Raw genomic sequence first — 57,671 nt, 5'->3', positions numbered from 1 at the left:
TTAAGATATCATCCCCTCCTAACCTCCCCTTTCTAAGGGGAGGAACCGCTGCTGCATGTTTCCTGCCGGACTGCTGCTGGTTTTTAAAGACAGAGTAACAAAGTAATTTTCCTCCTGCTACATGCTTGCTGCTGGTTGGTTGCTGATTTTTAAAGACAGAGTAACAGAGTAATTTTTTCGCTGTTGCAGGCTTGCTGCATTGTGGAAACGAACAAGTAACGGTTTGCAAAAAGGCAAACCAGTATCCTCCCCTTGGAAAGGGGAGGCGGAGGAGGGGATGACCACGTACCGTGCTGATTACAACTTGTTGCGGAAATCATCCCTTCCCAACTTATGAATTGTGAATTATGAATTGTGAATTATCAGCCTGCGGCCTGCAAAATCATCCCCTCCTAACCTCCCCTTTCCAAGGGGAGGAACCACTCGCACGCCACACCAAGCCTCTCTCCTTCTAAAGGAACAACCGCTGCTGCATTTAAACAACAAAGTAAAAGTGCCTTCCGAGGGGCTTGAGCGGTTCCTATTACCAAACAGCTTGTACAGGGCAAGAGAAGTGCTAACGCGTAAGCGAGAACTTGAGGCTGAGCCCGAAGTCGCGCGTTGTGGTGGGATAGCTGCTGCTGGCCAGCAAAGGATTGTTGGTCTGGCGGTCATAATAGAAGCTCATCGTGAGCAGTCGGGAGAACGTGTAGTCGGCTATGAACGACAGCTTGAATGCAGTATTGCCGCTGCTGGCCGCACTCGTCATGGTTGCAATGTCGCGGCTGAGCGATGCCTGCTTGCGGTAGCTCAGGTCGAGGCGCAGGTTCAGGTCGTGGTTAATGCCGCTGCCGCTGCGTCCGGTGGCAGCTGTCTGGGTTTGCTGCGTGCTGCCCGCGCGGCGCGAACGGCTGCGTGAACGCTGCGGCCGGCTGCCGCCAAAGAGGTTGAAGTCGTTGAGCCGGTAGCCCAGTCCCAGCACCCAGTCGTGGCTGGTGGCCTCGTTTATCTGCACGCTCGTCATGCTCAGGGCCAGCACACGCGTGGTGCGGTACTCGAGCTTGGCCGTAAGGTTGTTTTCAAACGTCATGTCTACGCCCAGCAACGGCGAGAAGGCCTCGTTTATACTCACCGTAGAGACGTTGTACATGCTGCCTGGTACGGGGTTACCCGTTGTGGCATCGGTGATGAAACCGAGGCCGTTCATCAGCTCCATGAAGGTGCTGTACGAGCTGTAGGCACCCACGGCGTAGATGCTTTTGTAGGAGTGGTTGATGTTGAAGCTCTTGAACACGTCGCGGAACCACGGTAGGCGGGTGAGCCCGCTGTACCTTACTGTCCAGTTGGGCAGCAGCCGCGAGAGCGTGGGGAAGATGTGCAGCGAGTGGCCCCCCATGCTGGTGTAGGCGGCAAGGAAGGCCGGTATCATCACGTCGGCACTGTAGGGATTCACTCCTCCGTTAGCAGGGTTGAAGACGGAGCCGGCCAGCGGCGTGCCGGCAGGATACTCGGCACCGGCATACTGGGCCTCTACGCGGTTGCGGAAGGCGGGCAGCGAGCGGCAGAAACGCTCGAAGCTGGCCGAACGGTAGCCGCCGGAGGCACTGCCTATGCCCTCGAAGGCGCTGCGCAGGGATATGGTTGTCATGGTAAAGGTGCCGCCCTCGGTGGTGGGATTGCCGGCATACATGTACTGCACACTGCGGTTGCGGGTGAGCGTTCGCGAAGCGTTGAGGTCAATCTTGAGGTTCTTCACGGGCTCCAGCGTCATGCGCAGCTGCAGGTCTTCGGTCTTGTTGCTCACTGCGGGCGTTGCTATCGAGTCGTTCATCAGCAGCCATCCGTTGCTGCGGGCACGCTCCACGTAGGAGTCGCCGGTAAGTCCGAAGGCGAAATCGAGGCCCGGCGTGAGCACTCCCGAGCCGCGTGACTGGCCGAAGGCGTCGCCTACAGAGGGCATGAAGCCGGGCAGCGACATGGAGTAATGGTTGCGGTAGCTCAGGCTCATGTTGCGAACCATCATCAAAACGCGGGCCACGCTCTGCGCCGTCTTGTACCAGCGCTGGTCGTCGAGGGGCTCCTTGGGGGTAACGGTCAGCTTGAGCCTGACCACTGTATCTACCTTATTGATAATGCGGATGGTGTTGTCGTTCACCTTGCGGTAACGCAGGCGGAAGGTTCTGCCGTCCTGCGTGCGCGCCGTAACCATGAGTCGGCGCGTATGCTTGCCGTGGTTCACGCTGATGGTGGTGTCGGGGCGCAGGGTTATCTCACTCTCAAAGCTCCGCTTGTTCATAGGCAGCGCCTTCTTCTGTTGCTCGGTCGGGTCGCCGGCCGTGCCGTTCTTGCGGGCTTCGGCCTTCCTCTTCAGTGCCTCGGCGCGGGCCTTCTGCCGTTCTGCCCGCCGCTGCTGCAGCTCTGCGTTGCTGGTTTCGCGGTTGAAGCGCTCGTTGGTTTTCCGCAGGAAAGGTATGTGGTTGTACAGCCGCTCGAGGTCGAAGTTGGCGTTCACGTTCAGGTCTCGGTTGTTTGTTATGGTGTTGCCGAGCGACGTTCCGTCGTCAAGGTCGGTGCCGCGCACCCAGTTGTAGGTGGCCGTATAGTTGGCATTGGCGTTCATCCAGTCAAAAGCAGGCACGAGATTGAGCGGCAGCTGGTACGAGAGTGTGAACGTCTGGTTGTAATCAAGCGGTGTACCCAAGTGGCGGAGGCTGGTGCGCACGGAGTCTTTCCAGGCCGAGTAGCTGTCGGGATAGAGGTCTTTGTTCACCGGGGTGTAGGGCTCCTCAATCTCTGCATGCGTGGCGCTTTGGAAGTTCATGTGCAGGTTGCGGGTCAAATCCCAGCGCAGGGAGAGCTCTCTGTTCCACAGGAACTGCGAGCTGAAGGTAAGAGGCAGGCTGCTGCCGGTTAGGTTCTCCATGTCTCGTTCTTGCAGTTCGTAGTAGCTACGGGTAATTTCGGTGTCGAAACCCACGTTCTGCGGCAGCCAGTTGAGGCCGAAACGACGGAAGATGTCGAGCCATCGGGAGCGGTTCTTGATTTTGCCGAAGGGCTCCCATGCCTTGTACACGGGCGTCCAGTTGTAGTTCATGGCTCCGCGCCAGTTGTCTTCTTTCTCGTAGACGGTGGTCTCGCCGCTGGTGTAACGGTGGGAGTGGCTGTAGGAGAAGGCGAAGTTGGCCGGGTCGTAGGGCATGGGGTGGCGCTTGGTTTGTATGCCCACGCGCACGTTGGAGAGCGAGAAGTTGGTGTTGGTGGTCTTGGTCACGGCTATGCTCTCAATGCTGTCGCGCTCTGTGCGGGATGCAGCACCGTCGAGAGCGTCGTCCAGCAGCATGTCCGTATCCAGCGGGTTGTACTTCGGCCGCGTTTCTTCCTTGGTCACGGAGTAGTAGAGCGGGGCCGTTACCTTGGCCTTGTCGGGGAAGAACTTGCCCAGCTCCAGGTTGGCGGTAACGCTGTACGTCTTGTAATCATCATTGGAGCGCTGCGCTACTCCCTCCTCTATCCCGCCGAAGCCGCTGGTCATGTAGCGCCCCTGTGCATTCAGGGTGCCGAAGTCGGAGAGCTGTACGTTCAGGTTGCCCTGCGCCGCCCAGCCGCCTTCATTGTTGTAGTCCTTGAGCCGGAGCTCGTTAACCCAGACCTCGCCGTCCTTGATGTCGCCCGATATGTTGCGCACTCCTATCATCATAGTCTTAACTTCACCCAGCGTGGGGTTGCCTACAATGCTTATCTTGTTGTTGGGTCGCTCGTCATCGTAGGCACTGTAGGGGCGGTTGTAGGAAGCCTGTCCCTGCGCCCGTGCTATGTTTCGGGCCTTCTTCAGGGCCGTGAACAGGCGGAGGGGGATGTCGAGCATGTTGTCGCGGGGCCACACTTTCTCGCGGTCGGCGGTAGAATAACGGTCGTAATTATTATAAGGTGGGGTGAGCTTGAGCGGTATCTCGTACTCGTAGTAGTTGCTCTTGTAGTCGCTGCCCAAGCGGATGAAGACAGCCAACTGGTTGTCTTGCAGGTTGGTGGTGTTCTGTTCCATGGCGTTGGCATGGACGAACATCTGCATGCGTTTGTACTGGCGCAGGTCCAGGGTCGTGTTCTTGTACACGGCCTTGGACTCGCCCGTGCCCATGCCTTTTACCATGATGTCGAGCGACTGCTCGTTAGATTCCACGAGCTGGGGCTGCGTTGGGTCCTGTGCCCGCCTGATACCGGGCGGCAGCACGTAGTTGACGGGCGTCTTGTCGCTGTTCTCCTCCAGGTTCACTTCACTGGCCGTCATGGTTCCGGACTGTGATGCAGAGTTGTCGAGCGGCTGCTCATAGACCCGCCACTCGCCCCTGACGAGGTCCAGACTGCCAAAACGCATGACCACGGGATGCCTGAATCCGGTGAGAAACATGCGCATGAAGCGGATGCTGGTGAAGTCGGTTATGGCCCCCACCCGCCGCTCGTATTCCTCTAAAGGGATGCGGAACTGGTACCAGGTAACCTGTTCGTCGTTGTGTCCATTGCGCAGCGAAGGCTTTGCCACGCGCTTGTCAACGATGTAGTTGCGGCCCACCACCATGTCGGCAGGGCGTATGGAGACACGGTACTGGTAGTATTTTTCGTACTCGTTGAGGGTGTAGTCCTGGTTTATATCTTCCACATCGGGCGTCGTCTTGTACGAAGTGTCGTAGCTCTCGGTGCGCTCGTCGGTGGCCGGAGAGTTGCCCTGAGGGTTGTTGATGTACTTGTAGCGGCGCAGGATGGAGGCCTGCATCTGGTCGTAATCAGACCCGCGGAAGTAGTGATAGTCGTCGTTGGCAGGGTCGTTGAAGATGGAGTCGAACACTACGGGACTCACCTTGCCCTGTATCTGGGTAAGGAAATCCTGGTAGGCCTGATGGTTCTGCTCCTCTGCATCAGTGAGTCCGTTGAAGCCAACGTCCTGTAACTGCCGGCTGCCACTGGTGGTTGCAAAGGCGTAAGTTACCGTGGGCTGGGTCGGTATCTTGCCCCACTGGGTGGTGGTAAAGCTCTGCGAGCCGTCTACCGGCATGCCGCTTTCGTAGAACTTCTTGCCATCGCGGAGCACGTCTTCGCTCACCTCGCCCAAGTTAATGTAGAAGTCGCCGCCATAGTCGGCCGCATCGGCCTGCCTGTTGGTGTAGACGAAGGGGTCCATCAGCCAGAACTCGATGTACTCCACGTTGGCAGTCTCGAAGTCGTTGGTATTCAGCTTGCGCATCATGCCGCCCCAGTGAGCCGCCGGATTGTTGAGCGTGCCGTCGCCGTTGAGGTCGGGATTGAAGTTGTAAGGGCCGCGTTCGTTGGGATAATAGGCCAGATTGAGGATGGGCAAGGTGCTCACCGCGCCGTTGTAACTGCTCTGATCGCGATACGGATAGAGTTCGCGGACGGGCACCTCACGCACCAAATGGTTGGACAGTTGGTCCAAGTCGCTCTTGATGTGGCCCGGAGTAAGCGAACTGCTGCGGCGGGTGAAGAGCGGATCTATGTTGTACCAGGCCAGCAGACTGCGGTTGTAGCCGCTCTGCAGGGTAGTTTTGTCATTGTGTTCGGGGAACATCGAGGGCACGCTTGATATAATCCACTCCGTCGGTATGCTCACGTCAATGGCGTTGGTGGTATTCTCGAAATCGTCCAGATACGAGGCATTGTCCTGCGTACCGTGGCTTCGGCCGGCTATGAGTTGGGCAAATTCGGCGTTGAAAGATATCTGCGAAGGCTGCGTGAGGTGCAGGAAGGGAATCTTGTCGAGTACGTTCGTGAGCCACTGACTTTCCTTCTTCCAGTTCAGGTTCACGCCCCAGAGCGTGTTGTTGAGCGGCTCCGAGCCCATGTTAACCTTCGAGGTAAGCGCCTGCTCACTCAAATGCTGGATGGTGCCGCTAAGCTGGAAGTTCCTTGAGAAGTCGTATTCCCAGTTCAGACCGAACATTGTCTTGCGCTGTTGGGCATAGTCCGTGTTGCTTTCGAGCGACACGTTGACGGCCGTGCCGGCATCAATGATGCTCTGGTTGAGTATCGTCACCTCGCCTGCATTATAATCCACGCTGTAGTCGGAGCCCTCGGTAAGCGTCACGCCGCCGGCCGTTACCACCACCGAACCTTGCGGAGCGTTGTACGCACCCAGTGAGATAACGTTGGCCGAGGTGCCGCGGTACTGGCCCATGAGCACGTATTTGTTCTTCTCGGCTATCTGTTTGGCCACGGTCTTGGTAGAGTCGTACAGCTCCGTAAAGGCATAGCGGCGGGCCTGGTCGGCTGCAACGCCCTGACCGGTGAGGTAGTTATAGAGGTACGAACCAAAGGGTTCGGCCACCGGGAAGAACACTCTGCCGTCGCTGACCGTGTAGCCTTCAACGAAGTCGAAGTAGCCATTGGGGTGTGCCTTGTTGTTATTGTCGAGCCTGTCGGCGCCAAGCAGGCGGATGATAGGCTGGCTCTTGACCTGTTGCTCGGGGATGTACGTCAGGTAAACGCCGGCCGTATCGCTCTGAAACTTGACGTCGAGGCGGAACTTGTCACGTTCTACCGACGAGGCCAGATAGTACACATTCTTCATCATCAGGCCCCAGTTGCCCTGCCTGGGATTGTTGCTCGTGTTCTTCAGAGACTTCACGAAGAGAGCCTGGTTGGTGTCGGTGATATCGGAAGCGAACTCTCCCACCTGGTATGTATTGCCCCCGTAAGTGTACTCGTAGGCAATGGCCAGCACCTGGTCCGACTGCAACGACGTGCGCAGACTTATGTAACCCAGGGCTTGGTTCACCTCATATTCCGACGAACTCAGCAGCCTCGCCCGCTCCAGTTTCTCGTAATCGGCGCCTCCTGTCAGTCCTGCACCGTCCAGGGTGGTAGAAGTTGCGTCGATGTCGCGGGCCGACGCGTAGCTGCCTACCATCGTTGCGTACTCCGAGTTGGCATTGTTCGACGGCACGGCTGCCCCCGAAACCGCCCACATAGGGTTGGAGACGCGCCCGTTCTCGCCCAAATCAGTCAGGGCGACGATGTTTCGCGTGTTGGTTGTAGTGCCCGTCTTGTTGGTTACCCAAACCTCTACGCGGTTAATCTTGACGCCCGTCATGAGGTTGGGCAGGGTGCGCATGGCGGCATCGTACTTGTCGCGGAAGTACTGAGAGAGGAAGAAGTGGCGGTTTTCCTCGTAGTTGGCAGCGTCTATCTCGAACGGAGTAACCTGCACGCCGCCCTTGGACGAGACGCTCTTGGTTGAGCTCTTCTTCTGCGAAGCCACTGCCTGGAGCTTCAACTTACCGAACTGCAGGTCGGTTCGGATGCCGAAGAGGGAGCTTGCCCCCTTGACAAGAGAGGAGTTGGAAGGGAACGACACGTTGCCCGCCTCAACGAGTTTGATGATTTCGTCCTCCTTTCCGTCGTACTTGAGTTTCAGGTTCTGGGCATCAAAGTCAAACGTTGCGTCGGTGTTGTAGTTCAGGTTCATGTTCACCTTGTCGCCCACCTTGCCGTTCACATTTAAGTTTATCTTCTCGTCGAAGTCCATGGTAGTGGTCTTGCGGTTGCGGATGGGCAGGCTTGGATTGTCGATGTTCTTGAACGTAGCGCCGAATTTAAGCTCGGCGTTGCCCTGTGTCTTGATGCGCACACCGCCCGGTCCGAAGATTTTCTCGGCCGGTCCGAGGTCGAAGTGCATGTCGGTGAAGTCGAATTTCTCCTTGCCCTTGCGCTCGTAAATCTCGCTGTTCTGACTGCGGAAGTAGGCATCGCGCTCCCTCTTCTCGCTCCAGCGGCGGTATTCCTCGGGTGTCATCATGATGGGGGCGGCTATCCACGTGTTGCCTATCTTGTTGCCTATGATGTACCGATCGAGCGTATCGTTGTACACAACGTCGTACTTCATGTTGTCCGGTCGCTTCAGGTCGGTGGCGTTTTGGTCAAGGTCGCCGATGGTGATGGGCGTCGTGCGCTGTATCTTCCAGCGCGTGTGGAGAAGCGAATCGGGGATGGAATCCTCGTTGTCGAGCAGGGGCTGGGCGCTCACATGGATGGTGTCGTCCGTGCGGGGCCGGCCCACATTGCCGCGGTTGTCATGCTGCTGCCGGCGCGTACGGTCGTCCTGAAGATAGGGCACGGTAAGGGCATAGCCGGCCAAGCTGATGACCGACAATGCCATTACCAAACTTCCTATCTTCTGCCGTATCTTCATAGCGTCCGAGCGGAGGGTACCTGCCGCACCGGCAGTTCCCCTTCACCGCTGCTGTTACTTGATTTGTTTCAAGGCGAGTTTCACCACCTGCTCCACCGGCAGCTGGGGTTGGTCTTTCAGGATGGCCGTAACCACCTTGGCCGAGGGCGCCGGCGAGAAGCCCAACATGGTCAGGGCAGCCACTGCCTCGTCCCTTACGGGGGTGTTGACCGATGCCTGCGCAGCCGTTGTATTCACGTGCAGCTCGCTGGCAATGCCTGCTGCCACAATCTTGTCCTTCAGTTCCAAGATGATGCGCTGTGCCGCCTTGGGGCCTATACCCTTAACGGCTTTGAGCATGCGTTCGTCTCCGTTGGCTATTACATTGCACAACTCGGCCGGCGAGATGGTAGAGAGTATCATGCGGGCCGTATTGGCTCCCACGCCCGATACGGTGATGAGGAGCCTGTAGAGCTCGCGTTCCTGCTTGGTGGCGAAGCCGAAGAGCGTGAACGAATCGTCGCGTCCGCCCGTTACGAGCGACTCGTTGACGTAGAGTTTCACTTCCTTTCGGCCCTGCACGGCGCTGTACGTGTTGAGCGAAATGTTGAGGGCATAGCCTACTCCGGCCGCTTCTACCACAGCCAAGGCGGGGGTCAGTTCTGCCAATTCACCCCTAATGTATTCTATCATTTTCTCACTTGTTTGTATATATACACCAATATTAACGCGCCCGTGCGCCGGTTTATTGCATCGCAGGCGCAGAATAGGCCCAAAAACACTTTCCGGCAGCCCTGCGCGTGGCAAGCACCAAGAACGGCATGCGTATCAGCCGGCAGCGCCGCAGGTTTGCTTACAATCTTTCGAGTCAATGCCCTGCCTGCTTTCAATTCATTACTTTTCATACTTTTTAATAAAAAAACGGAACGGCGGCGGCGCTATTTCGGCAGAATGATGTACTTTTGCAGTCAACAAATAAAATATCAATCACATAAACAACGATAAAAGATGAAGAAAATCAGAGCAGCCGTAGTGGGTTACGGCAACATCGGGCAGTACAGCGTTCAGGCGCTGGAAACCGCACCGGATTTTGAGATTGCGGGCATCGTACGCCGTCAGGGCGACAAGGATAAGCCTGCAGAACTGGCACCGTACGAGGTAGTTGACGACATAACCAAGCTGAAGGATGTAGACGTGGCCATACTGGCAACGCCCACCCGCTCGTGCCCCGAGTACGCTGAGCGCATCGTCGCACTGGGCATCAACACCGTCGACAGCTTCGACATCCACACCTCCATCCTCGACTACCGCACCCGCCAGATGGCCAACTGTAAGCAGGCAGGCCGCGTATCGGTCATTTCAGCCGGCTGGGACCCGGGTTCCGACTCCATCGTACGTGTGCTCATGGAGAGCCTGGCACCACAAGGACTGTCGTACACCAACTTCGGTCCGGGCCGTTCTATGGGCCACTCGGTGGTTGCCCGCAGCAAGAAAGGCGTAAAGGATGCCCTCTCCATGACCATTCCTTTGGGCGAGGGAATCCACCGCCGCATGGTTTACGTGGAGCTGGAAGAGGGTGCCAGCCTGGAAGAAGTTACCAAGGAGATTAAGGCCGACGACTATTTTGCACACGACGAGCTGCATGTTTTCGCCGTTCCCAGCGTGGATGCACTCAACGATGTGGGCCATGGCGTGCACATGACCCGCAAAGGCGTGAGCGGTAAAACGCACAACCAGCGCTTCGAGTTCAACATGAGCATCAACAACCCGGCCCTTACGGCGCAGGTTCTGGTCAACGTGGCGCGCGCCAGCATGCGCCTGCAGCCGGGCTGCTACACCATGCCGGAGATTCCGGTCATCGACATGTTGCCCGGTACTCGCGAGCAAATCGTGGCTACATTGGTATAACTGCCGAACCCTACGATATGAGGATGGGCGCCCGAAAGGCGTCCATCTTTTTTTATTTCCTAACGAGCGGAATGTTCTAACGAGATGATACGCCCTGCTGATAAGTGTTCTTCTGCCGCGTGGTCATCCCCTCCTCCGCCTCCCCTTTCCAAGGGGAGGATACCGGTTTGCCTCTTCGCAACCCGTTGCTTCCTCGCTCCAGCTAAGCAGCAAGCCTGCAGCAGTAGAAAAAATACTCTGTTACTCTGTCTTTAAAAACAAGGGGAATACGCGCGGAGGTATGCTTCAAGCTCCTTGAACGATACCTTCAAGGGGCTTGAATGATACGTTCAAGGGCTTTGAAAGGCACCTTTTACTTTCTTGTTTGTAAGTTGTTGGAATTCAATAGCTTACACTCCGGGGGCAAATCCGGTAGTTGTAGAAGTTCTTTTTGCGTGTTTGTTTGCCTTTGTTTGACGTGTATTTAACCTGCTTCTGCTACAAGATAAAACCTCGGAGCATAGCTATCCTGCTGTTGGTCATCCCCTCCTCCGCCTCCCCTTTCCAAGGGGAGAATACCAGTTTGCCTCTTCGCAAACCGTTGCTTGCACTATCTCGCTAAGCAGCAAGCCCGCAACAGCTGAAAAAATACTCTGTTACTCTGTCTTTAAATCCAAGCAGCAAGCCCGCAGCAAACCGGCAGCGGCGGTTCTGGAGCCTGGCAGCCTACCTACGACTCGGTATTTTACAGGGTGAGATGATAAATAAATTTAAAAACCGACTGCCTGCAGCACCACTTCTGTAATCTTTTAGCTACCTTTGCATTGGTTTAATTTAAGGTTAAAAAGATGGATAAGAAGATTTACAAAAGGTTTGCCGGCATGGCGGCCGTGCTGGCTGCAGGCTTGCTCATAAGCGCAATGCCAGCCGAGAACGTGATGCAGAAAGACGGCGATACAACCATCGTGAACACCCAGCAACTGGGCAAGAACGTGAGAGGATACAGGGGAGCTACCCCGCTGAAGATATACATCCGCAAGAACAAAGTTGTCAAGGTGGAGCCACTGGCCAACCATGAGACGCCCAAATTCTTTGCCAAGGCCAAGACTCTTCTGGCCAAGTACGAGGGTGCGAGCACCAAGAAGGCTGCCAAGATGCAGGTCGATGGCGTAAGCGGAGCAACCTTTACGTCGAAAGCATTGAAGAAGAACATGGAGCTGGGGCTGCAATATTACAACGAGCATAAATAGACTCAACAAGGGGAATTGATTAAAATTCCCCTTTTTTTATTTGCTTCTTTCCCAACTTTAGCTTATTTTTGCCATTGTAACTTAAAGCCTTCCGACCATGAACAAATGGCAAAACACCCTCCTGCCGGCCCTGCTTCTCGTGAGCATAGGTACGCAGGCCCAAACGCAAAAGCCACGGCAATCCATTCTTCTTACCGACAGCATCACCACGCAACTGCTCACCGAGCGGGCTTCGGGCTCGGCAGCAGTAGTCACGGAGGAGCGCATGAATAAGGGTCTTGTTACCAACTCGCTGAGCGCACTGAGCGGTCAGGCGGCCGGCGTGAACATCTCCAACGGCGAAAACCGCATGGCCATGCTGAGCAGTGTGCGCGTGCGCGGCACCACATCGCTCACGGGCGGCAACGACCCTCTTGTCATCATCGACGGCGTTTACAGCGACCTGGCAACCCTGTCGACCATCTATCCGGCCGACATCGAGAGCTTCACCATCCTGAAAAACGCATCAGAAACGGCGCAGTACGGCTCGCGCGGCGCCTCGGGTGTTATCGAGGTGAAGACCAAGCAGGGCCACGGCGGACAGTTCCACATCGCCTACGACGGCAACGCAGGCTTCGAGTCGGTGTACAAGAACATTGAGATGCTGGACGCCGCAACGTACATCGCCACCGCCAAGGCACTCGGACAGGACTACAACGACGGCGGTTCGGCCACCGACTTCCGCAAGGCCATCACCCGCACGGGCTTCGTTCAGAACCACCACATCGCCTTCAGCGGCGGCTCGGAGAAGTCCAACTACCGCGCTTCTCTTGGCCTCATGGACCACAACACCGTTGTTGACAAGAAGCGATACCAAAACTTTGCGGCCAAACTCGACATCACCCAGCTCGCCTTCGACGACAAGCTGAAGGTTGACTTCGGCGTGTTTGGCTCGTCGCAGAAGAGCGACGACATCTTTGATGCGCAGGGGCTGTTCTACTCGGCGGCCACACAGAACCCCACCTTCGGGGCCGACGAGCGCCGCAAGAACGGCACCGCATCGCAGATAAACCCACCCCGCACGCTCTTGCTGGAGCGCAACGACACCCGTAACCAGAACTTCAACACCCACCTCAGGCTCACTCTCAGCCTGCTGCAGGACCTCAAGCTCATCATGACAGGTGCCTATTCGTTCAACTCAACGGAGAATGCACAGTTCTGTCCCACGTGGGTCTGGGCGCAGGGACAAGCCTATCGGGGCGAGCACAAGAGCGAAGACTGGCTCGGCAACGTATCTCTGAACTGGCAGCACACATGGGGCAGCCACCGCATAGAGGCCACTCTGATGGGCGAATACCAGCAAAACAAGCGCTCGGGGTTCTGGACTCTGGTCAAGGGATTTACCACTAACGACTTCGGATACAACAATCTGGGCGCGGCATCCATACGCCCTTTCGGCGGCACGGGCAGCAACTACGAGGCTCCGGCCTTGGCTTCGGTCATGGGGAGTGCCTCCTACACGCTGCTGGGTCGCTACTCGCTGGCCCTCACGCTGCGTGCCGACGGCTCGTCGATGGTGGGCCGTAACCACACCTGGGGCACCTTCCCGTCGGTCTCGGGCTACTGGGACATCCGTCAGGAGCCCTTCATGCGGCAGGCCAAAGCCGTGAGTCTGCTCAAGCTGCGCATGGGTTACGGCTCCTCGGGTAACCTGGGCGGCATCAGTTCTTATAACACGCTGAACACCGTTATGCCTGTAGGACTGGTGTCGCAGGGCGGCGCTCCCACCGTTACCATGGGCACTCTGCGCAACATGAACCCTGACCTGAGGTGGGAGACACGCAGCACCTTCAACATCGGAGCCGACCTCGGGCTCTTCCGCAACCGCGTTCTGCTCACGGCGGAATACTACTATTCCAAGACCACCAACATGCTCTACCAGTACGATGTGCCCGTACCAACCTTCGCCTACGACAAGTTGCTGGCCAACATAGGCTCCATGCAGAACAGCGGACTCGAAGTAGGCATCGGCCTGACCCCCATCTCCAAGAAGGACATGGAGCTCAACCTGAACGTGAACCTGTCGTGGCAGAAGAACAAACTGCTCTCACTAAGCGGCCAATACAACGGCTACCACATGTCGGCAGCTGCCATTACGAGCATCGGACAGCTAAATGGAGCGGGCTTCCACGGCGGCAACAGCAGCATTCTTTACCAGATAGTGGGCCAGCCCCTGGGCGTTTTCTACCTGCCGCACTGCACGGGCATCGTCGACAACGGCCACGGTCACAACAAGTATGAGATAGCCGACTTGGACGAGAACGGCGTCATCGACCTGAGCGACAACGGCGACCGGTACATTGCCGGGCAAGCTACGCCGAAGATGACGCTGGGCTCCAACATCAGCTTCCGCTACAAGGCGTTCGACATCTCGCTGCAGATGAACGGCGCGTTCGGCCACAAAATCTACAACGGAACCACCCTCTCGTACCTCAACATGTCGAGTTTTCCGGACTACAACGTCATGAAGGGCGCGCCCGAACGCAACATCGTAGACCAGAACGTGACCGATTACTGGCTGGAGAGCGGCAGCTATCTGAACCTTGACTACCTCACCCTGGGCTGGAATGTGCCCGTGCGCAGCAAGTACATCAGCGCACTGCGCCTCTCGTGCAGCATCAACAACCTGGCCACCATCACTGGTTACAGCGGCCTTACGCCCATGATAAACAGCTACATCGTGAACAGCACGCTCGGCATAGACGACAAGCGCTCCTATCCCATCTACCGTACTTACTCCGTCGGAGTGAGCATCTCCTTCTGAACCCCGCACCTTTCTAAATCACAACAGGATGAAAACACTGAGTTACCATTTGCTTACGGCGGCCTGCCTGCTGGCCGGTTTCACGCTCACGGGCTGCCTGGAAGAGTCGCCCAGAGACCAGATAGACCAGGAGAAGGCCTACGACACGGCCGAAAACCTATACATCAACGCCGTTGCCACACTATATAACCACATCGGCGGAGCGGCCGACAGCGAGGGCCTGCAGGGCACTTACCGAGGCGTTTACGACTATAACACCTTCTCGACCGATGAGGCCATCATCCCCATTCGTGGCGGCGACTGGTACGACGGAGGCTTCTGGGAGAACCTGTTCCTGCACCGCTGGACGCCTGCTGACGGCGCCCTGTACGACACCTGGAAGTATCTGTACAAGGTCATCGTGTTCTGCAACCAGTCCATCGCCACCATCCAGGCCCACAAGAGCCTGCTCACCGACGCCCAGCTAACGGCCTACACGGCCGAGGTACGTGCCCTGCGGGCCATGTTCTACTGGTACCTGATGGACATGTACGGCAACATCCCGCTCATTACCGACGACAAGACGCCCTTCAGCGAGGTGCGGCAGAGCCCGCGGGCCAATACCTTCAAGTTCATTGTAGACGAGCTGCAGGCCGTGGAACCTATTCTGCCGGCCGAGCACAGCAACCTGGAGGGCAACTCGTACGGCCGCATCACGCGCCCCGTGGTGCACTTCCTGCTGGCCAAACTGGCCCTGAATGCCGAGGTATATACCGACAACGACTGGACCGATGCCGTCCGTCCCAACGGCCGCAGCATCCTCCTGACCGTCGAAGGCCGCAAGCTCAACGCCTGGCAGGCGTGCATCCATTACTGCGACAAGCTATCGACCGACGGCTACCGGCTGGCCGACAGCTACGCCGAAAACTTCGCCGTGCACAACGAGAACTCCGTGGAAAACATCTTCACCATCCCTATGGACAAGACGCTCTACGCCAACCAGTTCCAGTACCTGTTCCGTAGCAGGCACTACAACCACGGCGGCGCCCTCGGCATGGCGGCCGAGAACGGCTCCTGCGCCACGCCTTCGACCGTGAGGGCAAACGCCTACGGCACCCCGCAGGAGGACAAACGCTACCGCCAGAACTACTGGTCCGACACGCTGAAGCTGAACGGCAGGGCCGTTACCCTTGACAACGGGCAGCCCCTTATCTACGTGCCGCTGGCCGTGGAGGTGAACCTCACCTACAGTCCTTACGTGAAAACGGCCGGCGCACGCATGGCTAAATACGAGACGGACACCAAAGCACACGCCGACGGAAAGCTGCAGGACAACGACATCGTGCTGTTTCGCTACGCCGACGTGCTGCTCATGAAGGCCGAAGCAAAGCTGCGCAACGGCCTCGACGGCAACGGGGAGCTGAACCAAGTGCGCCGCCGGGCGGGCATGCCGGCCGTCAAAGCCACCCTCGAAAGCATCCTGCACGAGCGCCTCATAGAGCTGGCATGGGAGGGATGGCGCCGCAACGACCTCGTCAGATATGGCCTCTACAGCCGCTCCTACGACCTCCGGCCGCAGCAGGACGGCGAAGCAGACGGCCACACGACGGTGTTCCCCATCCCTGCCGACGCCCTTTCGCTGAACCCCAACCTGCATCAGAACCCGCAATACAAATAAAGCTGTCTCCCCGGAGCTGTCCTTCAAGCCCCTTGAAGGTATGCTTCAAGCCCCTTGAACGTGCCCTTCAAGGGGCTTGAACGATAGCTTTTAAAACACAACTGATTATCAATGACTTACGCGACCTACAACTACGCCTTTCCCTCCGCACTCACCCGGCGGGCCGATAGCAGCGAACTCTTCCTCTCGGAGTACAGCGAGGTGGAGCGCAAACAGGGCAACTGCTTCTTCTGGGGGCGGCTCACGGAGCCCTTCGTCACCTCTCGCTGCCTGCTTGCACTTAGCAAGGTGGTGCGTTCCAACTTTACACTTACGGCGGCGCAGATAGCCGCCATGCGCGACCCTATTGTCACCGCAGGCAACGGCAAGCTGCGTTTCGAGGGTTTTTCGGGCTGCGCCGGCGTCTATGCCCGCGTGGACGTGCTGCCCCAGGGGCACGATGGCGAGTTTCCGGAGTGCGGCACCACCAACGTTGACTTCAACGACCAGATGCTCCGGGCGCTCAACCTCACGGGCCCGGGCCAGCCGCTCATGCTCTCCGTAGGTCCGCGCGAGGTAGGGCTCTACCATGCAGCGGGCCGGGTGAAGGAGCGCAAGGTGCCCCTTCCGGCTAAGTGGATAAAGGGCCTCACCACGGTTCAAATCTACCAGTCGGCCGCCGTCTGCGTCCACCGTTTTAACCGTTTGCAGGCGCTCCGGCTGTTCCGGTCGATACCCAAGGGCGACATCAAGGTCGACTATTACCTCACCCTGCGCGGCAGCCAGCCCGTGTTCACGCCCGTAAAGAGCCCTGCAGCCCTCTGCGTGGGCGGCTTGCACAGGCTCAGGTTGCTGGAGCAGCTGCTTCCCTACGCCCAGGCAATGCACGTGTTCGCCCATCCGGTGGGGCAGATAACGGTGTGGCAGCTCTACTTCAACGGTCTGCGGTTCAGCCTCTCGCTGTCTCGCGAGTGCTACAGGGGCTTCTCCGGCGAGGGCGCTGCACTCGCTTCGCTCACCGACGACGTACCTGCAGCGTGGATAGAGGCCCTGGACAACTACAGCTATGCGAACCAGCAGTTCAACCCCACGTTGTTTGCCATCGAGCAGCACATAGCCCCCGGCCTCGTTGGCAGTCTCTCCGCACGCCTCGCGGCGATGGGTCTGCTGGGCTTCGACCTCGACGACAACGCCTTCTTCTACCGCCGGCTGCCCTTCAAACTCAGCCGCATCATGAGCCTGAACCCGCGCCTGCAGAACGCCGAAAAGCTGATAGCAGAGGGGCGGGTGAGCATCGTCGAGCAGACTGCTGACCGTGTGGAAGCCCGCGTGCTGGGCTCATCGGGCACGCACCACACGGTCATCCTCGACCGCCATCAGGCCCGTTGCACCTGCCAATGGTCGCGTACAAATGAGGCCGAACGGGGCTATTGCAAGCATATATTGGCCGTTAAAAAACTTACAGGATGGCAAACGAACTCGTAAAACGTTACACCCGGCTGGCCAAGAGCTACAAGGACACGCCGCAGAACCGCGCCGGCGTGCTGCTGCCTTTTTGCCAGGAGCTGCGCCAGCTGCCGCCCGAAGAACTCCTGCCGCTGGTCGATGTGGCCGAAGAACTGCTCTATGTGACTGTAAAAACACGCTATGGCGAGAGCTGGGAGCCCTGCAGCAAAGACCGCCGGACATTCATTGAAGCCACCAAACTCTTCTTTTTAGACAGCCAGCATGCCAACCACAGCAGTCTCGGCCGCTTCGATTTCGACTTCCTACTCGAGCTTTTGGCCGTGCATTGTCCGCCTTGGTTCGACGCTGCCATTAACTTCCCGAACGGTACGCCGCTGTATTCGCTCGACTACTTCCAGTACATGAAGCTGCACGAAAGGGGCTATCTCAAGGAGATTAAGCCACAGGCAATAGCCATACTCGTGGCCGGTCTGACCGAAGTAAGGCAACAAGTAGAGTGGTCGGAATGGCAACCAAGCTACAGTTACGAACCCTTGTGGCAGGACGAACGCATCATGAAGGAGTACATCTGGTACCTGTTCGACTATCAGACACCGGCTCCCGAGACCGATAAAATGATTAAGGAATGGCTGAAAGGGGGCCGAATGAAGGAGGACATGAGCTTTGCCGCCTTCTTTGCACGCTGTGCCCAAGACGGGCGGATGAACCGCACACGACTCATCGGTGCCACCATCAACGGCTATCTGAAGAACTTCCCGGATGCGCAAAACGCATGGCTTACCGACATCCTGCAACGTCTCGAGCCCACTGCAGCAGAGCTTCTGCCCCTGCAGGACACGCTGCTCAAGGTACTGTCCACGCCCGGCATCAAGACCATCATGCCCCAGCTGAAGCTCCTCCGGCAAGCAGCTGGCGAGCCGGAGTTCCATGCCGAGGCCTTCATGAGTGCCACTTCGCCCCTGCTCTTCACGCTTCCGCAGAACGCGCAAACAGCCATCATGGGCATTTACGATGTGCTGGCAAAGGCTCGCCCCGCACTCCGGCCGGCGCTGTGTGCGGCCGCTGCCACGCTGCTTGCTACCCTCAAAGAGGCCGTACAGATACGGGCGGCACGGCTGATAGCCAAATACGGCGACAAGGATGATGCCGCCCTACAAGCCGAAATAAACACTTACGGCCCCGCGCTGCCGCCTGCCGTGCGCGAGGTTCTTGCCCCTTACATCACCCAACCCATAGCTCCCGCGACGTTGGTGCCGCCCTTCGAACCGCAGCAACCGCAGCCCGTGTGCACCGAGAGCAACCGACTGACGGGGCCGCAGACCAAAGACGACTTCATCTTCCTGTTCTCCCGACTGCCCAACATGGATGCGGCAGCCGATTTGTGGACGGCCGTAGATGCGGCCAACAGCTGGTTCCCGCAGTTGGAAAAGCAGGATTTGGAGCGGCTGGAGTCTGTCTTCAGGCAGGCGTTCGACTGCGTTAACGGCCAAGGCGAACCGTTCGAAAACGGGCTGGCAACCTTCGTTTTGGAGTACGGAAGGCTGCTGGAGCGCCGCTATAGGCCTGCCGTGCCCTCGCTGAAAGGCGTCATCGCAGGGCTCAAGAGCCTCGTCGGCGGGCGCTACACGCTCATGCAGCAGCCCTTTACGCCACTGCTGGGCCGGGCTACGCTGGCCGACAACACGCCCGGCAGCGCCATCAGCCTGCTGCTCCAGGGCATCATTGCCCGGCTGGAGCGCGGCCTCACGCTGCCCGTACTCTCCACCCCGACCCACCGCCCGTGCTATGTCAGTCCGCTGACGCTCATCGACAGGCTGGCCGAGTATCAGCAGTCCGGCTGCCAACCCTCGTCGCTCGACCTGCAACTGGCCATTAACCGTTGCGCCATGGAGCAGCGCGAGGAGGCCGCAACACATGCGAAGGAAGTGTTGCAGGGCGAATACCGCAACCTCATGTTGTTCCTTCTGGAAGCTGATACCAATCCTGCACCGCCCTTCAACCTGCAGGCCGCGTGGGTGGAAGCGGGCCTGGTGAAGGCTCCGCAGACGGAGTTTGCCGCCTTCAGCGGCTTCAAACTCAACCTCAAACCGCGCAAGTTCCTCACCGGAACGTACACCCTACCGGCCAATTACGAGGACAAACCGGCCCAAAAAGTCATCCGGCTGGACTGCGGGCGCACCTTTCTGCGCCAGCCGTTCGGGCCCAGGTTGTGGCAGGAATACCTCAACATGGAAGACTACTACCGTGTTTCCAACACCTACACCGAGGCCATGATGAGCCTCTTCCCTAACCGGCCGGAACAGCTCTTGGGGCAGATGATGAACGAGTACATGATGATGGACAGCCCTGCCAACGGCCACCGGCGCATCATCTGCACCGCCCTGGGCCAGCTGATGGAGTTCAGCTGCCCCCTGCGGGGCATGAGTCTGCTCTTCGTGGCGGCCTGCCTGGTGTGCGCCGATGCCCCCACCCGCGCCATTGCAGCCGAGCTTTGGGCACAGCGCACGGCACAAGATGCCATCGACAACGTGCAAACCGGCGCGTACTTGGCCGAGCTCCTGCGCCGCCACCTCTATCCGCTAAGCCGGCTGAACAAGCTGCTTGGCGAGGCAATGCTGCACCGCAGCACCCGCCACGACGCCCAGTTGCGCCGCCTGCTGGCACCTGCAGTGGACGAGGCAGCCCGCAACCGCGTAACGGGAGGCGTGCAGTTAAAGAAGATTTGGGATGGTTTAGCCCCCGCTTCGGAATAAAGAAACGGTGCCGAAGCCATGCAGCAGCGGTGTTGCAGCGCATCACCCGCCACCCAACACCCATCATCCGGGAACTTTCGACACCTGTCGCACAATCATTCGACACCTGTCACACCATCGTGCGACAAGTGTCGAAAGTTCCCGAACCATACCTACAAGTGCTTGGGCGGATAGAGGCTGTCCCACCAGGAGGCATTACCCTTGAGGTATTTCTGGAACCACGCGAAGATTGTATTTTGCCATTTGATGCGTTTGTTGTAGTCGAGAATGTGGTGATTCTGCCCGTCTACAACCACAAAAGCCGTGGGGCGGCCCAGCAACTTGAGCGCAGTGTACATCTGGATGCTCTCTCCGATGGGCACGTTAGTATCTGCATTGCCGTGCAGAAAGAGCAGAGGAGTGTGTATCTTGTCGGCATGGAAGAGCGGACTTTGGTCCACATAGAGCTCCCGGTCGGCCCAAGGATAGCTGCCGGCCATGGACACCTCGCTGTAACTATAGCCCCAGTAGCCCTCGCCCCAGTAGCTGGTGTGGTCGCTGATGCCGGCATGCGACACGGCTGCTGCAAACAAGTCGGTCTGCGTTTGCAGGTACTGGGTCATGAAACCGCCGTAAGATGCGCCGATGCAACCTATCTTCAGGCTGTCAATATATGAATGTTGGGCTGCAAACTTGCGTGTTCCCTCGATGATGTCGTCGGCCACTCCCTTGCCTGCCGTGTTGACATGGCGCGACGAGAACTCCTGGCCAAAGCCCACGGCACCGCTCGGGTTGATGACGTAAACTACGTATCCCTGGGCTGCGTAGAGGTGAGGAGGATAGTGACTCTCGAAACCGCGGCTCGTTGGTGAGCAGCCGCCGTAGTAGTAAACGATGAGGGGATACTTGCACGAGGCATCGAAACGGGGCGGCAGATAGTAGCGGCCGCTGATGGTATCGCCACGAGAGGCGGTGAAACTCCACTCCTGGCACGTTCCCAACTCAATGTTCTTGAGCAGTTGCTTGTTCAAGTCCTCCTGCAGAACCGACTTTCCGGTGCGCGTGTTCATGGTGTAGAGGCGGTACGAATTTGACACTCCCTCGCCGTACCAGGCCATCACGGGGGCGTCGTCGGCCAGCGACAGGCCGGCCACTTCATCCTCCGGCGTGTCTAACAGGGTTATTCTGCCGTTGGCGGGAGTGATGCGATAGAGGTGAATATAGTCGCGGTCGTAGGCCGTGAAGTAGATGTTGCCGTCGGCGCTGTTCCACTCGTAGTCTTTTATTCCGGGCTTGAAGTCGCGCGTCAGGGGGCGTGCGTTGCGGCCGTCAACATCAATCGTGTACAGCTGATAGTCGTACATGCTAGGTATGCGGCCATCGGGCACGTTCTTGCCGATGCCGCCCAGGCTTTCGGGCGAGCCCATCACGACGAGCTGCCGGCCGTTGGGCGAGAAGCGGGCGCCGGCTATGAAGCCGTCGTCAGTTATCACGGGCGTGGCCTGCATGGTTTCAAGGTCGAGCCGAAGGATGGAGAACAGCGTCGTTGGTCGCTGCGTAAGGCGGCTGCGGGAAGTCATGATGAGCAGGTAGCGGCCATCGTCCGAGATGTCAAGTAGCGACGTTCCGCGGTAGCCAAAGGTAAGAGGCTGGAGCAAACCCGACTGCAAATCGTAGCGATACAGTGCCGGGCGGTCGCGCCATCCGGGCTGGCGGTCGTCGGGACTAACCACCTCGTAGACGTCTTTCTGCTCCTTCGGGCCCTCGTTCTGCTGGGTGATGATGAGGTAATCCTCCGTTGGCGACACCGCTATCGAGCCCTTGGGCAGGCTTTCGGCCAGCACGGTCTCGGCGCCGGTAACGATGTCGGTCACCACGAGTCGGCCGTTGCGGTTGGCATAGTAGCGGTTGGTTGAGGGCATGAAGCTGATGTTCTCATCCGTTTCCCGCAGTGTACGGCGCGTCTGCAGGTCGGTAAGTCGCCAGCGCCAGGTGGTTTTTCCGCCCCGTTCCACGGTATAGTAGGCGGCTATGAGGTAGCGACCGTTGTGCGAAAGGCTCACCTGTCCCAGCCGGGTTCCATCGCAAAGGTCGGCCAAAGTGAGCAGTCGCGAGGGACTGCTGCCCACGTTGAGCGCGGCCTCAGCCGACGAGACGGAAACCGAGAGCGAGTCTGCGCGGCCCCGCTCGGTAAGGTATTTCAGCACAAAGGCATGTGTGGCGGGCTCCAGCTGCAGTTCTTCGGAGGGCTTGCTCTCGCGGTCGTCCACGTAGAGCACATAGTTTTTAAGTCCTCCAACCTTTACCTTGGCCTTGGCGAAGTTGGCGTTCGTTACGTTGAAGTACAGCAGATGGAGGGCGTAGTCGGCCTTGGCAGAAGGCGCCACGGCCCCGCTGAAGGCCCTTCCTTCGGCCGCCCGGCTGATGTCGACGGGCGTCTTGAGCAGCGTGGAGGCATCGAAACGCTTGCCTCCAAAGTCGATGCTGTCTACCATCACGGGCTTCTGCAGCACGTAGGGGCCGCTGTATCTGAACACGCTCACGGGCAATTCGCCCGCCAGAGCGAACCCGGCGGCCAGCACGGCGGCCGAGAGCAACAATGTTCTTTTCATCTTATCGGTCTGCTTGAAATAACGGGTCTTCGGGCATAACCATAACAGGCTTCTGCTCGTACTGCTTCAACATGGCCTCGGGTACAAACTCCTTGCTCACCACGAGGCGGAACATATAGTCGTTGAACCATTGGTTGGTCATCACGGCATAGCCGTTGACCCCCGCCGACGGGCCCCAACTGTTCTCCACTTTCCACTTGAGCGGCTGGCCGGAAGCATCCAAGTCTACGGCCGTAAGGGTCATGGCATGGGTGCTGCCGCTGTCGTAGGTGGCTATGCGCTGTGCCTTGTCCATGCCGAAGGTGGTGCCAAAGAGCGTGCCGTAGTCGTACATCTGCGAGTCCATGTAGCCGCGTTTGCGGTCGAACTGCTTGCCTACGTCGTACGAGCTGTACAGCTTCCGGCCGGCCTTGAGCGAGGAGATGGCCAGTCGGGCGATGTCTTCCATGGGCAGGTTGAGGTACTTCCAGTTGTGCCCATCGTAGGTATGGCGGTCGTACTCCACCTCAAACGTCTTGTAATAGGGCCGGCGCGGGTCGTTCATCACCATGATGAAAGAGCCGTTGAGCGGCCGGCCTACCGTCAGCTCGTAAAACTCGAGGGGCGTATATTTGCGCTCCGGCACAACGATGCGGCCGCTGCTGTCGCGGAAAGCGTAGCTGAACTCCTTGACGGGAGCACCCAGCGTGAGGCAGAGCAGGCGGTAGACGGTGCCCAGCATCTCGGTTTTGCGGGCCTGGACGGCCTGCTTCGGCTTGCCCGCAGCAACCATCGAGCGCAGCTCGAGGCCGTATTCGCGCAGCTTGGACGCCAGAACGCGCTGCATGCGACTGGTGTTCTCGCCCGAGAAAGTTTCGGGTTGGGCGCTCATGGGCACCAGTCCGTACTTCTCGGCCAGGTCGGCAACGCCGCAGAAGGTGCCTCCGTCGTTGATGGGATAGTGGAAGAAGAACTGCACGCGGGTATCGTCCATGGGCTTCTTGGCACAATCGATGACGCCCTGCAGCATGAGGTTGGCTTTTTCCAGCTGGTCGTAGAAGAACAGATAGCCCTGCGAGAACTCCACCGTCTGCTTGCCCTCGTGGCGCAGGGCGTAGTCGGCACGCAGCACGTTGAGCCCGGAGAACATCCAGCAACGCCCCGAACTCTTCTGGTTGTGGATGCTCTGGCGGGGCGTCTCGATGCTGAAGTGGGTGTCGAAGTCGCCCTGCACGGCGTGGTTACGAGCCAGGTCGTCGATGGAATTGGACGCGATGGCGTTGAAGAGAGCTTTGTCGGCAGCCGTCGTTTGCTGTGCGTTTTCAACCTGCCGGAGCATCTGCGGCGAGATGCCTCCGTCCTTAGTCTGGGCCTGCAAGCTGCCGGCAGCAGCCAGCATAACGGCCATGAGCAAGATTCTTGTATTCATTGTGTTGTGATTGATGTGTATTTCCGTTGGCACAAAGTTACGAAAAAAGGTTGAAAAACGCAAGAAACACGCATTAAATACGCCCGCAGCGCGAAACTTGGCGGCCTTCGGCGCGTGAGTCGAAGGGCTGGCATCGGCTCCCCGCAACCCATCACCCATCACCCAACACCCATCACCCGGGAACTTTTGACAAGTGTCGCACCATCGTTCGACAAGTGTCACACAATCGTGCGACACCTGTCGAAAGTTCCCGAAGCATGCCTTCGGCACCCGCGTAGGCGGCATCGGGAGAAGCCTCCCGCCGCGGGCTGTGGCGCCGATGCAGACAAGGGACTACCCAGACTACGAAAAGACAGCTGCAAGTGCAGGTCTGAAAAAACACTGCTTTCGCTTGTCAATCCATAGAAAAATCGTACCTTTGCAAGGTTATTCATTCCTATTCATCGTGGATAAAGAAAAAACAGAACTGCTAAGTCAAATAAGTTATCCGCAGGACTTGCGCAAGCTGAGCATTGACCAGCTGCCGCAGCTGTGCGAGGAGCTAAGACAACGGATAATAAACGAGGTTTCCGTCAATCCCGGACATTTCGCTTCGAGCCTCGGAGTGGTGGAAATCACGGTCGCCCTGCATTATGTCTACAACACGCCCGACGACCGGCTGGTGTGGGATGTGGGCCATCAGGCCTACGGACACAAGATGCTCACCGGCCGCCGCGAGTGCTTCTGCACCAACCGCAAGCTGCACGGCATCCGCCCCTTCCCCACTCCGCTGGAGAGCGAATACGACACCTTTACCTGCGGGCACGCGTCGAACTCCATCTCGGCCGCACTGGGCATGGCCGTTGCCGCCAAGAAGACGGGCAACGGCGGCAGGCATGTGGTGGCCGTGATAGGCGACGGCGCCATGAGCGGCGGACTGGCTTTTGAGGGGCTGAACAACGTATCTTCTACGCCCAACGACCTGCTCATCATCCTCAACGACAACGACATGAGCATTGACCGGGCCGTGGGCGGCATGGAACAGTACCTGCTCAACCTCGATACCAACGAGACTTACAACCGCCTGCGCTTCAGGGCGTCGCAGTGGCTGCATGCCAAGGGCTATCTGAACGACGACCGCCGCAAGGGCATCATCAGGCTCAACAATGCCATCAAGTCGGCCATCAGCCACCAGCAGAACATCTTCGAGGGCATGAACATACGCTACTTCGGACCGTTCGACGGGCACGACGTGAAGGAGATTGTGCGCAAGCTGCGCCAGCTCAAGGACATGAGAGGCCCCAAGCTGCTGCACCTGCACACCGTAAAAGGCAAGGGTTACGAGCCTGCGGAGAAAGCTGCCACCATCTGGCATGCACCGGGCAAGTTCGACCCTGCTACGGGCGAGCGCATCGTAAGCGATGCTGCTGACGAGCCGGCGAAGTTTCAGGACGTGTTCGGCCATACGCTCCTGGAGCTGGCGGAGCGTAATCCGCGCATCGTGGGCGTTACCCCCGCCATGCCCACAGGCTGCTCCATGAACATCATGATGAAGGCTATGCCCGACCGTACGTTCGACGTCGGCATTGCCGAAGGCCACGCCGTGACCTTCTCGGGCGGCATGGCAAAGGACGGACTGCAGCCCTTCTGCAACATCTACAGCTCGTTCGCACAGCGTGCCTACGACAATATCATCCACGACGTGGCCATACTCAACCTGCCCGTAGTGTTCTGTCTGGACCGCGCGGGGCTTGTGGGAGAGGACGGACCTACGCACCACGGCGCTTTCGACATGGCTGCCCTGCGGCCCATTCCCAACCTGACCATCGCCTCGCCCATGAACGAGCACGAGCTTCGCCGCCTCATGTACACGGCCCAACTGCCCAATAAGGGAGCCTTCGTGATACGCTATCCGCGCGGCCGGGGCGTGCTCAAGGACTGGCGCTGCCCGCTGGAGGCCGTCGAAGTGGGCACCGGACGGCTGCTGCACGAGGGGCATGATGTGGCCGTGCTGACCATCGGTCCCGTGGGAAACGACGTGGAACAGGCCATCCGGGAGATAGAAGCCGAGAACCCGGACGTATCCGTTGCCCATTACGACATGCGTTTCCTCAAGCCGCTCGACGGGCAGATACTGCGCCAGGTGGGCGAGAACTTCGACCGCATCGTTACGGTAGAAGACGGCGTGCGCACGGGAGGGTTCGGCTCGGCCGTGCTGGAATGGATGGCCGACCACGGCTACCGGCCGCGTATGGTGAGGATAGGACTGCCCGATAAGTTCGTAGAACACGGCACCGTAGACGAGCTTCGGCAGATTTGCCACACCGACCCGGGCTCCATCAAGCAAACCATCGCCGCACACATATTACAAAAAACATCTGCTCAAAAATGAAAATCATCATCACCGGCGCTTATGCCATAGGTACTCATCTGGCCCGACTGCTGTCGCGTAACAATGAGGACATCACCCTGATAGACGAGGACGAAGAGCGGCTCGCCAAGATAGGAAGCGACTACGACCTGCTCACCATGCAGGCTTCTCCGGACAGTGTGAAGGCTCTGCGCGAGGCAGGAGCGGCCAGCACCGACCTCTTCATCGCCGTAACTCCCAACCAGAGCCTCAACATCAACTGCTGTATCCTGGCCAAGAAGCTGGGCGCCAAGAAGACCGTTGCCAAGATAGACGAGGCCGAATACATAGAACCGGAGATACAGGAGTTCTTCAACGAGCTCGGCGTGAGCTCACTTATTTACCCCGAAGTGCTGGCAGCCAAGGATATCAACAACGGCCTGAAGATGTCGTGGGTGCGGCAACGCTGGGACGTGCACGACAGCTCGCTGGTGATGCTCGGCATCAAGCTGCGCGAGTCGTGCGAGGTTCTGAACGAGCCGCTCAAGAACCTCTGCGGCCCGCAAGACCCCTACCACGTGGTTGCCATCAAGCGGGGAGGCGAGACCATCATCCCCGGCGGCAACGACGAACTGAAGCTCTACGACCTCGCCTACTTCATGACAACCCGCCAATACATACCCTACATTCGCAAGATAGTGGGCAAGGAACACTATGTGGACGTAAAGAACGTAATGGTGATGGGCGGCGGCAACACGGCTGTGAGGGCAGTGAAAACGATGCCGGAGTACATGAGCGTGAAAATCATTGAGCAGGACGAGCAACGCTGCGAGGAGCTGAACATGCTGCTGCAGGATGACAGGGCGCTCGTTATTCATGGCGACGGGCGCGACATTCCGCTGCTCATTGAGGAGGGAATCAAGAACACGCAGGCCTTTGTGGCACTCACCGACAATGCCGAAACCAACATTCTGGCCTGCCTTACGGCCAAACGGCTGGGCGTGAGGAAGACCGTTGCCATGGTAGAAAACATCGACTACGTGTCCATGGCGGAAAGTCTGGACATCGGAACGATTATCAACAAGAAGGCCATTGCGGCCAGCCACATCTACCAGATGATGCTCGATGCCGACGTGATGAACGTGAGATTCCTCATGACAGCTAATGCCGACGTGGCCGAATTCATACCTAAAGAGGGCTCGAAAGTAACCCGCAAGCCCGTTAAAGACCTCGGATTGCCGGCCGGAATGACCATAGGAGGACTGGTGCGCAACAGCGAGGGCATGCTCGTTTCGGGCAACACGCAAATCCAAGCGGGCGACTCGGTCATGGTGTTCTGCCACAATTTGAACATGAAAAAAATAGAGAAGCTCTTTATATGATTAATCTCAAGATTGTTTATAAAATCTTAGGTTCCCTGCTCTTCATAGAGGCGGTACTGCTGATGGCATGCCTCGGCATGGCGCTTCATTACGGTGAGGACGACGTACCGGCATTTCTGATATCCACCGTCGTTACCTTATTCTTCGGTTTCTTTCTGCGTTTTCTCGGTCATAACGCAGAGAACACGCTCTCACGGCGCGACGCCTACCTCGTTGTAACACTGTCGTGGATCGTCTTCAGCCTCTTTGGAACGATGCCGTTCCTCATCGGCGGCTATCTTACCAGCTTCACCGACGCCTACTTCGAGACCATGTCGGGCTTCACGACTACCGGCGCCACCATCATCGACAACGTGGAGGCGCTGCCTCATGGCATCCTTTTCTGGCGCTCGCTCACGCAGTGGATAGGCGGACTGGGCATCGTTTTCTTCACCATAGCGTTGCTGCCGTCGATGGTGGGAGGCTCTACCAAGGTGTTTGCTGCAGAGGCCACAGGGCCCATACAGACCAAGCTGCATCCCCGCCTGTCAACTAATGCCAAGTGGATTTGGGCAGTTTACCTCGTTCTCTCCATCGCCTGCCTGGCCAGTTACATGCTCTTTGGCATGGATTGGTTCGAAGCAGTGAACTTCGCCATGAGCACCACGGCCACCGGAGGGTTCTCCATCTACAACAACAGCACCGAACACTTCCGCTCGGCAGGCATGGATTATGTCACCACATTCTTCTGTTTTGCTTCCGGAACCAACTTTACGCTGCTCTATTTCTCCGTGGCCAAGCTCAAGTTCAAGGAGCTGCTGCGCAACTCGGAGTTCCGTTTATACCTGCTGATTACGCTCTCCTGCACGCTGTTCATCATGCTTGAGCTCATTGCCCGCAATCATTACGACCTCGAGCACGCCTTCCGCAGCAGCATCTTCCAGGTAGTTTCGTTCCTCACCACAACCGGGCTGTTCAACGACAACGCCGCTCTGTGGCCGCATGTTACGTGGGTGGTGCTGGCGTTCTGCATGTTCATGGGGGCCTGCTCGGGCTCAACGAGCGGCGCCTTCAAATGTGTGAGGGGCGTGATGCTGCTCAAAATCATCAAGAACGAGTTCCGGCAGATACTCCACCCCAATGCAGTACTGCCGCTGAAGGTTGACGGCATGAACATTCCCAACCAGCAGCGGGTCACGCTGGTGGCCTTTCTGGCCACCTATCTCATCCTCTGCGTCATCGTCTCCTTTACCATGATAGCCACCGGAGTAGACAACACGAACGCCATCACCATCACCCTCAGCAGTCTTGGTAACGTGGGGCCGACGCTTGGAATAGAAATAGGACCGACCATGTCGTGGAGCGAACTGTCCGATGTTGCTACCTGGATGTGCTCGCTGATGATGCTCATGGGGCGTCTGGAGATTTTCACCGTGCTGGTTATCTTTACCCCGGCATTCTGGAAAGACAACTGATTAAAACCGTAAATACATATAAAGAAATGAAACCTTTAAAGTTTAAAGCTCTGCTCAAGCAGACCCTCTGGGGTGGCGACAAGATCATCCCGTTCAAGCATCTCAATGAGTCAATGGAGAACGTAGGCGAAAGCTGGGAGATTTCCGGCGTCAAGGATAGCGAGACCATCGTAGCCGACGGCGAGTTCGCAGGCCGCAGTCTCAACGCTGTTGTGGAGGAGCTGCAGGCCAGCCTCGTAGGTGAGGACAACTACAAGCGCTTTGGCAACGAGTTCCCTCTGCTCATCAAGTTCATCGATGCGCGGCAAGATCTCTCCATACAGGTGCACCCCACCGACGAGATTGCCCGCAAGCAGGGCAAGGAACGCGGCAAAACAGAGATGTGGTACATCATGGATTCGGCCCCTGATGCCAAGCTCTACAGCGGACTGAAGATGCAGCTAACGCCCCAGAAGTACAAGGAGATGGTTGAAAACGACACCATCTGCGACGCCCTGGCGCAGTATCCGGTCAAGGAGGGCGACGTGTTCTTCCTGCCCGCCGGCCGCATTCACGCCATCGGAACGGGCTGCTTCCTGGCCGAGATACAGCAAACCAGCGACGTTACCTACCGCATCTACGACTTCAAGCGCAAGGACAAGGACGGCAACTACCGCCAACTGCACACCAAGGAGGCCGCAGAGTGCATCAACTATAATGTAGAGCAAGACTACCGCACCGAGTATGTGCCCACCAAGAACCAGGGCGTTGCCTTGGTAAGCTGCCCCTACTTCAACACCGCCGTGTACGACTTGGACGAGCCGATGACGCTCGATTACAGCGAACTCGACAGCTTCGTCATCCTCATAGGCATGAAAGGAAGCGGCACCCTGACCGACAACGAGGGCAACACCCTGACCCTGCAGGCCGGCGAGTCGATACTGGTGCCGGCCACCACGCAAACGCTGAAGATAGAGGGAACCATCAAGTTCCTCGAAACCTACGTATAAGCAGCCAACGTGCTCCCGCCCTGCAGCGGGAGCATGGGCCGCCTGCGGCCGTCCCGCAGATTACCTACAACAAACCCGATACCCATGAACCAACCCGACACCACGCCCCTGTTAGAGGCCCGCAACCTCGGTTTCACTTACCCGAGGTCGCGCCACAAGGTCTTTGCCGACTTCAACCTAAAGCTCTCTCCTGGCCACATCTACGGCCTCTTGGGCGCCAACGGCACCGGCAAGTCTACCCTCCTGTATCTGCTCTCGGGCCTGCTTACGCCCCAGAAGGGCTGCGTAAGCTACGGCGGAACCGACGTCAGGCGCCGCCTGCCGGCTACTCTGGCCGACATTTTCATCGTTCCCGACGAGTTCGAGCTGCCCTCCGTCACGCTGCAACAGTACGTGCGGTCCAACAGCAAGTTCTATCCGCGCTTCAGCCAGGCCGACATGGAGGCCTACCTCCAGGTGTTCGGCATGACGGCCAACGAGAAACTGAACGCGCTCTCATTAGGTCAGCGCAAGAAGATATTCATGAGTTTCGCCATGGCTACGCACACCCGGGTGCTGCTGATGGACGAACCAACCAACGGACTCGACATTCCCGGCAAGGCTCAATTCCGCACTTTCCTCACCCGCGGACGCTCGGCAGAGAGCATCTTCGTGGTCTCCACCCATCAGGTTAAGGACATTGAGACCGTGCTGGACCATGTTATGGTGATTGACCAAACGGGCATCATAGCCGATGCCGACATGGCCGACATCTGCCCCAGCGGGCACATTGACCTCGAACAGTTCTACAACCAGACCCTTAAAACACAGGAGGACCGCCATGAGTAACCACCCATTTTTCAGCTTCCGGCGCTTTGCGGCCTACTTCAGCAAGCGCTTCATCGAGCAGTGGCGCACCAACGCCATCCGCTGCCTGCTGCTGTTTGCCGGCCTGCTCATTGTCATGATACTGATAGCTGTAACCACCTATCCCGACCTGTACTTGGAAAACGGAACCGTGTACGATGAAAGCGACCGTACGGAAGACCCCATACATATGACAGAATATGGAGTTTTCCTGCTCTCGCTCTTTGCCGTCGGCATTCTCATGGCATCGCAGTTGCTGCACGACGGGCGCCGTAAGCCCGCCCGCATTGCCATGCTCACTACGCCCGTTTCGCCCTTTGAGAACTGGCTCACGCGGTGGCTCATGCACATGCCCTTGCCCCTCGTGGCCTTTCTGGTTTGCTTTCATGCGGCCGATGCCATACGTGTAGCCGTCTTCGCCCCCATCTATCCGGAGCTGGGCATCAGCCTTTTCTGGCTCGGATCCGATGCGCTTACGGGAACCACGATTCCCTATATCGCGCTTGCCTACGCTTGTTGCACCACGTTCTACTTAGTTGGCGGCACCTTCTTCCCACGCCGCGCCGTGCTCGCAACATCCGTTGTAGCGCTCTTTGCGGGGCTTTACTTCGCACTCATCTTGATGACTTTCAGCTTCGATACAGTCAAGTCGCCATACAATGACTACTCTCCGCAGCTGGTGTTCATCCAAGTTTATCTATGGGCCACGGTGCTGCTGGGCTGGTGGCTGTCGTACCGGCGCTTCCGGGAACTGGAGGTCATAGACCGCATATAATAGGAGGAACACCGCATGAAGAAGACAACCATCATCGCACTCATCGTGCTCATCATCACGCCTTTTGTGCTCCTGCTCTCCAACAGCATGCGCACCAGGAAGCAAAGTAACGTTATCAACCTCACTTCCCGCCACCTGCAGCACCTGCAACCCGTAACAGATGTGGTGTTCAACAACGACAGCGCGTTGCTCGACAGTGCCGGTCTCCGTCTCGAGCTCGTTGTGTCAACACGCAGCGACAGCACTCTCTGCCGCGTCTCCTACCCCAAAGAGATGGTGCAAGTTACGCAGAAAGGCGGCCGGCTCACCATCGGTCTCTCGCCTGCAGGCCGCAAACTGCTACGCGAGGGGCATCGGTTCCTGGCCAATGCCGACCTCACCAAGATTGACCCTGATACCATCCTTAGCAACGATACGCTGCGAATATACCTGCAGGCCGACGCCCGCCTGCGCAGCGTAACGGGCAACACGGGCAACTGCATCAGGTTTAACACCGCCCGATTGCCGCAAATCAAGGTCAGTACAAGTTCCCCGCTGGAGTTCTGCTGCGGCTCGTCCATCGGTCGGCTCACTACCATTGGCTACCCCGATGTCGCCTTATTCGACTCGCGAGTGGAACAAATGGAGATGCACCTCCATACAGACGATGGTTACAGCACAACACCCTTACACGGCCAGCAATTCCACATTGGCACGCTCACGGTGAGCGGCAAGGGTGCCGTGGAAATCTATCAGCAGCAGAACATCGACCACATCATCGCCAATCCAAACGATACATCCGGCATTGGCCTCAACCTCCGGTTCCCCGACATCTACCATCGCTATCAATTGAAATAAAGCTGCAACGCCGCTACAGCCACCTCCCGAGGGGTTAAAACACCCCCGACGGAGGTGCTGAAAGCATGCTTCACGAACTTCCGACACTTGTCGCACGATCGTGTGACACTTGTCGAATAATCGTGCGACATGTGTCGAAAGTTCCTGCTTCTATCTTTCATGCCCTCCGTTGCAGGTAAAAAATTACTCTGTTACTCTGTCTTTCAACCACAGGGAATAAGCAGCAGGAAACGTGAAGCAATGGTTCCTCCCCTTAGAAAGGGGAGGTTAGGAGGGGATGATTTCCCTTGCAGCTTTGCTATTTGTTGCTATCATGTCATCCCCTCCTCCGCCTCCCCTTTCCAAGGAGAGGTTACCAGTTTGACTTCTTGCAAACTCTTTACTAATACGTAGCTGTTTTTAGCAAATGTGCAGCAGCGGTTCCTCCCCTTAGAAAGGGGAGGTTAGGAGGGGATGATTTCCCTTGCAGCTTTGCTATTTGTTGCTATCAGGTCATCCCCTCCTCCGCCTCTCCTTTCCAAGGGGAGGTTACCGGTTTGTCTTCTTGCTAATTGTTGCTGGTTTATTCCTGCTAACCGGCAAGCCCGTTGCAGGTAAAAAAATACTCTGTTACTCTGTCTTTAAACCATAAGGAATAAGCAACAGGAAAGGAGGAGCTTGTTAGCGGCTTGCCTAGTGGTAATCAGCTGGCTGTAAGGTGCTGGCCGCAGGCTGCGCCAACTTGTCCAAGAAGTCGCGTACGTCGGCCTGAATGTGGCGGAAAGCATCGGAGAACTGGTAGGCTGTATTCTTCTTCAGAACCGACGTTATGTCGTCTATGCTGTGCGAATAGCTCGAGAGTTCGTTGCGCCGTTGGGTGCTGTGCAAGCTCTGCTGACTTATCTCCGTTTGCCGTTCGCGCACCAGCTGGTCGCACACTTTATCGAGCATGGGCAGCACAACCTTATCGAACAGGTGGTGGCCCTGTATATATAAATAGGTGTTATCGGCCGTTACGCCAAGCTGCCTGAGCTGTTCCTTGGTCTGCTGGTAGCTTTCGCGCGCGTTTGGATTGAGGCGTTTGAGCTGTTCGACCTTAACACCTACCTTGCGGCGGAGGCGTGCCAGCAGCTCCGGTGCATGCCGCAGGCTGAAGTTACCGAGCTCAACCACCCGGCTGAAATCGGTTATCGTAAAGTCTTTATACTTGGGTGTGCGGTAGTACCAGATGTTCCAGACGAAGAGAGGGAACACCGCCTGCGAGTACTGACGCAAGAACTCGGCCATGTCAAAGATGTCATGGTCGTTGAGGGTAACGGCCACGCAGACGTCGTGAAGCGACGGTGCGTAGCACTGCAGGTTCTCTATGGCGTAGGCGTAGGTGTGGAACACGTAGGGATTATGGGTTACCAGCTGCGACGTTTGGGTGGCTCCCTGTATCAGATAGTCGTAGTCGGCATCCACGCAGGCTATGAGGTTCTCGCCCATCTTGCCCGAGAGCAGGTTCATGAGCACTGCTTTCTTGCCGCGTTCCAGATGGGGCGAGCGCGTGGGGAGCATGACCTGGAAGTACAGCTTGTCGGTTTCAAGCGGGCTGAGCACCGTCCGCCAGAAGAACACATCGTCGTAGCTTTCCACATAAGCCGTAATCTTGCGGCGCGCGTTCTTGGAGTTCAGGCGGTTGGCCGCCTCGAGGTAACGTGACGAGAGGTTCTCTTTCAGTCGTCTGCTCATGGCTGGTCGGTTATGTCGGAGACTTCGGTCACCTTGTCCATCCAGCCGTTCATGATGACTGCCGGGCTGTGGGTGGTGAGTATAATCTGCACGTTGGGGTTGAGTTTGAGTATGAGGTCGATGAGTTGTTGCTGCCATTCCACGTGCAGACTCACCTCGGGCTCGTCCATGAAGAGCACGTAGTTGCCGTTGTCTTCAACGAGAACGGTGAGCAGAATGGCCAGTATCTGCTTCTCGCCGCTGGAGAGCTGGTAGGGTACCAGTGTCTCCCCAATCTGCGAAAAGCGGATTTCGTTCTCGGTGCGGATAATCTTCTTGCCCGTGTCGGCAAAGAGATTGTCTATCATATCCTGAAATATCTTCTTCGGTTCCGATACCTGCTGGGCCTTTTCAGCTGCATCGGCGCCGCCCGACTGGAGCACTTCGATGATGCGGTTGCCGATGTTCACCTGGTAGTCCAGATACTTGCGCTGCAGCTGGAAGAGCTGCCAGTCGAGCTCGGTAACGAGGCTCAAGTCCATTTTCGTTATGGCTTCGGCGTTCATGAGCGGGCGGTCGAAGGAGCGGATGATGTCGTATTTAATCCATTTAGCATCCGACGGAACCACCTTCAGGCGCACTCCCTTGAGCATGTGGCTGGGGAATTCGCCTCCTGCCGACAAGCCTTTGACCACCTTGTTCAGGATAGTGCTCTTGCCGACTCCGTTCACTCCGCTCAATATATTTACCTTGCGGTCAAGGTTCCACACAACATGTTTCACCCCGCTCCACAGCGAGTCGATTTCTATTTGTTCGATATAATCCGCATATTTCTGCATAACAGTAGGTCTGAGTTATATCGCAAAAATAGCAAAAAACTTTCATCTCCGCCCTCTCCTGTCTCATCTTTTTCGTAACTTTGCCGTTGTTTTAACTTATATAAGGTAAAAAATGGATAACAAGAGACCGCTGCAGGCACACTTGAGTCTGCTGGCCGCACAGGTTTGTTGGGGCTTGATGTCGCCCATAGGCAAGGATGCAATGAGCCGCGGACTATCAGGATTGGACATGGTAACGTTCCGCGTGGCCGGCGCTGCCATCCTTTTCTGGCTCTCCTCGCTTGTGGCAAAGGGCGAGCACGTGCCCACCAAGGATGTTCTCAAGCTGGGTGCGGCCGCCCTCTTCGGCGTTACGCTCAACCAGTGCATGTTCACCATCGGCCTGAGTTTTACCTCCCCGATTAATGCCAGCATAGCTACCACCTCCATGCCCATATTCGCCATGCTGCTCTCTTTCCTCATTCTGCGCGAGCCCCTCTCGCTGCTGAAGGTGAGCGGAGTGGCCATCGGCTGCAGCGGAGCCGTCATCCTGATACTTACCAGCATATCGGCAGGCAGCTCGAAGGTGGGCGACATCCGGGGCGACCTGCTCTGCATGGCGGCCCAACTGTCGTTTGCACTCTACCTGTCGCTGTTCAGCAAGTTCGTAAAACGGTACTCCGCCATCACCGTTAACAAGTGGATGTTCACCTGGGCCACGCTCTACGTGCTGCCGTTCTCGTCGGGTAACCTTGCCGGTATCAGCTGGCAGGCCATTCCCTTCAGCGTATGGATGGAGACGGTGTACGTTGTTGTGATGGGTACTTTTGTGAGTTACCTGCTCATGATGTTTGCCCAGCAGACGCTGCGGCCCACCGTCGTGAGCATTTACAATTACGTGCAGCCCATCGTGGCCGTAACAGCAAGCGTGCTGACGGGGCTCGGCGTGTTCAAGCCTGCACAGGGGCTGGCCATCATCCTGGTGTTCAGCGGCGTGTGGATGGTTACGAAATCGAAGAGCCGCAGGGATGTGGAACAATCTGCCTCGGGTGCTGCAGAAAAGCCGCAGCACTGATGCCGAAACGCCGAAAAAAACCTCCGCCGGCGGCATATACCACAATCATGGTATGCGAAATGGCACAATCGTGCTATTCCACGTCCGTATTTTTAGCCTTACCTTTGCAGTGTGAAATATCAATAAATGTATGAACGCCGCCTGCCGACCTCTCATCAGGGCCCCCGGCAGGCCAAAAACAAAGGTAAAATTATGAGTAACAAGAAACTTCACTTCGAGACATTACAGGTTCATGTAGGACAAGAGCAGGCCGACCCGGCCACCGATTCGCGCGCCGTGCCCATCTACCAGACCACTTCCTACGTGTTCCACAACTCCCGGCATGCGGCCGACCGCTTTGCCCTGAAGGACGCCGGAAACGTTTACGGACGGCTTACCAACAGCACGCAGGGCATTTTCGAGGAGCGCGTATCGGCTCTCGAAGGGGGCGTAGGCGGACTGGCGCTGGCCTCGGGTGCCGCTGCCGTGACCTACGCCATTACCAACATAGCCTTTGCCGGCGACCATGTGGTGGCCAGCAAGAGCATATACGGAGGCACGTACAACCTGCTGCTGCACACGCTGAGCCGCTATGGCATCAGCTCGACCTTCGTTAATCCCGACGATTACGACGAGCTGGAAGCCGCCATCAGGCCCAACACAAAGCTGGTGTACATAGAGACTTTGGGCAATCCTAACTCCAACATATCCGACATTGAGCGCACTGCAGCGATTGCTCACCGCCATGGAATACCCTTGGTGATTGACAACACCTTCGGCACTCCTTACCTCATACGGCCCATAGAGCACGGAGCCGACGTAGTGGTGCACTCTGCCACCAAGTTCATTGGTGGCCACGGAAGCACGCTGGGCGGCGTTATTGTTGACGGGGGAACCTTCGACTGGGCCCGGAACGACAAGTTCCCGGGCTTTACGGAGCCCGACCCATCGTACCACGGGCTCAAGTTCGGCGACCTGCCTGCTCCCTTCGTGACCCGTATCCGCACGCTGTTGCTGCGCGACGAGGGCGCCACCATCTCCCCCTTCAACGCCTGGATACTGCTGCAGGGGCTCGAAACGCTCTCGCTGCGCGTGGAACGCCAGGTCTTTAACACGCTCAAGGTACTGGACTACCTGCAGCAACAGCCGCAGGTGAAGAAAATCAACCACCCCGCCCTACCGGGCCATCCGAACCACAATCTCTATGAGCGGTACTTCCCCAACGGGGCCGGCAGCATCTTCACTTTCGAGATTGACGGCAGCCAGCAGAAGGCTTTTGACTTCATAGACCATCTCAGCATCTTCTCTCTGTTGGCCAATGTGGCCGACGTGAAGTCGCTCGTCATCCACCCGCTCTCCACAACCCACTCCGAACTCAGCCCCCTGGAGGCAGCCGATCAGGGCATTACGCCCAGCACCATCAGGCTGAGCATAGGCACGGAACATTACGAAGACATCATTAACGACCTGGATCAGGCTTTTGAAGCAGTGAAAGGCGAAAAGTAAAAGCAATATGACAAAGATAGCAAAACAGATTACCGACCTCATCGGCCATACGCCGCTGGTCGAAATAGGCAGATTTTCGGCTGCCCAGGGGCTCAAGACCCCGCTCATCGCCAAGGTTGAATCATTCAATCCCGGCGGCAGTGTAAAAGACAGGATAGGCCTGGCCATGATAGAGGATGCCGAGCAGAAAGGCCTCCTCAAGCCCGGAGCAACCATCATAGAGCCCACCAGCGGCAACACCGGTGTGGGCCTGGCGCTGGCTGCGGCGGTAAAAGGCTACAAGCTGATACTCACCATGCCCGAGACCATGAGCGTGGAGCGCCGCAGCTTAGTCAAGGCTTACGGCGCCCAGGTAAAGCTCACCAGCGGCAAGGACGGCATGCCCGGAGCCATCAGGGTGGCCGAGGAGCTGCGCGACAGCATTCCCGGAGCGGTGATACTGGGCCAGTTCGTGAACCCCGCCAACCCGCAGAAGCACTACGACACCACGGGAGTGGAGATTTGGGACGACACCGACGGGCAGGTAGACATCTTCGTGGCAGGCGTTGGAACGGGCGGAACAGTGAGCGGCATAGGCAAAAGACTGAAGGAAAAGAACCCCAACGTGCAGATTGTGGCCGTAGAACCCAAGAGCTCGGCCGTGCTGAACAACCAGCCCGCAGGCCCCCACAAGATACAGGGAATAGGTGCAGGCTTCGTGCCCCAGACCTACAACGCCGGCGTAATAGACGAGGTGTTCGACGTTGAGAACGACGATGCAATCCGCACGGGGCGCGAACTCGCACGGCTCGACGGCCTGCTCGTAGGCATCTCATCGGGTGCAGCAGCCTACGCCGCAGCGCAGATTGCCAAGCGTCCGGGCAACGAAGAGAAGAAGATAGTGGTGCTTCTGCCCGACACGGGCGAACGCTATCTGAGCACTGTTCTTTACGCTTTCGAGGACTATCCGCTCTAAGCAGCCGGCCAGCCCGGCACGGGAAACATCAGGATAGCACCGCCGCCACGACACGACAGGATGGCGGCAGGAAAACGCACAATGGTCGGCCAAGTGGTCGGCCATTGTCTGTTTATCAGCTTTTTTGCGTATCTTTGCAGCATGAACATCCGAAACGCCAAACCCGACGAGGCGCGGCAGATAGCCCGCCTCATCATGACAGCCATGAACTACGACTGCTGCCGCTACTTCACGGGCCCCGACCACACGCTGCAGGAGTTTGAAGACATGATGGCGCAGCTCGTTGCCGGCGACTGCAGCCAGTACAGTTACCGCAACACCCTTGTTGCAACAGACGCCGCGGGCCAGGTGGCCGGCATCAGCGTAAGCTACGACGGGGCCCGCTTGCACAGCCTGCGCAGGGCCTTCGCAGAGGCTGCACGCGAGGCCTTTGGCCGCGACTTCTCGGCTATGGACGATGAGACGCAGGCCGGCGAACTGTACATCGACAGCCTGGCCGTGCGCCCCGAGTGCCGCCGCCGGGGCGTGGCAACGGCGCTGCTGCGGGCAACCATAGCCAAAGCCCGCCGCCTGCAGCTGCCGGCAGTGGGCCTGCTGGTTGACCAGGGCAACCCTGCAGCCGAGCGGCTGTACTGCAGCGTGGGCTTCGGTTACGCCAACGACGCCGCCTGGGGCGGCCATCCCATGCGCCATCTGGTCATCAATTTAGTGGACGGAAAACACATCTAAAACTTCCCCTTTTATGTTTCCGAAAAGGCGGAAACAACAACCCCAAAAGTAAAAGGTGTCTTTCAAGCTCCTTGAACGATACCTTTTAGCCCTTTGAAGATGCCTTTCAAGAGGCTTGAAAGGCATCTTTTACTTTCTCACTTGTAAGTTATTGAATTTCAATAATATGCAAATGGGGACTAAAAAGGGATATTTTTGAAGACTTAATACTCTGTTACTCTGTCTTTAAAAATAAGAGGCCAACGCGCAGAGAAGATGCAACAGCGGTCCCTCCCCTTAGAAAGGGGAGGTTAGGAGGGGATGATGTTGCAAGCAGCAAGCTGCTAATTCACAATTCATAATTCACAATTCATACTTAAAGAGGGGATGATTGCAGCAAGAAAGTGGCAAGATGTTGCTATTTATTCATCCCCTCCTCCGCCTCCCCTTTCCAAGGGGAGGATACCAGTTTGCCTTTTCGCAACCCGCTGCTTGCCCGTTTCTGTTAAACAGCGAACAACAAGCAGTAGAAAAAATACTCTGTTATTCTGTCTTTAAAAATAAGAGGCCAACGCGTAGCAAACCTACAGCAGCAAAAAAATTACGCTGTTACTCTGTCTTTAAAAGATAGCTCTTTGTAACCCGCTTGATATCAACGGGTTACAAAGAGCATAAAAATTGTGTCCGAAAAGGGCTTAAAGCGGCGTGGCGAAGATGAACGTACGCATGACCCAATAGCAGAGGATGCCGGCTACGTAGCCCACAAAAGCTATCCAGCTTACGTGCTTCATGTACCAGCCAAAGGTTATCTTCTCCAGCCCCATGACCACAACGCCGGCGGCGGAGCCTATGATGAGCATGCTCCCACCTACTCCGGCACAGTATGCCAGCAGCTGCCAGAAGATGCCGTCTACGGCCATATCGCCCGTTGCTGCCAAGGGGTACATGCCCATGCAGCCTGCAACCAGCGGCACGTTATCCACGATGCTGGACAGCACTCCTATGATGCCGGTCACTGCGTAGTGGTTGCCATTGAAGGCGGTGTTGAGCCCCTGGCCCAGCATAGTCAGCACTCCGACCTCCTCGAGACAGGCAACAGCCATCAAGATGCCGAGGAAGAAGAGGATGGTAGACATGTCGATGCGGCTCAGCAGACTGGTAACGCGCTTCTGGGTGCCCTCATGGTCGCCGGTTCGGTGCAGCCTGCGGTAGAAGATTTCGGTAACTGTCCACAGCATGCCCAGCACGAACAGGATGCCCACAAAGGGCGGCAGATTGGTCAGGGCCTTGAATACGGGCACGAACATGAGGCCGCCCACGCCCAATACAAAGATGACCTTGCGCTGCCGACTCGAGAAATCAAGCACCTCGTAGTCGGACTTCATGCCCACTTCATTTTCCGTTTCGAGCTTGCCTTTTAGTCCGTACTGCAGTATAAAGGCTGGTATAACCATGGAAACTACGGAGGGCACCAGCATCTCCGATATCACCCCAAGGGCCGTAATGACGCCCTTGTTCCAGAGCATGATGGTGGTCACGTCGCCTATAGGCGAGAAGGCACCGCCCGAATTGGCTGCAATGATGACCAGGGAGGCGTAGATGATGCGGTCGTGATGGTCGGAAACGAGCTTGCGGAGTATCATAATCATCACGATGCTGGTGGTGAGGTTGTCGAGAATAGCACTCAGGAAGAACGTGATAAAGGCTATGCGCCACAGCAAGGCGCGCTTACTGCGGGTCTGCATCACGCCGCGCACCCAGTTGAAGCCGCCGTTCTGGTCAACTATCTCCACAATGGTCATGGCGCCCATGAGGAAGAACAGCGTGGTAGAGGTGCTGCCGAGGTGCTCCTCTATGTGGCGGCCCACCTCGTTAATCAGTTCCTGTCCGCTCAGCCCGGCTATGTAACTGCCCGGCGAGAGCATGAAAAGCGTCCAGCAGCAAACAAACATCAGCAGTGCGACAGCTGCCTTGTTTACCTTCGTTACACTCTCAAGGGCAATGAACAAATAGCCCACGCAGAACGCAACAATAATCGCAATGGTTAAAGAACTCATGTTGTTAAGATTGATATAATATTTTTCACATGGCTGCAAAGATAACAATTTTCTCAAAAATATCATGTACCCAAAAGTGAAATATCAATTATTTTAGTATCTTTGCAATATGAACCCACAAGACACGAGCAACATTCTGCTGAGCGAAAACATCATCATTGCCGATGCCGACTACATCGACCGGGTGGCTTTCAACCTGACAGTAAACTTCGAGCGGATGCTCAACAGGCGCATCAGGCCGGCCGACTTGAGCCAGTGGGCCGTGTGCGTGGCGCTGGACGGAGGCCTCCGCCAGGGCGACAACCACACGCAGGTGGCCCTCATACACGACAAGGCAAGCACGCGCATGGAGAACTTCCGCCCCGCCGACTACGCCGGGGAGCTGAGTGCCAAGGCCTTCAGAGACGCCCGGCTGGGCGAGTTCACGGTTAACGCCTATGCCGTAGAGGAGCTTGTGAGCAAGGAAGAAATGATGCTCGACATGCTGCAGACGGTGCTCGGTCACGACGAGGTGAAGCGCGTCATGGTAATTCCTAACGCCGAGGAGGGCGAGAGCTACGACCTTATCCGCTCGGCCCTGCGCGACGTGAGCGACGAGAAGCGCGTCACGCTCTTCGCCATGCAGCCCATGCCCGGCGGCAATTTCCGCCAGGAGATATTAGGCTATTCGCTCCTGAACGCACTGGGCATCAGCGCCGGTGAAATCAATCAGTAAGACAACAACCAACCTTTTTCCACACATAACAATTCAAGAGAAATGAGCAAAGTATTAATGATAGGTGCCGGAGGCGTAGCTACGGTAGCGGCATTCAAGATAGTTCAGAATGCCGATGTATTCACTCAGTTCATGATAGCCAGCCATCACAAGGAGAAATGTGACCGCCTGGTGGAGGCCATCCATGCCAAGGGCTACGACTACAGCATACAGACCGCCGAAGTGGATGCCGACAGCGTGGAGCAGCTAAAGGCTCTCTTAGGGAGCTACAAGCCCGAACTGGTCATCAATCTGGCCCTGCCCTACCAGGACCTTACCATCATGGAAGCCTGCCTGGCCTGCGGATGCAACTATCTGGACACGGCCAACTACGAGCCCAAGGACGAAGCCCACTTCGAATACAGCTGGCAGTGGGCCTACAAGGAACGCTTCGAACAGGCCGGCCTTACGGCCATTCTGGGCTGCGGGTTCGACCCAGGCGTGAGCGGAATCTATACCGCCTACGCAGCCAAACATCACTTTGACGAGATTCACTACCTTGACATTGTCGACTGTAATGCCGGCAATCACCACAAGGCTTTTGCCACTAACTTCAATCCGGAGATAAACATAAGGGAGATAACCCAGAAAGGTCTCTATTACGAAGACGGCAAATGGATAGAAACGGAGCCGCTGGCAGTGCACAAGGACCTTACCTATCCCAACATCGGACCACGCGACTCGTACCTCATGCACCATGAAGAACTGGAGTCGCTCGTGAAGAACTACCCCACCATCAGGCGTGCCCGCTTCTGGATGACGTTCGGTCAAGAGTACCTGACGCATCTCCGCGTCATCCAAGACCTGGGCATGTCGCGCATTGACAACGTGGAGTATGAGGCTCCGCTGGCCGATGGAACAGGCCGAAAGGTGAAGGTGAACATCGTTCCGCTGCAGTTCCTCAAGGCCGTGTTGCCCAATCCGCAGGACCTGGGCGAGAACTACGAGGGCGAAACCTCTATCGGTTGCCGCATCCGGGGCATAAAAGACGGCAGGGAACACACCTACTACGTGTACAACAACTGCAAGCACCAGGAGGCCTACAAGGAAACAGGCATGCAGGGAGTGAGCTACACCACGGGCGTTCCGGCTATGATTGGAGCCATGATGTTCTTAAAAGGACTGTGGCGAAAGCCGGGCGTCTGGAACGTTGAAGACTTTGACCCGGACCCGTTCATGGAGCAACTCAACAAGCAGGGGCTGCCCTGGCACGAGGTGTTCGACGGCGACCTGGAGCTTTAGTCATGACCATACGCACTGCAAACGACCAATAAACAAGAAGAAAATAACCAATAACAGCAATTTGAAATGGCAAAAGAAAAAGACGAACAGACCGAAAACATGCAGGAGGGAAAGCTCAAGGCACTGCAAGCGGCCATGTCTAAAATAGAGAAAGACTTCGGTAAAGGCGCCATCATGAGGATGGGTGACGAGAAGGTAGAGAACGTAGAAGTAATCCCGACGGGCAGCATCGGGCTGGACGCTGCACTCGGCGTAGGCGGCTACCCACGCGGAAGAATCATCGAAATCTTCGGCCCCGAGTCGTCAGGTAAAACCACTCTGGCCATCCACGCCATAGCCGAGGCGCAGAAACTGGGCGGCATCGCGGCCTTCATTGACGCCGAGCACGCCTTCGACCGCTTCTATGCGGCCAAGCTGGGCGTAGACGTCGACAACCTCTGGATTGCCCAGCCGGACAACGGCGAGCAAGCTCTGCAGATAGCGGACGAGCTCATTCGCTCCAGCGCCGTGGACATACTGGTGATTGACTCCGTAGCTGCACTCACGCCGAAGGCCGAAATCGAGGGCGACATGGGTGAGAACAAGGTGGGCCTCCAGGCTCGACTGATGAGCCAGGCACTGCGCAAACTCACCGCCACCATTGCCAAGACAAACACCACCTGCATATTCATTAACCAGCTGCGCGAGAAGATTGGCCAGATGTTCGGTAACCCCGAGACCACTACGGGCGGCAATGCACTGAAGTTCTATGCCTCCGTGCGCCTCGACATACGCAAGAGTACAGCCATCAAAGACGGCGATGCCGTGCTGGGAAACATCACCCGCGTGAAGGTTGTTAAGAACAAGGTGGCTCCTCCCTTCCGCCGGGCAGAGTTCGAGATACTCTTCGGCGAGGGCATCAGTAAGATAGGTGAGATAGTTGACTTGGGCGTAGAGTACGGCATAGTGAAGAAGAGTGGCAGCTGGTTCAGCTACAACAACGCCAAGCTGGCACAGGGTCGCGACGCTACCAAGGCACTGTTAAAGGACAATCCCGAACTGTGCGAGGAGCTGGAAGGCCTCATCAAGCAGGCCATAGCCGACAAGAGAGACTGACCGAAGCACAGCTAAAAGAACAATCCGGCCCTGCAACCATTGGCTTGCAGGGCCGGATTGTTTGTGTTACAGCCGGCAGGAAACGGCACTGCCGGCTATCAGCAGCTGCGCTTAAAGCCCCGGGCCTTGAGCAGGGCGGCTGCATCGGGAGCCTTGAGGCCGGTGAAATCGGAGAAGACAGACATCAGGTCGCGCGTGTTGCCACGGCTTAGCACCTTGGCGCGGAAGGCATCTCCCACCGTGCGTGTCAGCGGTCCGTGGGCTGCAAAGTAACCGGCAACGTTTACGGCCAGCACCTCACTCCACAGGTAACTGTAGTAGCCGGCCGCATAGCCGCCGCCCCACACGTGGTTGAAGTACGACGTGGAGTAGCGCGGAGGTATCTGGCTGTCGAGCAGCCCGACGGCCTTGAGCGCCGAGGTCTCGAAGTCGAGCGCCTTGTCGGCCGCAGGTATCTCCGACGAAGACAGGCAATGCCAGGCCAGGTCAACGCAAGTGGCGGCCAGGTTCTCGCCAAGGGCGTAGGCGGAGTGGAAGTTCAGCGAGCCCAGCATCTTGCTCTTGAGCTCCTCGGGCATGGCTTCGCCGGTCTTGTAATGGCGGGCATAGTGGTTGAACACCTCGGGGATGCTGGCAAACGACTCGTTGAACTGCGACGGGAGCTCAACGAAATCGCGCGCAACGGCCGTTCCGCTGAGCGTGTTATAGTTGCAGTCGGAGAGCATACCGTGCAGAGCATGGCCGAATTCGTGGAACATCGTCTGCGCTTCATCCCACGTCAGGAGCGTTGGCTGGCCATCAGGAGCCTTGGCAAAGTTGCACACATTATATATAATAGGCAGCTGACCGCGATGGCGGCTCTGCTTCTGGAACGAGCTCATCCACGCTCCGCCGCGCTTGGTAGGACGCCGGAAGTAGTCGCAGTAGAACAGGGCGAGCTGCCGGCCGTCGGCATCGAGCACGTCGAAAACCTTCATGTCGGGATGATAGGTAGGCAGGTCGTGCCGCTCGCTGAAGGTGAGTCCGTACACCCGATGGGCTGCATAGAACACGCCGTTTACAAGAACGGAGTCGATGTTGAAATAAGGCTTCACCTCGTCTTCGCTGAAGTTGAACTGCTCGCGCTTCATCCTGGCCGAGTAATAGAGGCGGTCGTAGGGCTGCAGCTTGAAGTCCGGGCCCTCTGTTTGGCGCGCGTAGGCCTCTATGGCGGCCGTTTCGGCATCGGCCTTGGGCTTGTATGCGCTGATGAGCTGGCGCAGGAAAGCGTACACGTTGTCCGTATTCTTGGCCATTACGTTATCAAGCGAGTACGCTGCGTAGTTCTTGTAGCCCATCAGCTCGGCCTTCTCGGCACGCAGCTTGGCTATCTGTACAACCTGCGGAAAGGTGTTGAAGGCGCCCGTACCGTCGGTGCGGTGGACGGAAGCGTTGTAAACGCGCTCGCGCAGGCCGCGGTTCCGGAGGCCGGAGAGTATGGGCTGCTGCGTTGTGTTGGTGATGACGATGCAGTAAGCAGCCTTGCCGCCGCGGCTCTGGGCGTCCTTGCGACACTGCGCCAGGTCGCTCTCGCTGAGCCCGGCCAGCTCTTTGGCGTCATCGACCCACACGGCCACCTCGCCCGCAGCCTTGGGGAGCGTGTTGCCGAAGTCCTGTTGCAGCTTGGCCAGCTGGCGGTTGATGTCCTGCATGCGGGCCATCTTGTCCTGCGGCAGCAGTGCTCCGGCACGCACGAAGCTCTTGTACACCTCGTCAAGCAGGCGCAGGTCCTCGCCCCGGAGCGCCTGTCGTTCGTGGTCGTACACGTATTTGATGCGGCCGAAGAGCTTTCCGTTGAACTTTATCTCGTTCTCGAAGTCGGTCAGCAGGGGTATAATCTCGGCCTCGGCCTTCTCTATTTCGGGTGTCTTGTCGGCCTCCGTCACGCAGAAGAAGATGCTGCTCACGCGGTCGAGCGTACGTCCGCTCTTCTCGTAGGCCAGCACGGTGTTGGCAAAGGTTGGCCGTTGCTTGTTGTCTGTGATAGCGGCAATCTCGCCCCGTTGCTGCTCGATGGCGGCCTTGAGTGCCGGTAGGTAGTGCTCGCCCTTGATTCTGCTGAAGTCGGGCGCGCCAAAGGGTAATGTACTTGGTTTCATAAGCGGGTTGTTGGCCACTTTGTTTTCACGTTGCGGTGTCCCCGTTGCGGCTCCGGCTGCAAGTACCGAGCAGGCCAGACCGGTGGCGAGGAGGAGTTTGTTAAGATGGATTTTCATCATTGCTGTACCGTTTAAACAGTTCTTGAGTGACTATTATAATAAGGTAACAAAGATAAGAAAAAAACGCTTCCGCCCAAATGATTGCCCCAACTTATTCTTCCGCCTGCGCGGAGGCTTCCTGGCAGCGGGCTGCGGAGCGGGCTTTCGGCCTCCGTTCCTCCACTGGCAGCACGGCCGCTGCAGCCCCATCGGCAGGGCCCTCGGCAGGTGCCGGTTTCACGGAGCTATGCTTCAAGCCTCTTGAAGGATAGCTCCAAGGCCCTTGAAGGGCACATTCAAGCGCCTTGAAGCATAGCTCCGCCGCAACCGCCTTGTACAGGCACTTGCGGCGGGGGTGGCAGGCAGCTGCCCGCGAGGCTTCTGCAGGCAGGCTGGGAGAACCTGCGCAGACAGCCCGATGAGGCGGAGGGAGGCTGTGACAATCTGGCAATTTGACAGAAACTTCTGACATTCTGCCGCTTTTGGCACGGCCTTTGTTAGTTGCCCTGTAGCCTATCGCGCAAAGTGGTGGGCAGAACAAGCATAGAATAATAATAAAAACAACATACAAGATTATGGCAAAGATTATTGGAATAGACTTAGGTACTACTAACAGCTGCGTGTCCGTATTCGAGGGAAACGAGCCTGTAGTCATCGCAAACAGTGAAGGTAAGCGCACCACCCCGTCGGTAGTGGGCTTCGTAAAGGACGGCGAACGCAAGATTGGCGATCCGGCCAAACGCCAGGCCATCACCAACCCAAAGAACACGGTGTACTCCATCAAGCGCTTCATGGGCGAAACCTACGACCAGAGCCGCAAGGAAGCAGAACGCGTGCCCTTTACGGTCGACAACGAAGGTGGCTATCCGCGCGTCAACATAGACGGCAAGAAATACACCCCGCAGGAAATTTCGGCCATGATACTGCAGAAGATGAAGAAGACTGCCGAGGACTATCTGGGGCAGGAAGTGAAGGATGCCGTCATCACGGTGCCGGCCTATTTCTCCGATTCTCAGCGTCAGGCAACCAAGGAGGCCGGTGCCATTGCCGGACTGAACGTGCGCCGTATCGTCAACGAACCTACGGCCGCAGCCCTCGCCTATGGCGTAGACAAGTCTAATAAGGACATGAAGATTGCCGTGTTCGACCTTGGCGGCGGTACGTTCGATATCTCTATACTGGAGTTCGGAGGCGGTGTGTTCGAGGTGCTCTCCACCAACGGCGACACTCACCTGGGCGGTGATGACTTCGACCAGGTTATCATCGACTGGCTGGCACAGGGCTTCAAGGCCGACGAAGGCATCGACCTGACCAAGGATCCCATGGCCATGCAGCGCCTGAAGGAGGCTGCCGAGAAGGCCAAAATCGAGCTGTCGAGCTCTTCTACCACCGAAATCAACCTGCCCTACATCAGCGCCGAGGGCGGTGTACCCAAGCATCTGGTGAAGACACTCACCCGTGCACAGTTCGAACAGCTGGCCCACGAGCTCATCCAGGCCTGTCTGGTGCCCTGCCAGAACGCCATGCGCGACGCCAAGCTGCAGACTTCTGACATTGACGAAGTAATCCTCGTAGGCGGTTCGAGCCGTATCCCGGCTGTTCAGACGCTGGTGAAGAACTACTTCGGCAAGGAGCCCTCAAAGGGCGTGAACCCCGATGAGGTGGTTGCAGTGGGTGCTGCCATCCAGGGCGCCATCCTGAACAAGGAGAACGGAGTGGGCGATATCGTGCTGCTGGACGTTACTCCACTGACCCTTGGTATCGAGACCATGGGCGGCGTGATGACCAAGCTCATCGACGCCAACACCACCATCCCGTGCAAAAAGAGCGAGACTTTCTCTACCGCGGTGGATAACCAGACGGCCGTTACCATCCACGTGCTGCAGGGCGAACGCCCAATGGCAGCGCAGAACAAGAGCATCGGCCAGTTCAACCTCGAGGGCATCGCACCGGCTCGCCGCGGCGTTCCGCAGATTGAAGTGACGTTCGACATCGATGCCAACGGCATCCTCAACGTCAGCGCCAAGGACAAGGCAACGGGTAAGGAGCAGGCTATCCGCATCGAAGCCAGCAGCGGTCTGAGCAAGGAAGAGATAGATCGCATGAAGGCAGAGGCCGAACAGAATGCCGCTGCCGACAAGGCCGAACGCGAGAAGGTGGACAAACTGAACCAGGCCGACTCGATGATTTTCACCACCGAGAACTTCCTGAAGGACAATGCCGACAAGATTCCGGCCGACCAGAAACCCGCCATCGAGCAGGCTCTCCAGCAGCTCAAGGACGCCCACAAGGCTGCCGACGTTGCCGCCATCGACACTGCCACCGCCGCCCTTAACCAGGCCGTCCAGGCTGCCAGCGCCCAGATGTACCAGGGAGGTGCAGGCCCGCAGCCCGGTGCTTCCCAGCCCGGAGCCGATGCCGGCCAGCAAGAACAACCCAAACAAGACGACACCATCCAGGATGCAGACTTCGAGGAGGTCCATTGATGGAAGTTAAACATCCATAAATAAACCATAAAGAAATCCGTGTAACTCAATCAGTTGCACGGATTTTTAATTTTTGTTAATTCTGATATTTCTCTTGTTTTATAGCGATTTTTGGCGTAAATTTGCAACGAATTTGTACCAAAACTTATTTTGCAATGACACACAACAAAAATATACATGTAAAATCTACGAGCGAAATTTGGCTTGTTTTAATCTAATTTTGAGTATGGCAAGAGCAAAGTTTGAAATCAAGAGAAAATGCGAAATCTGTGGCGCATGGTTTTATGCCAAAACCGTTGAGTCTAGGTTTTGCTCAAAGAAGTGTAGTGAGATTGCAAGCAAGAAGAAAAAAGCAGAGATTGAAAAGTTGGCGAAACTTGAAGAGTTGGTTGCCAATATCCCAGATTCCAGAGATTACATCAGCGTTCAAGAGGCTGTTGCCATGTTTTCTGTTAGCAAGGACACTATTTATCGTCTCATCCGCAAAGGGACAATTCCATGTGTGAATTTGGGGAAACGCCTTATCCGGATAAAAAAGTCTGACTTGGAAAATATGTTTGGCGGTAGAGAGTATGTACTTGACAACACCTTCAAACCCTTGCCTAAGCTTTACAACATGGAGCCAGAGAATTGTTATACGATTGGTGAAATCTCTGAGAAATACCATGTGAACGACAGTACTGTTTATCTTCATATTCGTAAGTACTCCATCCCCATCCGTCAGATTGGGAACTATGTGTATGCGCCCAAAGAAGACATTGATAACCTTTACAAATCAGGCAAGCCATGAAGAAATCATTTACTAATACCCGCGTAACGGTCAGGTTGCGCAAGTCAGATTATTATGATGAATGGTACCTCTATCTGGAAGCTTATCCTGTTCAAGTGGAGGGAAAGGATAAGCCACAGCGAGTGAGAGAGTACATCAACCGTTCTATTAAAACACCTATCTGGGACAAGTCGCGAACAGCTCGGACTGGCTCAGATGGGAAAGTAACCTATAAGCCTAAGCGTGATTTGAATGGTATAATTCTCTGCAAGTCAGAGTTAGACCAGGAGAATTGTCTCTACGCAGACCGCATCAGAGCCATTCGCCAAAAGGAATACGACACCAAAGACCTCTATTCTGATGCCGATGCAGCAATGGCAGAACAAGTGGAGAAATCAAGATGTGATTTCATCGCTTACTTCAAAAAGTTGGCGAACACTCGTAATACCAATAATGCAGATAGTGTTTATAATACTTGGTTCCGAGTATATGAATTATTGAAGCTATTTGCCGATAACCAGCCGTTACTGTTCGGCTCAATCAATCTACAAATGATAGAGAAAGTTAGGCAATTCCTTTTGGTGGCTCCCAAGGGTGCAGGAAAGAAAGGAATAATTTCCCAAAACACGGCTTCATCGTATTTCGGCATCTTTAAGACTGCCTTGAAGCAGGCTTTTATCGATGGTTACTTTATGGTTGACATTGCTGCCAAGGTCAAAGGCATTCAGGAGCAGGAAAGCAGACGCGAGCATCTGACAATGGAAGAACTTAACCAACTGGCTGCAACACCATGTAGTAATCCTGTTATCAAGAGAGCTGCCTTGTTCTCTGCACTTACAGGTCTCCGGCATAGTGACATCATGAAGATGACCTGGCAAGAGATTACTAAAGAAGGCGAACACTATCGCATCAATTTCACTCAACGCAAGACTAAAGGTGTGGAATACATGCCAATATCCGACCAGGCATATCAACTTTGTGGAGAGCCCGGGCATCCTGACGAACTCGTTTTCGGTGGACTTCCACAGCCATCCTGGATTTCAAAACCAGTTGAACGTTGGATAAAAGCTGCTGGCATCAAGAAGCATATCACCTTCCACTGCTTCCGCCATACATACGCTACGCTCCAGTTGACCAGCGGCACAGACCTCTATACCGTCAGCAAAATGTTGGGCCATACCAATGTTCGCACGACACAAGTCTATGCAAAGGTGGTTGACGAGAAGAAAGAACAGGCTGCTGACACCATAAAACTGAATGTAGATTTCAATAATTGAGGCAAATCTGCCTCCTTCATATTAGGGACAAGACTCTTGACATCTCAAGAATCTTGTCCCTTTTTTGTGTCCAACACCCTATTTTGATGGTGAAACGATGGTGGAAATGCCCCACCATCGTCCCACCATGCTTTCACTATTCAAAAATATTTTCCCTTTAAAGTTATTTAACACGTTTGATTTTCAGTCTGTTAGGATGAATTTGACAGAACTCTCGTGGTGATAGGATGGTGAATCATTCCACCACAAATCCACCATTCAAAGCACCGATACTTTTGCAGTCGCTTTCACTCGAAAGTGGCTGTTTTCATATTGACGGCAGCCAATCTTAAAAACCATATTGATATGGCCGAAATAACTTATTCATTTGATGCTATGCCAAAGATTTTGGCAGACATCGCCCAAAGATTGGAGGTCATGGAACGCAAGATTGATGCTCTGCAATCAGTTCCGAGAGAGGATGCCGACGCATGGCTGAATCTGAAAGACCTTTGTAATTATCTTCCCAATCATCCAGCCGAACAAACGGTATATGGCTGGACAAGCACTCACTTTATCCCTTATCATAAGAAAGGGAAAAGTATTGTATTCCGCAAATCGGAAATAGACGAATGGCTTCGCAATGGCAAGCGGAAGTCTATGGGGGATTTGGAGAAGGAGGCACAAGCGTTTGTCAATTCTAAACGGAAAGCGAGGTGTGTATGAATGTACTAGAACTCACTAACAAAGTGCGAATGGAAGCCGAAGACGTTAAACGCATCGGCCTTCCCCTCGATGCCTTCCCGCAGAAGCTGCAGGACATCATCTTTGAGGTGGCCCGCATAGAGCAGTTCGATTTGGAGTATCTAACCATGAGTATGCTATCGGCAGCAGCTATCGCCATCGGCAACAGTTGTCACATCCGCATCCGTGGTTCGTGGAAGAGTTGCCCAGCCCTGTATGTCATCCTGATAGGAAGACCTGGGCAGGGCAAAACTCCACCACTTGACTACGCGTTCCGTCCACTTCAAGAACATGACTTCCTTCAGGTCAGCAAGTTCATTGAAGAGAACAAACGCTATGCAGAGCTGAATGCCGGGAACAAAGGCAATGCCACTGATACCGACAAACCAGTTCTCGTGCAGACCATCCTCTCCGACCTCACACAGGAGGCCATGATGCGAATCCATAATGATAATCAGCGTGGTATCGTAATTCTTGTGGATGAAATCATGGGGTTCTTCAACAGTATCTATCGATACAATGACAGTCCCTTACTAACCCAGCTGTTGACCGCCTATAGTGGCAAGCCCTTGAAGGTGTCCCGTTGTAATAACCCCGTTCCCATCATCATTCCACATCCTTGCATCAATATTATCGGTACTACCCAGACGCAGCGCATTGGTGAACTCTTCACGAAAGAGAATGTATCAAGTGGATTGATAGACCGAATTCTGTTCCTTCATCCCAAGAATCGGGACATTCCTAAGATGGAGGAGAACCCTGATGCAGGTATGCAAGGGAACGACAGAGCTGAGAGTGTCTATCGGAAGTGGAAAGCGATTATTGATAAGCTGCTGGCATTGGAACCCGACCACGATGAGAAAGGCGTTATCATACCCAAGGTGTTAGACATGAGTGAAGATACCTACAGGTGCTTTGCAAAATGGAAAAACACCCTCATTGAGAAAGCCAATAGCTTTGAAGATGAAAGACTCATTGACAGTCGTATGATGAAAGCAGATTCCAATGTGGCCCGACTTGCTTTGGTTTTCCAGCTCTTGGGCTGGGCTTGTGACGAAATCCACATGCAGCACATAGATGTCTGCTCTGTCCAGGCTGCCATCCGCATGTATGATTATCTGGAGCTCTCGTATCAGAGCATCAAGTCGCACATCCAAACCGATTCCATGCCTCCTTTGAAGAAAGCCTTTCTTGATTTAATACACCCAGATTTCACTACAGCTGATGCAATCAAAGCAGGAGCAGAAATAGGCATCTGTGAGAGTACAGTCAAAAAGGATCTTGCAAAGATGTGCGAAGAACAGATTCTTCAGAAAACGGCACATGGCGTTTACAAAAAACTACTCTGATACACTCGATACATTTTACACTTTACATTTTCCCAAAGTGTAAAAGTGTAAAGTTCCATCGTGTAAGGACCATTGTTCAATAATCTAAAGAAACAAAACAATGAACGAGTATAGATTCCATTTACAGAAATACAAGGCAGGAAGGAACACAAAACAAACGTGTCCCCAATGCGGCAGAAGGAAATGCTTTGTCAGGTATGTTGACGAAGAAGGTAAGATTGAGTTCCCCGACTATGTGGGAAGATGCGACCATGAGGATTCGTGTGGTTACCATTATACGCCCAAAGACTTCTTCAGGGACAACCCAGACTTGAAACCTAACGACTTTGAGAATGATACATGGAAATATGATAAGACGAATAAGTCCGTCATGGTTAAGCCAGAACCAGAGGTCACGTCTTTCATGTCAACTGACATAATGCGAAAGACTCTCTCGCATTATGACATCAATCCCTTATACCAGTTCCTATGCAAGACTATCGGAAAGGATGCAGCCAACAGACAATTTGAACACTACAAGGTGGGAACTTCCAAGAAATGGGGAGGCGCTACCGTCTTTTGGCAGATTGACAAAGATAGCAACGTCCGCTCAGGAAAGCTGATGGGGTACAATCCCAAGGACGGACACCGTATCAAAGAGCCGATACCACAAGTCTGCTGGGTACACACTGAACTGAAACTGTCAGACTTCCATCTGAAGCAATGCCTGTTTGGAGAACATCTGCTTGCCACATCTTCTGCCACTATCATGTTGGTGGAAAGTGAGAAGACCTGCCTGATAGCATCCCACTTCATGCCGGATTTCCTTTGGCTCGCTACAGGTGGTAAGGACGGGTGCTTCAATGAGGAGACCATGCAGGTGCTCCATGGCAGGGATGTGATTCTGATGCCAGATCTGGGGGCGACAGAAAAGTGGGCCAAGAAGTCCGCTATCCTCACTCCCATCTGCAAGAGCGTGACCGTTTCAACTGTTTTGGAACAGATGGCGACTGATGAACAGCGTGAAGCAGGACTTGACATTTCTGACTTTCTCCTGATGCAGGAAACTAAGCAGATGATTCTCCAGCGAATGATTGAACGCAATCCTGCACTTCAAAAACTCATTGATGCACTTGGTTTGGAAGTGATGGACTCATCACAATGCGATGAAATTCCAACAAAAGTTGAGTCGGAACCACAACTCAACAGGCTGACAATAATCCAGACAGAAGGAAAAAGTGCGGAGGATTTAAGCTCGACACAGGAGCAACGTTGGCATGGAAGGAATGCAGAATGCCACAAGTGCAAGCTCTCGCATGAGGGCATCAATGGCACCTATTGTGGCAAACTTCACCGCTATGTCGAGTACGGAAAGGGTAACTGCGGCATAGAATCCGAAGCTCCTCCTGCTCCCGAGTAAATGCTGCGTCGAAAGGGATTACCAAATAATCCCATAACATAATATGGACTTTTAGATTCGCCACACCCCAAGGTGTACTCCCTTAAAAAGTCCCATTATGCTCTCCGAGGGTTGGTTCATCGCTATAAAGTAGCGTCGCCGCACATGGCAAGAACCAGAAGCAAAATGCATCTGTGAGGGAGTGACTCTCTCCCTCAACCCTCCACTCAGGTTCCACCCGAGACCCAAATTTCACCTAATCACTAATTCTAAAAAATGTATTATGTCTAAAGCCAAAAATAATATACCCCGTGCGGCCATTCATGTTGGCGCACCATCCAAGTCCTTTTCTGCTGCGGAAGGCTACGAGCCTGAACGCAGAGGGTGGGACGAGAACACCTATCGTCTGAAGAACCAGGACACAAACAACCATTACGATTTCTCACGTAAGCATCTCAACTTTGAGATTAACAGCCGAGGCGAAATCGTTCCTCTTGGTTCCAATCCCGTGCCACTTCATGAGCGTTTGCAGAAACGCTTAGATGAACTTAAATTCAAGCCCTATATGGACAAGAACAATCCCTTGGGCATCTCCGATAATAGCCCCAACTGTACCGTCGGCATCATCGTCAGTGGTGACCATGATGTGCTGACCCGACTAGCCTTCGGTGATCAAGAAGTGGACTTCACCCTGCAACAGAGTAATGCCCATGTTGTATTGAAACAAGGTATCAAAGACTGGGCATTGGACACCTACCGTTGGGCATGTGACCGATGGGGATCTGAGAACATCATTGGTTTTGATGTTCATCTTGACGAAACCACACCACATATCCAGATCCAGACCATTCCTGTTGCCAAGACAAAAGCCAGAGGTCGTGCATCTGCCAAGTATGTGCATAAGGACGACAAGTCGAAGGTAATCTCCCATAAGGAATGGAAGAAACTGCCTGAAGAAATCCGCTCGAACTTCGTAAAAACAGAAGTCGAACGGAGGGAAAAGGAATGTGTATCATACGCCCGTGTATGGGGTGAAGACAAATATGCTGTAGGAAAGACGTACTACCAGATGCACACCGACTACTATAACGAGGTCGGGCACAAGTACGGTCTGGAGCGTGGTGATGACATTGCCATGCTGCCAGGTGAGGAACAACGTGAACGTGTCCACAAGAGCAAGGCCGTGTTAGAGGCTGAGCGCCAGGCCAAGGATGCCATAGCCAGGAACCAGATGGAAAATGAACGCCTGGAAGGTCAGAAGGAGAAGATGGCGGGTGAGGTGCAAGACATAAAGAAGCAAAAGGAAAGTTTGGAAGAGCAGAATGACAAGTTAGCGGGTGAGATACAAAACAAGGAGTACCGTAAGGAAAAACTGGAAGGCAACATCTCTCAGCTGGAAAACTATGCTGCGGCATTGGACATCAAGGAAGAAGGCCTCATTGTGCCGACCTTAAAGACAGACCCACTTGTAAAGGATGCTTGGGATGCCATAAAAGAAGAATTGGGTAAGCCCATCCCCGCCTTCGGACAGAAGGAATGGAGAGAGGAACGGCGCAAGGCGATTAAGGGCATCCTCACAAACATGCAGACTGCACTCATGCAAGCCAAGGATGTCCAGAAGCAGGATATACTTAAACTGGGGAAGGCACTCTACAATAAAGCCATGCAGAATGTAAGAGCCATCATTGAGCAGAACAAGCAGCTACAAAAGGAGAATGGCCGATTGACAGAAGAGAACGATGTCCTCAGGAAGCGGATAGCCTCGATGGACGAGAATGCCATCACCCGGCTTCGGGACAAGAAGGATGCAGAAATCAAGGAACTACAGGAGCGACTTGGAAAAGCCGAGTCTGAGGCAATTCGTTCAGGCAACAAGGCATATAGTGAGCATCAGAAGGCCGAAAGCGCAGAAAGCCAAGTCCGGGAAATGCTGGACATCCCGGAAATCAAAGAAATCTGGGAGGGCATACAGCAGAAAAAGGAAGCCTTCTCGAAGCAGATTGACAAATGTATTGAAGAGGGAATTGCAGCCATCAGAGATTATGCAGATGGCAAGGACAACGACTTCCAGCCAAAGCAAGGTAATGCAGTTGCGTGGGGCATCATTGCTGAAGCATTCAAGTATGGCCTTGATTCAACCGACGAAAAGCAACGCAGGATGGCAACAGGCTATCTGCTAGAGAAAGTGTCGTGGACTGGCATCGCATCAGAATTCAAAAGAGATCTTACCGCTGCCCGAACCAGACAACTCTGTGACGCGATGACGGTTACCAAAGATTTGATGGCGAATCTACTCCTCTCTGCTGGCGGTAGGAGTGGCATTAGTACAGGTGGGGGTGGTTCCAACGGTGAACTTACCAACTGGGACGGTACGAAGAAAAAGACTGGCTGGGGCATCTAAATCCAAAATTCAAAAAAGTTAGTCTCATCGTCTAAGTTTAATTAGTAGTTTTCGGATATTGTGAGGAAGGCAGAAGGTGTCTGACCCCATCGAACATATTGTGTCATTTGGAAGTGTCGGGACGGAATAGTCATAGCATAAAAGGTATTTGGTTCACATATTATTAGATGTACGGTATCTCTATAAGTATGATAAATAGAGATAGTTCGTTTGGGCAGGATACTCGGCAGCAAGGGTATCAATCTGGTTGACTGTTGGCATGATGCCCAACTCTTGGCGCCATTTCCGGACCGTAAGTCCAGCCCGCTCCATCTTCATGTCTGCTTCGAGGCCAAGAGCACGAGCAATCTGGAAGTCGGAGAAGCCATAAGTCTTTGCTTCAAGCAACAACGTGGAGAACTCCGGGGCTTCGATGGCTTCAAGAAATTCAGAATACTCTGAGCCAGAATAGTATTCCGCTAACCAAGAGAACTCTTTCAGCCTCTCATTGACCAGCATGATGTGCCTGAGCTTCTCGAGAGTGTAAAGTAAACTGTGTCAGGCACCAATAAAAAAGTAGTTTAACACGTTTATTTTAAGATGGCAAACGAAGAAATAGATTACAAGTT

36 protein-coding genes and 1 pseudogene are annotated in these 57,671 nt (G+C 55.6%); 27 read left to right on the top strand and 10 right to left on the bottom strand.

Annotated features, from left to right (window positions below):
- Positions 1–556 precede the first annotated feature (556 nt).
- From sprA to BMW31_RS07880, 3 genes are read right to left on the bottom strand one after another with little or no spacing between them, the layout of a single operon-like run.
- Complete coding sequence (gene sprA, locus BMW31_RS07890) at positions 557–8,176, bottom strand: T9SS outer membrane translocon Sov/SprA (RefSeq protein ID WP_091823672.1); 7,620 nt, start codon at positions 8,174–8,176, stop codon at positions 557–559.
- Positions 8,177–8,230: 54 nt separating this feature from the next.
- Positions 8,231–8,848 (bottom strand): Holliday junction branch migration protein RuvA, encoded by a 618-nt coding sequence (gene ruvA, locus BMW31_RS07885; protein WP_091823670.1) that lies wholly within the window; start codon positions 8,846–8,848, stop codon positions 8,231–8,233.
- Positions 8,845–9,060, bottom strand: a complete 216-nt coding sequence (locus tag BMW31_RS07880) for a hypothetical protein (RefSeq protein WP_091823667.1) — start codon at positions 9,058–9,060, stop codon at positions 8,845–8,847. The genes ruvA and BMW31_RS07880 overlap by 4 nt, the downstream gene beginning before the upstream one ends.
- A 103-nt stretch (positions 9,061–9,163) precedes the next feature.
- On the opposite strand from BMW31_RS07880, the gene BMW31_RS07875 reads away from it, so the two are divergent.
- From BMW31_RS07875 to BMW31_RS07850, 6 genes are all read left to right on the top strand, one after another.
- Positions 9,164–10,063: a diaminopimelate dehydrogenase gene (locus BMW31_RS07875; RefSeq protein WP_091823664.1), complete on the top strand. Its 900-nt coding sequence runs from the start codon at positions 9,164–9,166 to the stop codon at positions 10,061–10,063.
- Between the two features lie 827 nt (positions 10,064–10,890).
- On the top strand, positions 10,891–11,292 hold the full coding sequence (locus BMW31_RS07870) for an FMN-binding protein (protein WP_091823661.1): 402 nt from the start codon (positions 10,891–10,893) through the stop codon (positions 11,290–11,292).
- Positions 11,293–11,389: 97 nt separating this feature from the next.
- Positions 11,390–14,095 carry a SusC/RagA family TonB-linked outer membrane protein gene (locus BMW31_RS07865; protein ID WP_091823658.1) on the top strand — a complete coding sequence of 902 codons (2,706 nt, stop codon included), beginning with the start codon at positions 11,390–11,392 and terminating at the stop codon, positions 14,093–14,095.
- Positions 14,096–14,123: 28 nt separating this feature from the next.
- Positions 14,124–15,752 carry a RagB/SusD family nutrient uptake outer membrane protein gene (locus tag BMW31_RS07860; RefSeq protein ID WP_091823654.1) on the top strand — a complete coding sequence of 543 codons (1,629 nt, stop codon included), beginning with the start codon at positions 14,124–14,126 and terminating at the stop codon, positions 15,750–15,752.
- A gap of 111 nt (positions 15,753–15,863) precedes the next feature.
- Positions 15,864–17,216 (top strand): hypothetical protein, encoded by a 1,353-nt coding sequence (locus BMW31_RS07855; RefSeq protein ID WP_091823652.1) that lies wholly within the window; start codon positions 15,864–15,866, stop codon positions 17,214–17,216.
- On the top strand, positions 17,198–19,951 hold the full coding sequence (locus tag BMW31_RS07850; protein WP_091823649.1) for a DUF6493 family protein: 2,754 nt from the start codon (positions 17,198–17,200) through the stop codon (positions 19,949–19,951). Before BMW31_RS07855 ends, BMW31_RS07850 begins: the two co-directional genes overlap by 19 nt.
- 152 nt (positions 19,952–20,103) lie before the next feature.
- Here the strand turns inward: BMW31_RS07850 and BMW31_RS07845 are convergent, their stop codons facing one another.
- Together BMW31_RS07845 and BMW31_RS07840 are read right to left on the bottom strand one after the other, a co-directional pair.
- A complete protein-coding gene (locus tag BMW31_RS07845; protein ID WP_091823646.1) occupies positions 20,104–22,542 on the bottom strand; it encodes a S9 family peptidase in 2,439 nt (812 codons plus the stop codon).
- A 1-nt stretch (position 22,543) separates the two neighbouring features.
- Entirely contained in the window at positions 22,544–23,950 is a 1,407-nt protein-coding gene (locus BMW31_RS07840; RefSeq protein ID WP_091823643.1) for a C1 family peptidase, read from the bottom strand.
- A gap of 445 nt (positions 23,951–24,395) precedes the next feature.
- Here BMW31_RS07840 and dxs point away from each other — a divergent pair, with 445 nt between their 5' ends.
- From dxs to BMW31_RS07805, 7 genes are all read left to right on the top strand, one after another.
- Positions 24,396–26,321, top strand: coding sequence for a 1-deoxy-D-xylulose-5-phosphate synthase (gene dxs, locus BMW31_RS07835; protein ID WP_091823639.1), 1,926 nt, complete (start codon positions 24,396–24,398; stop codon positions 26,319–26,321).
- The gene (gene trkA / locus BMW31_RS07830) at positions 26,318–27,661 is read left to right on the top strand and encodes a Trk system potassium transporter TrkA (protein WP_091823636.1); all 1,344 of its coding nucleotides are present in this window, start codon (positions 26,318–26,320) and stop codon (positions 27,659–27,661) included. The genes dxs and trkA overlap by 4 nt, the downstream gene beginning before the upstream one ends.
- Positions 27,658–29,115, top strand: a complete 1,458-nt coding sequence (locus BMW31_RS07825; RefSeq protein ID WP_091823633.1) for a TrkH family potassium uptake protein — start codon at positions 27,658–27,660, stop codon at positions 29,113–29,115. The genes trkA and BMW31_RS07825 overlap by 4 nt, the downstream gene beginning before the upstream one ends.
- Before the next feature lie 26 nt (positions 29,116–29,141).
- Positions 29,142–30,104, top strand: coding sequence for a type I phosphomannose isomerase catalytic subunit (locus BMW31_RS07820; RefSeq protein WP_091823629.1), 963 nt, complete (start codon positions 29,142–29,144; stop codon positions 30,102–30,104).
- 84 nt (positions 30,105–30,188) lie between these two features.
- The gene (locus tag BMW31_RS07815; RefSeq protein WP_091823627.1) at positions 30,189–30,932 is read left to right on the top strand and encodes an ATP-binding cassette domain-containing protein; all 744 of its coding nucleotides are present in this window, start codon (positions 30,189–30,191) and stop codon (positions 30,930–30,932) included.
- Positions 30,925–31,725 carry a hypothetical protein gene (locus BMW31_RS07810; protein ID WP_091823624.1) on the top strand — a complete coding sequence of 267 codons (801 nt, stop codon included), beginning with the start codon at positions 30,925–30,927 and terminating at the stop codon, positions 31,723–31,725. Before BMW31_RS07815 ends, BMW31_RS07810 begins: the two co-directional genes overlap by 8 nt.
- A 15-nt stretch (positions 31,726–31,740) precedes the next feature.
- Complete coding sequence (locus BMW31_RS07805; protein ID WP_091823621.1) at positions 31,741–32,562, top strand: hypothetical protein; 822 nt, start codon at positions 31,741–31,743, stop codon at positions 32,560–32,562.
- 672 nt (positions 32,563–33,234) lie between these two features.
- Here the strand turns inward: BMW31_RS07805 and BMW31_RS07800 are convergent.
- Both BMW31_RS07800 and BMW31_RS07795 read right to left on the bottom strand, forming a co-directional pair.
- Positions 33,235–34,275: a DUF4435 domain-containing protein gene (locus tag BMW31_RS07800; RefSeq protein ID WP_091823618.1), complete on the bottom strand. Its 1,041-nt coding sequence runs from the start codon at positions 34,273–34,275 to the stop codon at positions 33,235–33,237.
- Positions 34,272–35,093 carry an AAA family ATPase gene (locus tag BMW31_RS07795; RefSeq protein ID WP_091823615.1) on the bottom strand — a complete coding sequence of 274 codons (822 nt, stop codon included), beginning with the start codon at positions 35,091–35,093 and terminating at the stop codon, positions 34,272–34,274. The genes BMW31_RS07800 and BMW31_RS07795 overlap by 4 nt, the downstream gene beginning before the upstream one ends.
- Before the next feature lie 112 nt (positions 35,094–35,205).
- Here BMW31_RS07795 and BMW31_RS07790 point away from each other — a divergent pair, with 112 nt between their 5' ends.
- From BMW31_RS07790 to BMW31_RS07775, 4 genes are all read left to right on the top strand, one after another.
- A complete protein-coding gene (locus tag BMW31_RS07790) occupies positions 35,206–36,147 on the top strand; it encodes a DMT family transporter (RefSeq protein ID WP_091823612.1) in 942 nt (313 codons plus the stop codon).
- Between the two features lie 192 nt (positions 36,148–36,339).
- Complete coding sequence (locus BMW31_RS07785; RefSeq protein ID WP_091823882.1) at positions 36,340–37,632, top strand: O-acetylhomoserine aminocarboxypropyltransferase/cysteine synthase family protein; 1,293 nt, start codon at positions 36,340–36,342, stop codon at positions 37,630–37,632.
- 7 nt (positions 37,633–37,639) lie between these two features.
- Entirely contained in the window at positions 37,640–38,587 is a 948-nt protein-coding gene (gene cysK, locus BMW31_RS07780) for a cysteine synthase A (RefSeq protein ID WP_091823610.1), read from the top strand.
- A 141-nt stretch (positions 38,588–38,728) separates the two neighbouring features.
- The gene (locus BMW31_RS07775; protein WP_091823607.1) at positions 38,729–39,316 is read left to right on the top strand and encodes a GNAT family N-acetyltransferase; all 588 of its coding nucleotides are present in this window, start codon (positions 38,729–38,731) and stop codon (positions 39,314–39,316) included.
- A 674-nt stretch (positions 39,317–39,990) separates the two neighbouring features.
- Here BMW31_RS07775 and nhaD read toward each other — a convergent pair.
- Positions 39,991–41,352, bottom strand: coding sequence for a sodium:proton antiporter NhaD (nhaD, locus tag BMW31_RS07770; protein ID WP_091823604.1), 1,362 nt, complete (start codon positions 41,350–41,352; stop codon positions 39,991–39,993).
- Between the two features lie 109 nt (positions 41,353–41,461).
- Between nhaD and BMW31_RS07765 the strand changes: the two genes are divergently transcribed.
- The 3 genes from BMW31_RS07765 to recA all read left to right on the top strand — a co-directional run bounded on the left by BMW31_RS07765 (position 41,462) and on the right by recA (position 44,443).
- Positions 41,462–42,067 (top strand): DUF6621 family protein, encoded by a 606-nt coding sequence (locus BMW31_RS07765; protein WP_091823601.1) that lies wholly within the window; start codon positions 41,462–41,464, stop codon positions 42,065–42,067.
- A gap of 42 nt (positions 42,068–42,109) precedes the next feature.
- Positions 42,110–43,348 carry a saccharopine dehydrogenase family protein gene (locus BMW31_RS07760; protein WP_091823598.1) on the top strand — a complete coding sequence of 413 codons (1,239 nt, stop codon included), beginning with the start codon at positions 42,110–42,112 and terminating at the stop codon, positions 43,346–43,348.
- Positions 43,349–43,414: 66 nt separating this feature from the next.
- A complete protein-coding gene (gene recA / locus BMW31_RS07755; RefSeq protein WP_091823595.1) occupies positions 43,415–44,443 on the top strand; it encodes a recombinase RecA in 1,029 nt (342 codons plus the stop codon).
- A gap of 98 nt (positions 44,444–44,541) precedes the next feature.
- On the opposite strand, the gene BMW31_RS07750 is transcribed toward recA, so the two are convergent.
- A complete protein-coding gene (locus tag BMW31_RS07750) occupies positions 44,542–46,698 on the bottom strand; it encodes a M3 family metallopeptidase (RefSeq protein WP_091823878.1) in 2,157 nt (718 codons plus the stop codon).
- 557 nt (positions 46,699–47,255) lie between these two features.
- Between BMW31_RS07750 and dnaK the strand changes: the two genes are divergently transcribed.
- From dnaK to mobV, 7 genes and pseudogenes are all read left to right on the top strand, one after another.
- Positions 47,256–49,166 carry a molecular chaperone DnaK gene (gene dnaK, locus BMW31_RS07745; RefSeq protein WP_091823592.1) on the top strand — a complete coding sequence of 637 codons (1,911 nt, stop codon included), beginning with the start codon at positions 47,256–47,258 and terminating at the stop codon, positions 49,164–49,166.
- A gap of 226 nt (positions 49,167–49,392) precedes the next feature.
- On the top strand, positions 49,393–49,956 hold the full coding sequence (locus BMW31_RS07740) for a helix-turn-helix domain-containing protein (RefSeq protein ID WP_091823874.1): 564 nt from the start codon (positions 49,393–49,395) through the stop codon (positions 49,954–49,956).
- A complete protein-coding gene (locus BMW31_RS07735) occupies positions 49,953–51,212 on the top strand; it encodes a site-specific integrase (RefSeq protein WP_091823588.1) in 1,260 nt (419 codons plus the stop codon). The genes BMW31_RS07740 and BMW31_RS07735 overlap by 4 nt, the downstream gene beginning before the upstream one ends.
- A 345-nt stretch (positions 51,213–51,557) precedes the next feature.
- Complete coding sequence (locus BMW31_RS07730; protein ID WP_091823871.1) at positions 51,558–51,917, top strand: helix-turn-helix domain-containing protein; 360 nt, start codon at positions 51,558–51,560, stop codon at positions 51,915–51,917.
- On the top strand, positions 51,914–53,284 hold the full coding sequence (locus BMW31_RS07725; protein ID WP_091823585.1) for a DUF3987 domain-containing protein: 1,371 nt from the start codon (positions 51,914–51,916) through the stop codon (positions 53,282–53,284). Before BMW31_RS07730 ends, BMW31_RS07725 begins: the two co-directional genes overlap by 4 nt.
- Positions 53,285–53,384: 100 nt before the next feature.
- Positions 53,385–54,416 (top strand): annotated as a pseudogene (locus BMW31_RS07720) (DUF6371 domain-containing protein); the annotation flags it as partial.
- A gap of 529 nt (positions 54,417–54,945) precedes the next feature.
- Positions 54,946–57,063 (top strand): MobV family relaxase, encoded by a 2,118-nt coding sequence (gene mobV / locus BMW31_RS07715; RefSeq protein ID WP_091823582.1) that lies wholly within the window; start codon positions 54,946–54,948, stop codon positions 57,061–57,063.
- 180 nt (positions 57,064–57,243) lie between these two features.
- Here mobV and BMW31_RS13685 read toward each other — a convergent pair whose 3' ends face one another.
- A complete protein-coding gene (locus BMW31_RS13685) occupies positions 57,244–57,561 on the bottom strand; it encodes a hypothetical protein (protein ID WP_091823578.1) in 318 nt (105 codons plus the stop codon).
- Positions 57,562–57,671: the final 110 nt, after the last annotated feature.

The organism is Prevotella sp. kh1p2 (genome assembly GCF_900111525.1).
Classification (GTDB): domain Bacteria; phylum Bacteroidota; class Bacteroidia; order Bacteroidales; family Bacteroidaceae; genus Prevotella.
The sequence above is the reverse complement of the archived record's forward strand: the minus strand, read 5'-3'. Positions and strand labels throughout refer to the sequence as shown.

Excerpts from the sequence above, each read along its gene's own strand:
- sprA (WP_091823672.1), bottom strand. The coding sequence starts at position 8,176 with ATGAAGATACGGCAGAAGATAGGAAGTTTGGTAATGGCATTGTCGGTC.
- ruvA (WP_091823670.1), bottom strand. The coding sequence starts at position 8,848 with ATGATAGAATACATTAGGGGTGAATTGGCAGAACTGACCCCCGCCTTG.
- BMW31_RS07880 (WP_091823667.1), bottom strand. The coding sequence starts at position 9,060 with ATGAAAAGTAATGAATTGAAAGCAGGCAGGGCATTGACTCGAAAGATT.
- BMW31_RS07875 (WP_091823664.1), top strand. The coding sequence starts at position 9,164 with ATGAAGAAAATCAGAGCAGCCGTAGTGGGTTACGGCAACATCGGGCAG.
- BMW31_RS07870 (WP_091823661.1), top strand. The coding sequence starts at position 10,891 with ATGGATAAGAAGATTTACAAAAGGTTTGCCGGCATGGCGGCCGTGCTG.
- BMW31_RS07865 (WP_091823658.1), top strand. The coding sequence starts at position 11,390 with ATGAACAAATGGCAAAACACCCTCCTGCCGGCCCTGCTTCTCGTGAGC.
- BMW31_RS07860 (WP_091823654.1), top strand. The coding sequence starts at position 14,124 with ATGAAAACACTGAGTTACCATTTGCTTACGGCGGCCTGCCTGCTGGCC.
- BMW31_RS07855 (WP_091823652.1), top strand. The coding sequence starts at position 15,864 with ATGACTTACGCGACCTACAACTACGCCTTTCCCTCCGCACTCACCCGG.
- BMW31_RS07850 (WP_091823649.1), top strand. The coding sequence starts at position 17,198 with ATGGCAAACGAACTCGTAAAACGTTACACCCGGCTGGCCAAGAGCTAC.
- BMW31_RS07845 (WP_091823646.1), bottom strand. The coding sequence starts at position 22,542 with ATGAAAAGAACATTGTTGCTCTCGGCCGCCGTGCTGGCCGCCGGGTTC.
- BMW31_RS07840 (WP_091823643.1), bottom strand. The coding sequence starts at position 23,950 with ATGAATACAAGAATCTTGCTCATGGCCGTTATGCTGGCTGCTGCCGGC.
- trkA (WP_091823636.1), top strand. The coding sequence starts at position 26,318 with ATGAAAATCATCATCACCGGCGCTTATGCCATAGGTACTCATCTGGCC.
- BMW31_RS07825 (WP_091823633.1), top strand. The coding sequence starts at position 27,658 with ATGATTAATCTCAAGATTGTTTATAAAATCTTAGGTTCCCTGCTCTTC.
- BMW31_RS07820 (WP_091823629.1), top strand. The coding sequence starts at position 29,142 with ATGAAACCTTTAAAGTTTAAAGCTCTGCTCAAGCAGACCCTCTGGGGT.
- BMW31_RS07815 (WP_091823627.1), top strand. The coding sequence starts at position 30,189 with ATGAACCAACCCGACACCACGCCCCTGTTAGAGGCCCGCAACCTCGGT.
- BMW31_RS07810 (WP_091823624.1), top strand. The coding sequence starts at position 30,925 with ATGAGTAACCACCCATTTTTCAGCTTCCGGCGCTTTGCGGCCTACTTC.
- BMW31_RS07805 (WP_091823621.1), top strand. The coding sequence starts at position 31,741 with ATGAAGAAGACAACCATCATCGCACTCATCGTGCTCATCATCACGCCT.
- BMW31_RS07800 (WP_091823618.1), bottom strand. The coding sequence starts at position 34,275 with ATGAGCAGACGACTGAAAGAGAACCTCTCGTCACGTTACCTCGAGGCG.
- BMW31_RS07795 (WP_091823615.1), bottom strand. The coding sequence starts at position 35,093 with ATGCAGAAATATGCGGATTATATCGAACAAATAGAAATCGACTCGCTG.
- BMW31_RS07790 (WP_091823612.1), top strand. The coding sequence starts at position 35,206 with ATGGATAACAAGAGACCGCTGCAGGCACACTTGAGTCTGCTGGCCGCA.
- BMW31_RS07785 (WP_091823882.1), top strand. The coding sequence starts at position 36,340 with ATGAGTAACAAGAAACTTCACTTCGAGACATTACAGGTTCATGTAGGA.
- cysK (WP_091823610.1), top strand. The coding sequence starts at position 37,640 with ATGACAAAGATAGCAAAACAGATTACCGACCTCATCGGCCATACGCCG.
- BMW31_RS07775 (WP_091823607.1), top strand. The coding sequence starts at position 38,729 with ATGAACATCCGAAACGCCAAACCCGACGAGGCGCGGCAGATAGCCCGC.
- nhaD (WP_091823604.1), bottom strand. The coding sequence starts at position 41,352 with ATGAGTTCTTTAACCATTGCGATTATTGTTGCGTTCTGCGTGGGCTAT.
- BMW31_RS07765 (WP_091823601.1), top strand. The coding sequence starts at position 41,462 with ATGAACCCACAAGACACGAGCAACATTCTGCTGAGCGAAAACATCATC.
- BMW31_RS07760 (WP_091823598.1), top strand. The coding sequence starts at position 42,110 with ATGAGCAAAGTATTAATGATAGGTGCCGGAGGCGTAGCTACGGTAGCG.
- recA (WP_091823595.1), top strand. The coding sequence starts at position 43,415 with ATGGCAAAAGAAAAAGACGAACAGACCGAAAACATGCAGGAGGGAAAG.
- BMW31_RS07750 (WP_091823878.1), bottom strand. The coding sequence starts at position 46,698 with ATGAAAATCCATCTTAACAAACTCCTCCTCGCCACCGGTCTGGCCTGC.
- dnaK (WP_091823592.1), top strand. The coding sequence starts at position 47,256 with ATGGCAAAGATTATTGGAATAGACTTAGGTACTACTAACAGCTGCGTG.
- BMW31_RS07740 (WP_091823874.1), top strand. The coding sequence starts at position 49,393 with ATGGCAAGAGCAAAGTTTGAAATCAAGAGAAAATGCGAAATCTGTGGC.
- BMW31_RS07735 (WP_091823588.1), top strand. The coding sequence starts at position 49,953 with ATGAAGAAATCATTTACTAATACCCGCGTAACGGTCAGGTTGCGCAAG.
- BMW31_RS07730 (WP_091823871.1), top strand. The coding sequence starts at position 51,558 with ATGGCCGAAATAACTTATTCATTTGATGCTATGCCAAAGATTTTGGCA.
- BMW31_RS07725 (WP_091823585.1), top strand. The coding sequence starts at position 51,914 with ATGAATGTACTAGAACTCACTAACAAAGTGCGAATGGAAGCCGAAGAC.
- mobV (WP_091823582.1), top strand. The coding sequence starts at position 54,946 with ATGTCTAAAGCCAAAAATAATATACCCCGTGCGGCCATTCATGTTGGC.
- BMW31_RS13685 (WP_091823578.1), bottom strand. The coding sequence starts at position 57,561 with ATGCTGGTCAATGAGAGGCTGAAAGAGTTCTCTTGGTTAGCGGAATAC.